The sequence below is a fragment of the Fervidicoccaceae archaeon genome, from assembly GCA_038878695.1.
In the GTDB taxonomy this organism is placed as follows: Archaea; Thermoproteota; Thermoprotei_A; order Sulfolobales; family Fervidicoccaceae; genus JAVZVD01.
This window is the reverse complement of the sequence record JAVZVD010000003.1, coordinates 1-55,319: the sequence shown is the minus strand read 5'-3', so window position 1 is coordinate 55,319 and position 55,319 is coordinate 1. Positions and strand designations below refer to the sequence as shown.

Annotated in this window: 65 protein-coding genes, 4 tRNA genes and 1 other RNA gene (1 of these 70 running past the window's edge); 26 read left to right on the top strand and 44 right to left on the bottom strand. The window is 59.4% G+C overall.

From position 1 onward, the window contains the following. A protein-coding gene (gene leuS, locus QXU97_05120) for a leucine--tRNA ligase (protein MEM4035971.1) crosses the window boundary here: on the bottom strand, positions 1-480 show its 5' end (the start). The gene continues 2,409 nt to the left of window position 1, outside the view; 480 of the gene's 2,889 nt are visible here — the first part of the coding sequence; its start codon is at positions 478-480; the stop codon falls past the left edge of the window. Between the two features lie 310 nt (positions 481-790). Between leuS and QXU97_05115 the strand changes: the two genes are divergently transcribed. Next, entirely contained in the window at positions 791-2,161 is a 1,371-nt protein-coding gene (locus QXU97_05115; protein ID MEM4035970.1) for a hypothetical protein, read from the top strand. Here the strand turns inward: QXU97_05115 and rpiA are convergent. After that, entirely contained in the window at positions 2,158-2,868 is a 711-nt protein-coding gene (gene rpiA, locus QXU97_05110; protein ID MEM4035969.1) for a ribose 5-phosphate isomerase A, read from the bottom strand. The two genes, QXU97_05115 and rpiA, sit on opposite strands and share 4 nt — an antisense overlap. A gap of 104 nt (positions 2,869-2,972) precedes the next feature. On the opposite strand from rpiA, the gene QXU97_05105 reads away from it, so the two are divergent. The 7 genes from QXU97_05105 to QXU97_05075 are packed head-to-tail and all read left to right on the top strand — an operon-like array spanning position 2,973 to position 8,663. Then, positions 2,973-3,701, top strand: coding sequence for an orotidine 5'-phosphate decarboxylase / HUMPS family protein (locus QXU97_05105; GenBank protein MEM4035968.1), 729 nt, complete (start codon positions 2,973-2,975; stop codon positions 3,699-3,701). Next, positions 3,689-4,255 carry an orotate phosphoribosyltransferase gene (pyrE, locus tag QXU97_05100; GenBank protein ID MEM4035967.1) on the top strand — a complete coding sequence of 189 codons (567 nt, stop codon included), beginning with the start codon at positions 3,689-3,691 and terminating at the stop codon, positions 4,253-4,255. Before QXU97_05105 ends, pyrE begins: the two co-directional genes overlap by 13 nt. Further along, positions 4,252-5,181, top strand: a complete 930-nt coding sequence (pyrB, locus tag QXU97_05095) for an aspartate carbamoyltransferase (GenBank protein ID MEM4035966.1) — start codon at positions 4,252-4,254, stop codon at positions 5,179-5,181. The genes pyrE and pyrB overlap by 4 nt, the downstream gene beginning before the upstream one ends. Further along, positions 5,181-5,654 (top strand): aspartate carbamoyltransferase regulatory subunit, encoded by a 474-nt coding sequence (pyrI, locus tag QXU97_05090; GenBank protein MEM4035965.1) that lies wholly within the window; start codon positions 5,181-5,183, stop codon positions 5,652-5,654. The genes pyrB and pyrI overlap by 1 nt, the downstream gene beginning before the upstream one ends. Next, entirely contained in the window at positions 5,632-6,462 is an 831-nt protein-coding gene (locus QXU97_05085) for a hypothetical protein (GenBank protein ID MEM4035964.1), read from the top strand. The genes pyrI and QXU97_05085 overlap by 23 nt, the downstream gene beginning before the upstream one ends. After that, complete coding sequence (locus tag QXU97_05080; protein MEM4035963.1) at positions 6,446-7,768, top strand: dihydroorotase family protein; 1,323 nt, start codon at positions 6,446-6,448, stop codon at positions 7,766-7,768. Before QXU97_05085 ends, QXU97_05080 begins: the two co-directional genes overlap by 17 nt. Then, positions 7,737-8,663 (top strand): dihydroorotate dehydrogenase, encoded by a 927-nt coding sequence (locus QXU97_05075; protein ID MEM4035962.1) that lies wholly within the window; start codon positions 7,737-7,739, stop codon positions 8,661-8,663. Before QXU97_05080 ends, QXU97_05075 begins: the two co-directional genes overlap by 32 nt. A 17-nt stretch (positions 8,664-8,680) precedes the next feature. Here QXU97_05075 and QXU97_05070 read toward each other — a convergent pair whose 3' ends face one another. Further along, positions 8,681-9,742 (bottom strand): L-threonylcarbamoyladenylate synthase, encoded by a 1,062-nt coding sequence (locus QXU97_05070; GenBank protein MEM4035961.1) that lies wholly within the window; start codon positions 9,740-9,742, stop codon positions 8,681-8,683. Positions 9,743-9,790: 48 nt separating this feature from the next. Beyond that, a complete protein-coding gene (ppcA, locus tag QXU97_05065) occupies positions 9,791-11,197 on the bottom strand; it encodes a phosphoenolpyruvate carboxylase (GenBank protein MEM4035960.1) in 1,407 nt (468 codons plus the stop codon). A 126-nt stretch (positions 11,198-11,323) separates the two neighbouring features. On the opposite strand from ppcA, the gene QXU97_05060 reads away from it, so the two are divergent. Further along, positions 11,324-11,620: a hypothetical protein gene (locus QXU97_05060; protein MEM4035959.1), complete on the top strand. Its 297-nt coding sequence runs from the start codon at positions 11,324-11,326 to the stop codon at positions 11,618-11,620. Positions 11,621-11,638: 18 nt separating this feature from the next. Then, positions 11,639-12,391: a geranylgeranylglyceryl/heptaprenylglyceryl phosphate synthase gene (locus tag QXU97_05055; GenBank protein MEM4035958.1), complete on the top strand. Its 753-nt coding sequence runs from the start codon at positions 11,639-11,641 to the stop codon at positions 12,389-12,391. A 6-nt stretch (positions 12,392-12,397) separates the two neighbouring features. Here the strand turns inward: QXU97_05055 and QXU97_05050 are convergent, their stop codons facing one another. Both QXU97_05050 and QXU97_05045 read right to left on the bottom strand, forming a co-directional pair. Next, complete coding sequence (locus tag QXU97_05050) at positions 12,398-12,673, bottom strand: MazG nucleotide pyrophosphohydrolase domain-containing protein (protein ID MEM4035957.1); 276 nt, start codon at positions 12,671-12,673, stop codon at positions 12,398-12,400. A 2-nt stretch (positions 12,674-12,675) separates the two neighbouring features. After that, positions 12,676-13,938, bottom strand: coding sequence for an MBL fold metallo-hydrolase (locus QXU97_05045; protein ID MEM4035956.1), 1,263 nt, complete (start codon positions 13,936-13,938; stop codon positions 12,676-12,678). A 103-nt stretch (positions 13,939-14,041) separates the two neighbouring features. On the opposite strand from QXU97_05045, the gene QXU97_05040 reads away from it, so the two are divergent. Then, on the top strand, positions 14,042-14,431 hold the full coding sequence (locus tag QXU97_05040) for a nascent polypeptide-associated complex protein (protein MEM4035955.1): 390 nt from the start codon (positions 14,042-14,044) through the stop codon (positions 14,429-14,431). 19 nt (positions 14,432-14,450) lie between these two features. Here the strand turns inward: QXU97_05040 and QXU97_05035 are convergent, their stop codons facing one another. Next, positions 14,451-15,173 carry a helix-turn-helix domain-containing protein gene (locus QXU97_05035; protein MEM4035954.1) on the bottom strand — a complete coding sequence of 241 codons (723 nt, stop codon included), beginning with the start codon at positions 15,171-15,173 and terminating at the stop codon, positions 14,451-14,453. A gap of 147 nt (positions 15,174-15,320) precedes the next feature. Between QXU97_05035 and QXU97_05030 the strand changes: the two genes are divergently transcribed. After that, a tRNA-Pro gene (locus QXU97_05030) sits at positions 15,321-15,439 on the top strand. Between the two features lie 9 nt (positions 15,440-15,448). Here the strand turns inward: QXU97_05030 and QXU97_05025 are convergent. From QXU97_05025 to QXU97_04985, 9 genes are all read right to left on the bottom strand, one after another. Continuing rightward, on the bottom strand, positions 15,449-15,883 hold the full coding sequence (locus QXU97_05025) for a translation initiation factor IF-2 subunit beta (protein ID MEM4035953.1): 435 nt from the start codon (positions 15,881-15,883) through the stop codon (positions 15,449-15,451). Between the two features lie 46 nt (positions 15,884-15,929). Beyond that, entirely contained in the window at positions 15,930-16,340 is a 411-nt protein-coding gene (locus tag QXU97_05020) for a hypothetical protein (protein ID MEM4035952.1), read from the bottom strand. After that, on the bottom strand, positions 16,337-17,347 hold the full coding sequence (locus QXU97_05015; protein MEM4035951.1) for a GTPase: 1,011 nt from the start codon (positions 17,345-17,347) through the stop codon (positions 16,337-16,339). The genes QXU97_05020 and QXU97_05015 overlap by 4 nt, the downstream gene beginning before the upstream one ends. 11 nt (positions 17,348-17,358) lie before the next feature. Next, a complete protein-coding gene (locus tag QXU97_05010) occupies positions 17,359-17,847 on the bottom strand; it encodes a RecB-family nuclease (protein ID MEM4035950.1) in 489 nt (162 codons plus the stop codon). After that, positions 17,847-18,827 (bottom strand): DNA cytosine methyltransferase, encoded by a 981-nt coding sequence (locus QXU97_05005; GenBank protein MEM4035949.1) that lies wholly within the window; start codon positions 18,825-18,827, stop codon positions 17,847-17,849. Before QXU97_05005 ends, QXU97_05010 begins: the two co-directional genes overlap by 1 nt. Continuing rightward, on the bottom strand, positions 18,793-19,344 hold the full coding sequence (locus QXU97_05000) for a hypothetical protein (protein ID MEM4035948.1): 552 nt from the start codon (positions 19,342-19,344) through the stop codon (positions 18,793-18,795). Before QXU97_05000 ends, QXU97_05005 begins: the two co-directional genes overlap by 35 nt. A 13-nt stretch (positions 19,345-19,357) precedes the next feature. Continuing rightward, a complete protein-coding gene (locus tag QXU97_04995) occupies positions 19,358-19,906 on the bottom strand; it encodes a tRNA (cytidine(56)-2'-O)-methyltransferase (protein MEM4035947.1) in 549 nt (182 codons plus the stop codon). Next, the gene (locus QXU97_04990) at positions 19,873-20,979 is read right to left on the bottom strand and encodes a GTPase (GenBank protein MEM4035946.1); all 1,107 of its coding nucleotides are present in this window, start codon (positions 20,977-20,979) and stop codon (positions 19,873-19,875) included. The genes QXU97_04995 and QXU97_04990 overlap by 34 nt, the downstream gene beginning before the upstream one ends. A 110-nt stretch (positions 20,980-21,089) precedes the next feature. Continuing rightward, on the bottom strand, positions 21,090-21,572 hold the full coding sequence (locus QXU97_04985; protein ID MEM4035945.1) for a multiprotein bridging factor aMBF1: 483 nt from the start codon (positions 21,570-21,572) through the stop codon (positions 21,090-21,092). A 131-nt stretch (positions 21,573-21,703) separates the two neighbouring features. Between QXU97_04985 and QXU97_04980 the strand changes: the two genes are divergently transcribed. From QXU97_04980 to QXU97_04970, 3 genes are all read left to right on the top strand, one after another. Continuing rightward, entirely contained in the window at positions 21,704-22,906 is a 1,203-nt protein-coding gene (locus QXU97_04980; GenBank protein ID MEM4035944.1) for a proteasome-activating nucleotidase, read from the top strand. Positions 22,907-22,970: 64 nt separating this feature from the next. Beyond that, complete coding sequence (locus QXU97_04975; protein MEM4035943.1) at positions 22,971-23,138, top strand: preprotein translocase subunit Sec61beta; 168 nt, start codon at positions 22,971-22,973, stop codon at positions 23,136-23,138. 125 nt (positions 23,139-23,263) lie between these two features. Continuing rightward, on the top strand, positions 23,264-23,947 hold the full coding sequence (locus tag QXU97_04970; GenBank protein MEM4035942.1) for a metal-dependent hydrolase: 684 nt from the start codon (positions 23,264-23,266) through the stop codon (positions 23,945-23,947). Positions 23,948-23,960: 13 nt separating this feature from the next. Here the strand turns inward: QXU97_04970 and QXU97_04965 are convergent, their stop codons facing one another. The 3 genes from QXU97_04965 to QXU97_04955 form a co-directional block, all read right to left on the bottom strand. Then, a complete protein-coding gene (locus QXU97_04965) occupies positions 23,961-25,217 on the bottom strand; it encodes an ABC transporter permease subunit (protein ID MEM4035941.1) in 1,257 nt (418 codons plus the stop codon). A 24-nt stretch (positions 25,218-25,241) separates the two neighbouring features. After that, positions 25,242-26,141 carry an ABC transporter ATP-binding protein gene (locus tag QXU97_04960; GenBank protein ID MEM4035940.1) on the bottom strand — a complete coding sequence of 300 codons (900 nt, stop codon included), beginning with the start codon at positions 26,139-26,141 and terminating at the stop codon, positions 25,242-25,244. Positions 26,142-26,243: 102 nt separating this feature from the next. Next, positions 26,244-26,729, bottom strand: coding sequence for a hypothetical protein (locus QXU97_04955; GenBank protein ID MEM4035939.1), 486 nt, complete (start codon positions 26,727-26,729; stop codon positions 26,244-26,246). 86 nt (positions 26,730-26,815) lie between these two features. On the opposite strand from QXU97_04955, the gene QXU97_04950 reads away from it, so the two are divergent. Further along, the gene (locus tag QXU97_04950) at positions 26,816-27,070 is read left to right on the top strand and encodes a MoaD/ThiS family protein (GenBank protein ID MEM4035938.1); all 255 of its coding nucleotides are present in this window, start codon (positions 26,816-26,818) and stop codon (positions 27,068-27,070) included. A 2-nt stretch (positions 27,071-27,072) separates the two neighbouring features. Beyond that, the gene (locus tag QXU97_04945) at positions 27,073-27,708 is read left to right on the top strand and encodes a phosphoribosyltransferase (GenBank protein ID MEM4035937.1); all 636 of its coding nucleotides are present in this window, start codon (positions 27,073-27,075) and stop codon (positions 27,706-27,708) included. Here the strand turns inward: QXU97_04945 and QXU97_04940 are convergent. The 10 genes from QXU97_04940 to QXU97_04895 form a co-directional block, all read right to left on the bottom strand. Next, positions 27,701-27,949: a 30S ribosomal protein S17e gene (locus QXU97_04940; GenBank protein MEM4035936.1), complete on the bottom strand. Its 249-nt coding sequence runs from the start codon at positions 27,947-27,949 to the stop codon at positions 27,701-27,703. The genes QXU97_04945 and QXU97_04940 overlap by 8 nt on opposite strands. A gap of 44 nt (positions 27,950-27,993) precedes the next feature. Beyond that, positions 27,994-29,331, bottom strand: coding sequence for a tRNA(Ile)(2)-agmatinylcytidine synthase (locus QXU97_04935; GenBank protein ID MEM4035935.1), 1,338 nt, complete (start codon positions 29,329-29,331; stop codon positions 27,994-27,996). A 14-nt stretch (positions 29,332-29,345) separates the two neighbouring features. Beyond that, positions 29,346-29,594, bottom strand: a complete 249-nt coding sequence (locus QXU97_04930) for an Lrp/AsnC ligand binding domain-containing protein (protein MEM4035934.1) — start codon at positions 29,592-29,594, stop codon at positions 29,346-29,348. A gap of 60 nt (positions 29,595-29,654) precedes the next feature. Then, the gene (locus QXU97_04925) at positions 29,655-30,653 is read right to left on the bottom strand and encodes a hypothetical protein (GenBank protein ID MEM4035933.1); all 999 of its coding nucleotides are present in this window, start codon (positions 30,651-30,653) and stop codon (positions 29,655-29,657) included. Then, entirely contained in the window at positions 30,619-31,167 is a 549-nt protein-coding gene (locus QXU97_04920; GenBank protein ID MEM4035932.1) for a DUF367 family protein, read from the bottom strand. The genes QXU97_04925 and QXU97_04920 overlap by 35 nt, the downstream gene beginning before the upstream one ends. Next, positions 31,163-31,465, bottom strand: an RNA gene (gene rnpB / locus QXU97_04915) — RNase P RNA component. Before rnpB ends, QXU97_04920 begins: the two co-directional genes overlap by 5 nt. A gap of 42 nt (positions 31,466-31,507) precedes the next feature. Next, entirely contained in the window at positions 31,508-33,343 is a 1,836-nt protein-coding gene (locus QXU97_04910) for a ribosome biogenesis/translation initiation ATPase RLI (GenBank protein ID MEM4035931.1), read from the bottom strand. Positions 33,344-33,515: 172 nt separating this feature from the next. After that, positions 33,516-34,103 carry a KH domain-containing protein gene (locus tag QXU97_04905; GenBank protein MEM4035930.1) on the bottom strand — a complete coding sequence of 196 codons (588 nt, stop codon included), beginning with the start codon at positions 34,101-34,103 and terminating at the stop codon, positions 33,516-33,518. Further along, positions 34,055-34,750 (bottom strand): serine protein kinase RIO, encoded by a 696-nt coding sequence (locus tag QXU97_04900; protein ID MEM4035929.1) that lies wholly within the window; start codon positions 34,748-34,750, stop codon positions 34,055-34,057. The genes QXU97_04905 and QXU97_04900 overlap by 49 nt, the downstream gene beginning before the upstream one ends. A 217-nt stretch (positions 34,751-34,967) precedes the next feature. Next, the gene (locus tag QXU97_04895) at positions 34,968-35,303 is read right to left on the bottom strand and encodes a translation initiation factor aIF-1A (GenBank protein ID MEM4035928.1); all 336 of its coding nucleotides are present in this window, start codon (positions 35,301-35,303) and stop codon (positions 34,968-34,970) included. 135 nt (positions 35,304-35,438) lie between these two features. On the opposite strand from QXU97_04895, the gene QXU97_04890 reads away from it, so the two are divergent. Further along, the gene (locus QXU97_04890; GenBank protein ID MEM4035927.1) at positions 35,439-35,699 is read left to right on the top strand and encodes a hypothetical protein; all 261 of its coding nucleotides are present in this window, start codon (positions 35,439-35,441) and stop codon (positions 35,697-35,699) included. A gap of 10 nt (positions 35,700-35,709) precedes the next feature. Here QXU97_04890 and QXU97_04885 read toward each other — a convergent pair whose 3' ends face one another. Genes QXU97_04885 through QXU97_04875 form a run of 3 tightly spaced genes read right to left on the bottom strand, consistent with a single transcriptional unit; the run spans position 35,710 to position 38,398 of the window. Next, complete coding sequence (locus tag QXU97_04885; GenBank protein MEM4035926.1) at positions 35,710-37,335, bottom strand: dihydropteroate synthase-like protein; 1,626 nt, start codon at positions 37,333-37,335, stop codon at positions 35,710-35,712. 44 nt (positions 37,336-37,379) lie between these two features. Next, on the bottom strand, positions 37,380-38,081 hold the full coding sequence (locus QXU97_04880) for an NMD3-related protein (protein ID MEM4035925.1): 702 nt from the start codon (positions 38,079-38,081) through the stop codon (positions 37,380-37,382). Positions 38,082-38,098: 17 nt separating this feature from the next. After that, on the bottom strand, positions 38,099-38,398 hold the full coding sequence (locus QXU97_04875; protein ID MEM4035924.1) for a DUF424 family protein: 300 nt from the start codon (positions 38,396-38,398) through the stop codon (positions 38,099-38,101). A gap of 74 nt (positions 38,399-38,472) precedes the next feature. Between QXU97_04875 and QXU97_04870 the strand changes: the two genes are divergently transcribed. The 3 genes from QXU97_04870 (at position 38,473) to QXU97_04860 (ending at position 40,897) form a co-directional block, all read left to right on the top strand. Beyond that, a tRNA-Arg gene (locus QXU97_04870) sits at positions 38,473-38,547 on the top strand. Positions 38,548-38,783: 236 nt separating this feature from the next. Then, positions 38,784-40,400, top strand: coding sequence for an L-glutamate gamma-semialdehyde dehydrogenase (pruA, locus tag QXU97_04865; protein MEM4035923.1), 1,617 nt, complete (start codon positions 38,784-38,786; stop codon positions 40,398-40,400). 167 nt (positions 40,401-40,567) lie between these two features. Beyond that, positions 40,568-40,897 (top strand): hypothetical protein, encoded by a 330-nt coding sequence (locus QXU97_04860; protein ID MEM4035922.1) that lies wholly within the window; start codon positions 40,568-40,570, stop codon positions 40,895-40,897. A gap of 5 nt (positions 40,898-40,902) precedes the next feature. On the opposite strand, the gene QXU97_04855 is transcribed toward QXU97_04860, so the two are convergent. After that, on the bottom strand, positions 40,903-41,658 hold the full coding sequence (locus QXU97_04855; GenBank protein ID MEM4035921.1) for a VTT domain-containing protein: 756 nt from the start codon (positions 41,656-41,658) through the stop codon (positions 40,903-40,905). Between the two features lie 101 nt (positions 41,659-41,759). Between QXU97_04855 and hisS the strand changes: the two genes are divergently transcribed. Then, complete coding sequence (gene hisS, locus QXU97_04850) at positions 41,760-43,070, top strand: histidine--tRNA ligase (GenBank protein MEM4035920.1); 1,311 nt, start codon at positions 41,760-41,762, stop codon at positions 43,068-43,070. 29 nt (positions 43,071-43,099) lie between these two features. Here hisS and QXU97_04845 read toward each other — a convergent pair. Continuing rightward, positions 43,100-43,175: transfer RNA gene (locus QXU97_04845), tRNA-Gly, on the bottom strand. Between the two features lie 82 nt (positions 43,176-43,257). Between QXU97_04845 and QXU97_04840 the strand changes: the two genes are divergently transcribed. Then, positions 43,258-43,965: a hypothetical protein gene (locus tag QXU97_04840; protein MEM4035919.1), complete on the top strand. Its 708-nt coding sequence runs from the start codon at positions 43,258-43,260 to the stop codon at positions 43,963-43,965. A 17-nt stretch (positions 43,966-43,982) separates the two neighbouring features. Here the strand turns inward: QXU97_04840 and QXU97_04835 are convergent, their stop codons facing one another. From QXU97_04835 to QXU97_04815, 5 genes are read right to left on the bottom strand one after another with little or no spacing between them, the layout of a single operon-like run. Beyond that, positions 43,983-44,396, bottom strand: a complete 414-nt coding sequence (locus QXU97_04835; GenBank protein MEM4035918.1) for a Zn-ribbon domain-containing OB-fold protein — start codon at positions 44,394-44,396, stop codon at positions 43,983-43,985. A gap of 7 nt (positions 44,397-44,403) precedes the next feature. After that, entirely contained in the window at positions 44,404-45,555 is a 1,152-nt protein-coding gene (locus QXU97_04830; protein ID MEM4035917.1) for a thiolase family protein, read from the bottom strand. 7 nt (positions 45,556-45,562) lie between these two features. Then, the gene (locus QXU97_04825; protein MEM4035916.1) at positions 45,563-46,633 is read right to left on the bottom strand and encodes a hydroxymethylglutaryl-CoA synthase; all 1,071 of its coding nucleotides are present in this window, start codon (positions 46,631-46,633) and stop codon (positions 45,563-45,565) included. Positions 46,634-46,635: 2 nt separating this feature from the next. Then, a complete protein-coding gene (locus QXU97_04820) occupies positions 46,636-47,646 on the bottom strand; it encodes a methionine synthase (protein MEM4035915.1) in 1,011 nt (336 codons plus the stop codon). Positions 47,647-47,652: 6 nt separating this feature from the next. Beyond that, on the bottom strand, positions 47,653-48,651 hold the full coding sequence (locus QXU97_04815) for a hypothetical protein (protein ID MEM4035914.1): 999 nt from the start codon (positions 48,649-48,651) through the stop codon (positions 47,653-47,655). A gap of 103 nt (positions 48,652-48,754) precedes the next feature. On the opposite strand from QXU97_04815, the gene QXU97_04810 reads away from it, so the two are divergent. Beyond that, a complete protein-coding gene (locus QXU97_04810) occupies positions 48,755-49,393 on the top strand; it encodes a hypothetical protein (GenBank protein ID MEM4035913.1) in 639 nt (212 codons plus the stop codon). Positions 49,394-49,454: 61 nt separating this feature from the next. Here the strand turns inward: QXU97_04810 and QXU97_04805 are convergent, their stop codons facing one another. Beyond that, entirely contained in the window at positions 49,455-50,567 is a 1,113-nt protein-coding gene (locus QXU97_04805; protein MEM4035912.1) for an ABC transporter ATP-binding protein, read from the bottom strand. Positions 50,568-50,572: 5 nt separating this feature from the next. Beyond that, entirely contained in the window at positions 50,573-51,529 is a 957-nt protein-coding gene (locus QXU97_04800) for an ABC transporter ATP-binding protein (GenBank protein MEM4035911.1), read from the bottom strand. 115 nt (positions 51,530-51,644) lie between these two features. On the opposite strand from QXU97_04800, the gene QXU97_04795 reads away from it, so the two are divergent. Continuing rightward, positions 51,645-52,685, top strand: coding sequence for a radical SAM protein (locus tag QXU97_04795; GenBank protein ID MEM4035910.1), 1,041 nt, complete (start codon positions 51,645-51,647; stop codon positions 52,683-52,685). Positions 52,686-52,694: 9 nt separating this feature from the next. Here QXU97_04795 and QXU97_04790 read toward each other — a convergent pair whose 3' ends face one another. The 3 genes from QXU97_04790 to QXU97_04780 all read right to left on the bottom strand — a co-directional run bounded on the left by QXU97_04790 (position 52,695) and on the right by QXU97_04780 (position 54,175). Beyond that, the gene (locus QXU97_04790) at positions 52,695-52,928 is read right to left on the bottom strand and encodes a DUF5622 domain-containing protein (GenBank protein MEM4035909.1); all 234 of its coding nucleotides are present in this window, start codon (positions 52,926-52,928) and stop codon (positions 52,695-52,697) included. A gap of 52 nt (positions 52,929-52,980) precedes the next feature. Beyond that, a tRNA-Ile gene (locus QXU97_04785) sits at positions 52,981-53,054 on the bottom strand. Positions 53,055-53,278: 224 nt separating this feature from the next. Further along, positions 53,279-54,175 (bottom strand): CBS domain-containing protein, encoded by an 897-nt coding sequence (locus QXU97_04780; protein ID MEM4035908.1) that lies wholly within the window; start codon positions 54,173-54,175, stop codon positions 53,279-53,281. Between the two features lie 157 nt (positions 54,176-54,332). Between QXU97_04780 and thsB the strand changes: the two genes are divergently transcribed. Further along, the coding region (gene thsB / locus QXU97_04775; protein MEM4035907.1) for a thermosome subunit beta at positions 54,333-55,319 on the top strand (987 nt) is incomplete at its 3' end.

Sequence of the window (55,319 nt, the reverse complement as noted above, 5' to 3'; positions counted from 1 at the left end):
GCTATATTCGGGGTCCACCGTCGTAAATTTCCTTCTCCAGTCTATGCTGAGGAGCAGCCTCTTCATGTCTCTCTCGGCCCACTCCTTGAAGTACTGGGCCATTCCCAGAGGGGTCTTGAGCTTCTCGAGGTCCTCGCGGGGGACTCCGTGCAGCTCGACGAACTGTCTCTCGAGCTCGGCGTCGCCTCGCTCTAAGGCCTCGGACATCGTGAGTACCGGCGTGCCGGTGAAGTGGAACCCCATGGGGAAGAGAACGTTGTAGCCTCTCATTCTTTTGTAACGAGCCACGATGTCTGGGATCGTATACGTTAGGCCGTGCCCTAGGTGGAGCGGCGCATTGGGGTAAGGATAGGCCGCTGTCACGAAGAACTTGGGTCTCGAGGGATCCGGGTCCGACTCGTAGAGCCTCCTCTCCTCCCAAATGCGGCTCCACTTCTCTCCCAGCGATTTCAGGAGCTCTCGGAAATCGCTCGAGGACACGGGCCCCGCACCTTCGGCGCTCCGATGGTTCTCGCTCTGCTGGGCTCTTATATTAAGAACGGGTGCGCGCGGGTTCCTCGCCGACGAGGCTCGGGGAGGGGATTGCTCTTCAGGATTGTCGGGATCCGCCTACCGTCGTCTCGTCATCGCCCCGCGTGCTTTTCCTCGAATAGCTGGGAAAAATGTTAACGTGAATCGGCGCGTCTACTTCTTGTTTACAATGTTAACATACTCTCCGCGGATACGTTCATAAGTCACACCAGTAGATAAAAACCCGTTAACGAACAGTTGTTCACCGGAGACGCTCGAAATGGACCGTGATTTCTCCACCGCCTCGGTGGGCGACGGACTCTATCTCTCCTACGACGTGCCCCCTCTAGTTCCCCTCGAGCGGAGGCCGGCTCACCCGCTTTACATCACCGACACGACGCTCAGAGACGGGCAGCAGGGGTGGAGGCCTCTGAGGCCCGAGGAGGCCCTAAAAATCTACTTCGTCCTCGAGAAGCTCAGCGGCCCCAACGGTATCGTCAGGACCGTCGAGCTCTTCCCGTTCACTGAGAGGGACAGAGAGATCGCGAAGACGATTATAGAGCACAGAGCCAAGTGGCCCGAGCCCATAGGGTGGATCAGAGCTAAGCGCGAGGACGTAGATCTGGTGAGGAGATGCGGCTTCGACCACACCGTGATCCTCACGAGCGTCTCGGATTACCACATTTACCTGAAGCTCAATCTCGACAGGAAGAGCGCGGAAGAGAAGTTCCTAGAGGCGATAAGCTACGCTTTAGATCGAGGGCTCAAGATCAGAGTTGCCATGGAGGACGTGACGCGATCGGACGTCCTCGGCTTCGTCCTACCCTTCGCCGAGAAAATATTGAGGGTAGCCGAGAGGGTCGGCGCTGTGGACTCCGTCGTTTTCAAGCTCTCGGACACGCTGGGCCTCGGCCTCCCCATGGAGGTGGTGGGTCTGCCGCGGGGGGTGCCGGCGCTGATCAAGGCGTTCAGGGAGAGGCTCGGGGTAAAGCCGACCCAGCTCGAGTTCCACGGCCACAACGACTTCCACATGGCAGTAGCCAATCACGCGGCCGCGTGGCTCTCGGGGGCGTCGTTCTCGAATTGCACTCTCTTTGGAGTGGGCGAGAGAGCGGGCAATTGTCCTCTAGAGGCCATGCTTCTAATCTACGCCAGCATATACGGCTCATTCAACGGCAGCGACCCGCGCGCCATAGGCGAGGCGAAAGAGCTCTTCGAGTCGCTGGGTCACGCGTTCTCCCGCTACTACCCGCTAGTCGGGGAGAACGCTTTCGCGACCGCCGCCGGGATCCACATAGACGGACTCATTAAGAATCCATTGATTTATCTCCCGTTCAACCCCGAGACCATAGGCATGCGCGTCAAGGTGCGCGTCAGTAGGCATTCGGGGCGAGCCGGGATTGCCTACGTGCTCGCTCGGCGCCTCGGACTAGACCCCACGGCTCTGAAGAGGTGCCAAGGGGTCATCGATAAGCTTTACGAGCTCGCTCTCGAGAAGCTCGAGGCCGAGAATAGAGTTGAGCTCAGCGAAGAGGAGGTGTACTCGTTAGCGCTAGAGGCCGCGGGCGGAAGGCTGCTCAACCTGCTGAGAGAGAGTTGCGGGCTCCACCCCTCGGCCGAGGCCTCGGCGTCCGCACAACGTGATAGCTAACCCATGCTTCTCCGTCTCAAGACGGAGTACCCGGCCACCTTCCCCACGACCACCGCCTCAGCCATTCTGAGGAAGAGCCCGGTCTCCACGACGCCCGGCGTGAGCTTCAGGGCTTGGTGAAGCTGGTCCAAGCTTCCTTGCCAGCTTCTCGCATCGATGTCGACCAACACGCCGCCCGTGTCCGAGACCACGGGGCCCCACTTGCCCCCGACCGCTTCGCGGACTCTTGCTTCTAGCCCGAGCTTCTTCAGCTCTCGGAGCACGAAGGGCAGAGCTATGGGGTGTACCTCGATCGGTATGGGTAGCTTGAGCAGATTGACCGAGTATTTCGTCTCGTCGGCCACGACGATGAACCTCTTAGACTGAAGCGCCATGACCTTCTCTCGGAAGTGGGCCGCTCCTCCCCCCTTCACTAAGTTCAGCTCGTCATCGTAAGCGTCCGCGCCGTCAACGTAGACGTCGAACTCGTCGACGCCGCTCGGCTCGAGGAGCTTGGCTCCTCTCCTCTTAAGTTTGAGGAGAGTGTCGAGGCTCGACGCGGCGAAGGTCTTGCTCCGGATCACGTCATCGGGCAGCATCTCTATGAGCGTCGTTATCGTGCTCCCGGTTCCCACACCAATTACCTCCGCCGCATCGAGGAAGCCCTCCTCAATGAAGCCCCGCGCCGCGTTGAGCCTCATCGCCGCTTTAGCGTGCAAAGTCGGCACCGGGCGTCGGGTGACTCTTCGGCGAGGACTTTATGCGTTTCTCGTGAATGCTCGCCGACCAGCTCGCTTCGGTTTTAAGAGCGCGCCGACTCATCGGTGAGTGGGTGCGGACTACGAGGCTAGGGACATCGCTGCTTAGACACGGCGAGGCCAAGAACACGAGACTCATCGTGGCATTCGATCGCGTGCCCGGCAGATTCGCGGAGAGCATGTCGATCGAGGCGGTGAGGAGAGAACTGCTAGGTCTAGCGGAGCACGCGGCAGCGATCAAGGTGGGCCTCCCGTTTATGTTAAGCTTGGGCCTCGAGGCGTTAACGAGGCTGAGCCGAGAGCTAAAAGGCCGAGCTTATCTGCTGGCGGACTTAAAGTTGGCCGACGTGCCGCACATATCGAGGGCCCTGAGCAAGTTGGTGTGCGAGGTCGGATTCGACGGCCTCATAGTCCACGCATTCGTTGGCTCCGACTCCCTCAGAGAAGCTGTAGCCGAGGCCCGATCGCTGGGCTCCGAGGTCTTCGCGGTGGTCGCCATGAGCAATCCGGGAGCGGAAGAGGCGATCAACAAGTCTTTCGGCACTCTGGTGAGGCTGGCGCTGGAGTCGGACGTCGACGGCTTAGTGGTTCCGGCCACCTTCCCGGTTTATATAAGGAGGGCCAGAGAACTGGCACCCTCCAAGACTATTTTGTCTCCTGGCGTAGGAGCTCAGGGGGCCCCGGTGGGCTCTGCCGTGAGGGCCGGCTCGGACTTCGAGATCGTGGGCCGAACCGTGCTAGAGAGCGCCGACCCCATCGAGACGGCCAGAAGGCTGAGGGAGGCCCTGCCTTGGAGGCTATAGCGGAGGCCGTAGCTCGCGAGCTAGTGCGAAAGGGCGTTCTCAAGCTGGGCGAGTTCAGATTGTCCTCCGGGAGGACCAGCAGGTTCTACATAGATATGAGGGTGGGGCTCGCGTTCCCCGACCTACGAGAGCTCGTAGTGAAGGGGCTCGTTGATCTAGCTCGGAGCCCTCTACCTGACGTGATAGTAGGCGTGGCGACGGGTGGATTGCCGTGGGCTGCCATGGTAGCTCACGAGTTGAGTCTGCCTCTCGCGTACGTTAGGAGCGAGAGAAAGGAGCACGGCACAATGAGTGTCGTGGAGGGGGAAATCACCGCAGGCTCCTCGGCCTTGGTCATAGACGACGTGGCTACGACGGGGGCGAGCATTGAGAGGGCGGTGCTGACTCTCCGCGAGAAGGGCGCCATGGTCGAGCGCGCTCTCGTCGTGGTGGACAGAGAGGAGGGGGCGGCAGAGAAGCTCAAAGCCCGCGGAGTGGACCTGCTCAGCCTATTAAAAGCGCGCGACCTCCTTAGCCTTCTTGAGGGGGCCCCCCTGAAAGGCGAAGAGACTTGAAGTGGAAAAGCAGAGACGTGATTTCCATCTTGGACTTCACGCGAGAGGACCTCGAGACTCTATTCCACGAAGCTCTAGAGATCGAGAGAAGGCCCGAGAAGTACTCGAGGGCTCTCGAGGGGAAGCTCGTAGGGCTGGCCTTCTTCGAGCCCAGCACCAGAACGTACCTCAGCTTCGACGCGGCAGTAAAGAGGATGGGCGGTAACACGATAGGCTTCACGCAAGAGACCTCGACATCGATAGCTAAGGGGGAGAGCTTCGCCGACACGGTGAGGACGCTGGACCTCTACGTCGACTGCCTCGTGATAAGGCACCCTCTTGAGGGGTCCTCGAGGTTCGCGTCCGAGATCGCTAGATCCCCGGTCATTAACGCCGGAGACGGGTCGCAGCATCATCCGACTCAAACGTTCGTTGACTTCTACGCGCTCTGGAGGAGATTTGGCTACATCTCCGGCCTCGTGATCGGAGTGCTCGGGGACTTAAGATATAGCAGAGCCGCTAGCTCGTTCATATTGGGGCTGACGCTGTATAGGCCGAGGAAGCTCTACCTCATCTCTCCCCCTCTCCTAAGGCTCAGAGAAGAGGTCCGCGCGTACCTCGCAGCCTCGGGACTCGCCTTCGAGGAGATCGATAGGCTAGAGGACGTGATGCACGAGCTCGACGTCCTCTACGTGACGAGGGTTCAACGAGAGAGATTCCCCGATCCCGGCGAATACGAGAAGGTCCGAGGCAGCTACAGAGTCGATGGAAGGGTCTTAGCGAAAGCGAAGGCGGAGGCCGTTCTGATGCACCCCTTGCCGAGAGTAGAGGAGCTGACGTACGAGGTCGACAGAGCTCCGCAGGCTTACTACTTCAAGCAGGCCTCCTACGGAGTTCCCGTGAGGATGGCTCTTCTCAAGCTCGTGCTCTTGGGTGAGAGCTCTTGATGAGCGAGGACAGGCTCACCGTCTCTAAGATAAAGAGCGGGACGGTGATAGACCACATACCAGCTGGTCAGGCGCTTAACGTGCTGAGGATCTTGGGCATAACCGGTCAAGAGGGGCTGAGAACTGCTGTATTGATGAACGTCGAGAGCAGAAAACTCGGTAAGAAAGATATAGTTAAGATAGAGGGTAAAGAGTTATCTCCCGAGGAGGTCAATAAGATAGCTCTGATAGCTCCGACCGCCACGATAAACATAATCAGGGAATACGCCGTGGCCAGCAAGACTCGCGTAGTGGTGCCGAGCCTCGTGGAGGGAGTGCTCAAGTGCACGAGGCCCACTTGCATAACGAATAAACCAGGCGAGCCTTTGAGGTCCAGGTTCGTGTTAGTCTCGAGGAGTCCCGTGAAGTTCCAGTGCTCTTACTGCGGCAGCTACCTCGAGGGCTGGGATATTGCCAAGCAACTTTCGACCTGAGCTATTGGCTAGACATCCGGCTCGTCTCGTCGAGAAGAAGAGGGAGGGCGATAAGGTCTGGTCGCTTTACTTTCGATGTCCGACCCTCCCGAAGACCGAGCCCGGTCAATTCGTCATGGTCTGGCTGCCGGGCTCCGAGGAGATCCCGATAAGCCCCTCCCTCCATGACGAAGAGAAAGGTTTAGTCAGGTTGACCGTAGCTGCCGTCGGTCCCACGTCTTCCGCCCTCTGCGCTCTCGGAGCGGGCTCCCTCGTTCTACTGCGAGGACCCTACGGTCGAGGCTTCTCGAGGAGGAGTTACTCGAGGCCCCTCCTGATGGCGGGGGGCTACGGCGTGGCGCCTATAGCGTTCTTGGCGCGTCGCCTGGCCGAAGAGTCGATGACGCCCGTGATCTGTCTCGGAGCCAAGAATTCGTCGAGCCTCTACCTCCTCGATGAGCTCAGAGGCCTCGGGGCCGAGCTGCTGATCTACACCGAGGACGGCAGCATAGGAGAAAGGGGGGCCGTAACCGACGCTCTGACGAGCCGCCTAGCGCTCGAGGAGGTCGACGCTCTCATGGCCTGCGGTCCCGAGCTTATGCTCAGAAAAATAATCGATATAATCGATAGAGCTGAGAAGCGCCCCTCCATAGTCGAGTTATCCGTCGAGAGGCTCATTAGATGTGGAGTAGGGCTCTGCGGCTCCTGCTCGCTTGGTCCGTGGCTCGTGTGCAGAGACGGCCCCGTCTTCAGCGCAGAGAGGCTACGTGGCACAGAGCTAGGCCTCTGGAGGAGGGGGTGGGCCGGAGAAGTTGAGTCGATCAGTTAAGCTAGTGGTTCGAGGGAAGGCTTTCGTCGCGGGAGAGATCGCGAGAGTCACGATCGCAGGCAACGAGCAGGGGCTCGTGGAGAAGATCGAGCTCGGTAGCTCGAACTCAGGACGGGGAGAGGAGGAGCTGGACTTCGACAAGCCGGGCTACCTAATAGCGCCCGGCGTCGTCGATTTACACGTACACCTCAGAGATTGGGGCCAGAGCGCGAAGGAGACTGTGAGGAGCGGCACGGCCGCGGCCGCGGCCGGAGGCGTAGTTGCCGTGGCAGATATGCCGAACACGCTGCCGCCCGTCGACACGTTGGAGAGAGCGTTGGAGCGAGACCGCCTGCTCGGCTCCGGCTCTTACGTAGACTACGTGCTGTACGCTAAGCCTCCGCGTGATCCAGTGGAGCTCGAGGAGATGTTGAAGGTAGCGATAGGACTGAAAATATATCCCGAGGACCTCCGCCGAGCGGAGCACCTGCCGCCGAGTCCTCCAGGTGCTCTGTTCGTGTTCCACGCGGAGTCGCCGGAGTGTATTGAGGGGGTCGCCGATGTTAAGAGAGGTCACAGGCCGGGGGAGGAAAGGCCCGGGCGTTGCGAGGTCGAAGCCGTGGAGCGAATATTATCGTCGCCTGCTTTCTCGACTCGCAGGATCCACGTAACCCACGCTACGCTCTGCGAATCGATAGAGCTGATCGAGCGTGCGAGGAGAGGCGGGGCGCGCGTCACAGTAGACGCTACTCCTCATCATTTGTTGCTCGATGCGAGGGCCTATACAATGGCGGGCTCCGTTGCGAAGGTGTACCCGCCGTTGAGGCTCGGCGCACACACCGAATGCCTGCGGACGGCTCTCCTCCGCGGGGTCTTAGACGCCGTGTCCTCTGATCACGCGCCCCACGAGGACTCGGAGAAGAGCCGCGGCTACTGGGAGGCGCCGCCCGGTATTCCAGGCCTCGAAACCTTGGTCCCTCTCGCGTTCACGACAGCATTGAGGCTCGAGATGCCCATCGAGAGGCTGTTCTGGGTATTATCGAGAGGCCCGGCCAAGATATTAGGGCTCGGCGACGTGCTCGGCGAAATCGCGGTGGGAAAGCTGGCCAGCTTCACCGTTCTCGACGTGAGGGGGTGGCGCAGAGTTCGCGGGACGAGCTTTAGGTCGTCGGCGAAGCTCACCCCATTCGAGGGGTGGGAGTTGACAGGCTGGCCTCACGCTACCATTGTCAGATCGGAGCTCGTCTACTTGGACGGGGAGCTCGTTGGGAGAGCCGGGCATGGGGTGAATCTGCTTGCCTCTCTCGCTCGAGGTCGATATAGGTAAGCTGAGGCTGAGATATCCGACCATGTTGGCCAGCGGCGTGTTGGCCGTCAACTCGCAACTAATGGGGTCTCTCGCCAGAACAGAGGGCTTGGGCGCTATCGTAACGAAGAGTGCGACGCTAGAGGCTAGGAGAGGCTACGAGAACCCCGTCATCGCCGGTGGCCCGTGCTATGTGGTGAACGCGCTGGGTCTCCCGAACCCCGGCTACAAGGTGATGTCCGAGGAGCTTAGATTAATCGGACCGGCGCTGCGCGAGTCGGGCGTGAGGCTCGTAGCGAGCCTCGCGCCCTCGAGTCCGCGTGAGGCCGAGGTCATGGCGATCGCGTTCGAGGAGGCCGGCGCCGAGGCTCTAGAGCTGAATCTGAGCTGCCCTCACGCATCAGGGCTGGGTCTCGAAGTGGGCTCCGACCCGGAGCTCGTCGGAGAGCTCGTCGAAGCCGTAGCCTCGACAACTAGCCTGCCCGTCTTGGCGAAGCTCGGATTCTCCGACAGAGCGATCGAATCGGCCAAGAGAGCGGAGGAGGCCGGGGCGACCGCCGTAGTAGCGATAAACACGATCCGTGGGGTCATCATAGATCTACACGCGAGGAGGCCGGTCTTATCCAACGTGTACGGGGGGGTCTCGGGACCGGCCATAAGAGCCATAGCCGTGGGGATGGTCTATAGGCTATACGAGGAGCTCAGCATCCCCATCATAGGCTGCGGTGGGATAGACTCGTGGGAGAGCGCCGCCGAGATGATACTCGCTGGCGCCTCGGCGGTCCAAGTGGGCACCGCTCTCATGTACAAAGGATTAAGGGTTTTCCGGGAAATCGCGGAGGGGCTCGAGAGATACCTCATCGAGGTCGGGGCCGAGACTCTGAAAGAACTGGTAGGAGCGGCGCATCCCAAATAAAGATACGTCTTCGCGGTTTAGTCGGCTACGAGCCTGCTCGTCGAGGCCTTCCTAAGTCTACTCATGAGGGTCAGCCCAAGCCCCCTCTCCTCGAAGCCCTCCGCTATTACGACGTCGACGCCAAGCTTGTCGGCCTCTCTCAGAGCCTTGAAGAGGTTCTGGGCCACTCTATAGAGGTTGCTCCTCGGACCGAGAGATTTTACGTTAACTCCGAGACCCTCATAGAACTTGACCGTCTCATCTGTGGCCAGGATCAATCTTCTCTCGGAGCTGAAGCGCGCGGCGACGCCCTTGACGACTTCCGCGAGCTTCTTTAAGTCGTCGTAGCTCTTCAGCTCTACCAACACCAGCCGGCAGCTGGGGGCATAGTGTCTGTACTTGACACCGGGCGAGAGAGCCTCCCGCGCCTCCTCGATCCCTCTCGCGAAGGGGGGAACAATGATTTCTCGACCAAGGATCCTTTCTATCTCCTCGATGGGGAGAGAGCCCGGTCTCAGGAGTATGGGTGGGTCCGTGAGGAAGCTGACCACCGTGGACTCGACGCCAAAGAGGGTCTCCCCCCCATCTATTATCGCATCGATGAGACCCCATAGGTCCTCCACTACGTGAGATGCCTCGGTGGGGCTGGGCCTACCCGATACATTAGCGCTTGGTGCAGCAATGGGGACCCCTGCTTCTTTTATCAAAGCGAGGGCGACCGGATGCGCCGGCACTCTAACCGCGACACTATCGAGCCCTCCAGTAGTCTCACGGGGGACGCGCGGATTCCTCGGGAGAACGAGGGTGAGGGGGCCCGGCCAGGCTCTCTCGACCAATCTCAGAGCCTGCTCTGGAGCGCTTCGAGCGACCTCAAGCAATTGATCCGCAGATGCTATGTGGACTATGAGGGGGTTGTCCAGGGGTCTTCTCTTCACCTCGTATACTCTGAGCACAGCGCCGATGTCGTAGGCATTGGCTCCCAGACCGTAGACCGTCTCGGTGGGAAACGCCACGAGACCTCCCGCTCTTATTAAGTTCGCGCACTCGCTCACAGCACGAGGGTCGGGGTCGTGAGGGTCCACTTTGTAGAGCCTGGTCATTAGCGCTTCAGCCCGAGATGGGGTGTTATGCTTTCCGGTCGCGAGCTATCAGCCGAGGAATTTTCTAAGTTTTCCCAGCGCGATGACGTGCGGCTCGCTCCTCGCCTCCTCGAGGAGGAGAGCGTACGCTCCACCCGCTCTCTCGCGTATCCCCAAGTGGTCCAGCAGCTCCTCGGCCTCGCGCACCACGTCTTCCCCAAAGTTCTTAGCGGCCACGCCAGGGTGAAAGAGTTGAGCTTCGAACTTCAACTCGTCGAATAGGCCTGGCAGCTCTCTTATCAGGACCCTGTCCGCCATTTCGGTCCTGAGAGCCCTCAACAGAAAGGCCGCGTCGAGTAGGAGGGGGGGCAGACCAGCCGTGTAGAAGGCTGCCGTGTATACTATGGCCCTTGGGACCCAATGGACTCTCCCATCGTCGCATCTGAGGGTCCTGCCATAGGTTCTCCACAGCACTCTCTCTCTCGTGCCAGGTATTATGGAGCTTATCTGATTCACTCTCTCGATCAGCCTCGCTACTCTGCTCCTGTAAAGGCTCGAGGCCTCGTTAGCTAGTTGCGCTATCTCCTCCTCGCTCGATTGCAGAGGTCGCGGCTCTCTCCTCGAAGATTCGATGAGGATCTTCTTGAGCGTAGAGTAGGAGTCAAAGGGGAGATCGTACCTAGCAGCCGACTGCACCGTAACGGTGAAGTATCCTCTGTAGTGCTCGACCTCGCGCTCCACGAGGGCCGGATTGTTCATAGCACCCCGAAAGGGTGGGCTGCCCGACCCAACAATGGGCCTAACGTCGTAGCCCTCCTCTCGCATGCTCCTGATACTGGCGAGAGCCATCCTCAACGCAAGTGACGAGGCCACGTGCCCGTGACGGACGGCCGAGTCGCTTATGCCGAGGAACACGCGCGTCCATCTCTCCTCATCGGGGAGCAGTCCTATTCGCTCGTAGAATTCTCGGAGCATCTTGTCGATCCTCAAATGGTACGTAGCGTCCTCTATCAGGGGCAGCAGCTCGACCCTGCCCACGTCGATTCCCAGCTCCTCCTCAACGATCTTAGCCTTTTTGTCGAGTATCCTCTGCACCATGAGCATCTGAGAGACGTCCTCGACCATTGGCAGAATGACCCAGCGCGTGGCCTGTACGCCGGCCAGCTTCCACGAATAGTAATTGGCCATCACGGCAGCCTCCATTGAGAGAAAAGCCCTATCTACGTCCTCGAGCGTCGGGCTAGGCACCCTAGGAGTCACGATGAGGCGTTCGCCGACGCCGAGCTCAAGCTCGAGCGCTTTCGTCACGACTTCCCTGGGCTGGGCGTAAGGGGTGAGCTTTCCCTCAAAATCGACCATTATCTCGTCGCACCCGTATAACGTGTGACCCACTATGGCTTCGTCAACTTCTTCAGCCGTGGAGACCTTCACGGTAGAGTCGGGATGCTGCGTGCACATCAAGCGGGGAGGCTCCATTTGGCCGCCTCAGCTCCTCTGTGTTCGCTCGGGCCGAGACTTAAATCGGTTCCCGAACTCCTCGGCGTCGCCAATCCGAACCGCTTAAATTCGGTGCGAGGCTAAGCTTGCGGGGGAGCTCACTCAATGGGAAGAAAGAAGAGGAGAAAGAGCCTAGCCGTCCGGAAGCTCGCGAGGAGGCTGCCTGTGGTGTTCTCCTGCCCTCACTGCGGCAGAGGCTCCTTCAGCGTGAGGCTCGAGAGGAGATCGGCCGAACTGGCCGTGGCTCTGGGAACCTGCGGCGAGTGCGGCTTCTGCGCGTCGCTGGAGGTCCCGGCCATCTTTAAGCCCGTCGATGCATATGGTAGAATCGTTGATCTCTACGAGTCGAGGGGGTCGAGCGTGGGAGAAATCATAGGACGCGGGGAATGTCTCAGGCCTTAGAGGGTCGGTGGAAGAGGCTTGGGGAGAGTTGAGAACTATCTCAAAGAGAGGAGAGCCGCTCGAGGCCCTCTCCACTTCTCCTTGATAGATCCTCATAAAGTGACGGACGAGTCCTCTCTGAGGAGCGTAGCCGAGACCTTGGCCTCCTTCGGGACCGACGCCTTCTTGGTGGGGGGGAGCCTAGGCGTCTCGCCCTTCAAAATGGCCGGAGTAGTCGAAGTTCTACGCGAGTTCGGGCTCCCTGTCATAATATTCCCGGGTGACCTCACGAACATAGTGCCCGGAGCCGACGCCGTGCTCTTTATGTCACTGCTCAACAGCGACGACCCCTATTATATCGTTGGAGCTCAGATGCAGGGTGCCTTCTTGGTCCAAGAGTACGGGCTTGAGCCTCTCCCCACGGCCTACATCATCGTGGGCCACGGTGGAGCGGCGGGATTCGTTGGGAGGGCCAGGCCCATCCCGTGGGATCGCCCGGAAATAGCCGCGGCATACGCCCTCTCGGCACGCATGCTAGGGATGCGCTTCGTCTACCTCGAGGCGGGCTCGGGAGCGCCTAGGCACATACCCTCGGACTTCGCTCGAGCAGTCAAGAGAGTTGCTCCCGATCTATTCCTCATAATTGGAGGGGGAATACGCGAGGCGCGCGTGGCCGAGGAGCTGGCACGCAGCGGGGCCGATGCGTTGGTGACGGGCTCCCTCGTGGAGGAGAGGCTAGAGGCCGTGCGTGAGATAATAGAGGCCGTGAGGCGGGCCTCTCTCGAGCCCTGAGGCGCCTCAGCCCGCGTCGATGAGGTGCCTATATTTCCTCAACAGCGCGCGCTCCACGTCTATCCCGAGGAGGTTAGCCACGGAGATAGTCCAGGCGATCACGTCGGCTATCTCCTCCTCGGCCTCCTCGAGGGAGCCGGAGAGAAGACTTTCGGCCAGCTCCCCCACCTCTTCGACGAGCCAAGCGAAAGTCGCGAAGACTCCCCTCGATTTATCTCTCTCGAGGTACTCGCGCTTCACGAGCTCCTGAAGCTCCGACAGCTTGATGCCCAAGATCTTCAACCTCACCCGGTTACGTCTAAGCTCTCGCCGTTGAGAGGAGCGATGACCTCCACGCCTATTTCTTCCTTCATTCTCCGAGCCAGCGCCTCCTGCGCCTTGCGCTCGCCGTGCACGAGAACCACCAGCTCGAGGCCTCGGATGCTCTTGGCTATCTTGAGCAATTCGCTCGAGCCAGCGTGGCTGGAGAAGTCGAACCACTCCACCCTGGCCTTAACGAGGTCCTCTCCCTCGTTGTATCGCCCCATCTCGAGGATCTTCCTCCCGGGCGTCCCCGGGGCCTGAAAGCTGACCATGAAAATCGCGTTCTTCTCGCTGTGCGCGATCTTCCTCAAATAATACCTCGAGGGCCCTCCTTTGAGCATGCCGGCGCTCGCCACTATGACGCCTGGCCTCCTCCAGACGCGCCTCCTCTCATGCCAGCCCCGCACGAACTCGAATTCCTCCCGAGCCTTCTCGAGGAGGTCGAGCCTGTGGATGAAGGATCCGTTGCTCAGTAGCACGTCCGTGGCCTCTCGTATCATCCCGTCGACGGCCACAGGCTCTACCTCGTGTTCCGCTAGAACGCACATTATCTCCTGGCCTCTCCCGACGCTGAACGCGGGGACGAGCACTACCCCTCCCCCCTCGATGACCTCTCGCACGGCCTCCACGAATCTCCTCTCGACAGAACTCCTCGGCGGGTGATCCGAGGAGCCGTAGGTGCTCTCCATCACGAGGACCTCTGCTTCGATTCCCGAGAAGTCGGCCCCTTTGGTTAGCTTCGTGTCTACGGTGTTCACGTCGCTCGTGTAGAGAACGCTCTTATTTGACGTCTCGACGAGCACGCTGAGGCTTCCCGGCACGTGACCCGCGTTGAGGAATTTCAGCTTGAAGCTCCCGACCTCGACCTCCTCGCCAGGCGCGACCTCCTCGATCGATGCCAAGAGTTTGTTCACCTCGTGATCCTCGAAGTCCAAGTAGTAGCCCGAGAGTTTGAGGAAGTCCTCGAGGAGGATCCTCGACGCGGCTCTAGTCAAGCTGGTGGCCAAGGCTCTCGGCGAGAGACTGGCATAAAGCAGCGGCGCTCCTCCCACGTGGTCTAGGTGCGAGTGAGTTAGAACGAGCGCGTCTAATCTACTGGGCGCAACGTGGAGAGGCATCTGTGGCACGTCATTCTCGTCGAACGTCACGCCGTAGTCCATTAAAACGGCTCTGTTTCCGTGCTCGACGGCCAGGGCTCCGCGGCCTACCTCTCCGCCGCCGCCCAGCACCGTTATCTTGGTCACCACGGCTCTCTGCTCCGCGTACTATGCTCTGAGCGCCCCTTGATCGCTACGCAAAAATTAAGCTATGGTCTACCAAGCGTGTCGCGAGTAAAGGGTAGGGAAAATGCTAGGAGTCAGCCCCAGGGATCTGAGGAGAGCTATGAGGAGGCTAGGCATAAACGTCGAAGTGGACCAAGTGGAGGACGCAGAGAGAGTGATTGTCGAGCGCAGCTCCGGAAAAGCGCTCGTCGTAGAGAGGCCAGCTGTCGCCGTGCTCAAGATGCAGGGTCAGACCGTCATCTACGTAACGGGCGAGGTAAGAGAGGTGGAGCAGCCCAAGGCCGAGGAGGTCCCCGAGGTGCGCGAAGAAGATGTGCAGCTCGTGGCTAACGAGGCAGGCGTCAGCTTAGAAGAGGCCAGAGCGGCCTTAGAGTCGACGGGCGGCGACATAGCCCGCGCTATAATTCTCCTCGAGTCGAGGAAGAGAGATCTTGGGAGAAACGTAAATGAGTAACATTATAACTATTATAGAATTAAAAACCTGAAGCTAGGCTCCTAAGAGAGGAAACCAGCTCCTCGACCCCGCTCTTATGGGACAGAACTAAAGGGACGTTGTCCTTCTCCGCTAGCAGCACCGCCAGCTTGTCCACAATCTTAGGACCGTGCACCACGACCGCCCCAGGCTTGAGAGGAGAGACTCTGACGGCGACCATGGGGGATCTACCCGTTCCCACCCTCGTGAAGACCAGAACTCTCTCGGTCGTGAGGCCCATGAGGCTGTAGAACTCGTTGCCCGACATCGTTGTTATGGCCCCGATGCTGTCCACCACGGTGTATCCGTAAAGTCTCTTCTCTAGATGCATCGCCCCCCACAGCACTTCTCCATCTACAACCTCGACCACTTCGCTTAACGTGACTGGCTTCGTGAACTCTCTCATGTCTATCACCGCCTCCGGCAGGAGGAGCCTCGAACTCCTAGCGAGGATCTCCAGGACTCTCCATCCCCTCTCTCTATCGATCTCTATGAGACAGCTGACGTACTTTTTCACGAAGCCGCTGCCGGGGGTCCTTCTCCCCTTCTCGTAGTCGTTTATCACGCTCGGGGCGACACCCATCCGGCGTGCCACCTCGCTCTGCGAAACCCCGAAGGCCTCGCGCCACTTGCGAAGCGCCTCGCCCGGATTGGCGCTCCACACGACGTCCCCGCTGATCTCGCGCGCCACTCTCTCCACGACGTAGCTGGAGACCAACGTCATCACCGATGGAGCTCCCGACCCCGCGCAGCCCGCGGCGAGTTAAGAATAGCGCAAAGACTATAAAATCGTCCAAAGGCTCTCTCGATGCGGACTCGAGGCCGCTCGGAGAAACGCTTTATAGCCCTCTCGCTCGATGTCCCTCCTCGAGGGCCCGTCGTCTAGCTTGGTAGGATGCGGGGTACGAGGCTCGGCGAGCCCGAGCCGCGCCCGACTCGGGACCTAAGCGGAAATCCCCGTGGTCCGGGGTTCGAATCCCCGCGGGCCCACCTCAACGGTTAGAACGCCTTCATGGACTGCTCGGCGCCGCAAGCGTCGCACTTCATAAAGAAAATTCTGCCTCTCTTCTCCAATCTCGTGTCGGGCCTTCCGCAAGTTGGGCAGATTACGTACTGTTTAGCGAACCTTTCCATTAGAGCATACAACCCCTGCGCAGACACCGTGGTCCCTATCTTGAGAATGCCGGACTCCTCGTCATAAGTCCCCGATACGCCAAGCTCCCTGAGCAGATACCTTACGAGCAATTGCGGTTCTCTCTTCATTAGATAAGCGAACTCCTTCAGATTCCTGAATACGGTCTCGTTTCCCACTTTAACCACATCGGGTTTAGGCAGCTGGAATCTCTCGCCCGAGCTCGCAGGGCTCGGTGCCTTGAGGTAGAGCCGCTGCAGTAGGTATTCGTAGTCCTTCAAAATCGCTGTCTTCCCGCTCAAGACTCGGCCACCCTATTGTCGCGCCACGTAGAGCGCTTGGTCTTTATTATCTTTCGGCTGATTCGGGTCCATAGAGTTTACTCCTCCGACTCAGCCTCACCATGCCGAAATACTCGGCCACCTCGATAGTCCATAGAGCAGCCATGTCAGCCACCTTGGCCACGGCCTCGCCCTCCGTGAAAGCCGTACCGTAGAGGCTCTCGCACGCCTCGCGCGCCGCCGAAGAGTCTATGCGCTTAGCTATTTCCCTCGCGAGGATTTCCTTGAGCTCCGCGAGGCTCGATCGACCGCTTAAGACCAAATTCTGGAGCTCTGCTAAGGTCTCACGTGTTGGGACTATGGACTCGGCCAGTTCTCTATTTCGACGCTCGGCAAGCTCTCTATATTTGTAGAGCAAAGAGTAATCGCCGATTAGGCTCCCGGTCGAGCAGAGGGGCCTTCTATGCTCGTAGCTCAAGACGCGGCTCCTCGACTCAGCTTCTTCTCGAGCAGAGTTCTTAGTCTATCGATGAGCTCTCCTATGTTCTCTCCCCTCAACGCACTTATATAAATCGGCTCGAAGCCCTTTTCCTTCGCTGCGGCCCCTAGCTCGAGCGCGTGATCTCTCCACGCATCGATTTTGTTTACCGCGACAACGACGTTGGGATTGAGAAGGGCCAGTTCCCTCAATAGCTTAAGCTGAGACTCCCTCTCGACGGGCGAGTTGGGGTCAGGGTCGAGGAGGTAGATCAAGAGAGAACCCGGCATTCTCGCCATGGCCATAGCCCGACGCTCGATCGGATTCAGCTTCTCCCTAGCCAGGAGCCCGGGGCTGTCGACTACGGTTACCCTCGCGAAAGGCAGTATCTTATCTGTCGTCCCGGGCACGGGCTCGCGCGTCGTGAAGGGGTAGTCGCCTACCTCGGTCTTTATATCGGCGATCGCTCGCGCGAGCGTGCTTTTTCCGGCGTTGGGGGGCCCAATTATAACGATCAGAGGCCCTCCGTCGAGCGGCAGCTCGGAGAGCTCCCGCTTCATCTCGAGCGCCTTCTCCAAGAGCTTGCGCCTCCTCCTGACGTAGGAGAGGAGTCTAGCCGCGCACTGAAGCGAGAACCTTTTGACGCGGTCGGCCTCGTAGTAGGCAACGTGTTTGCGAAGATTCCTCCAGAGGTTCGTCAGCCTAGTCGAGATGTAGGCGACGGTCTTGAGCGTCCTAAGAGCGCCGCTACCGTGGACCGTCTCTATGTATTGGAGAGCCGCGGGTTTTTCCCTCACCATTTCGTAGAGCTCGCGGTACGCGTCGAGTTTCGTCTTCAGCACGTTATAGGCCGTGTCAAGTATCTCGAGGGCCTCGCGTCTTGGGTCTCCGGACCCGCTCCGCCGCTGCTTGGTCAGAAGCCTGCCCACTCTCGAGTAGACCTTAGAGTAAAGTTCGTCGTATTGGGGTAGGTGCAGATTCCTCAACGTTCGCTTCTTTGAGCTCATGTGAAGACTCGCTAGCCTCCCGCGCTTCTCGTCGATTGGACTTCGTTGACGAGTAAGTGCATCACTATCGATAGATAGGCGTCCGGGGTCATTTCACGTTGAGCGCCGCTGGGATAGACAGCTCGTGCTCCCTCTGGAATCTCGTTCCTCGCGAAGCCCGTCTCGCTCCCCGAGAAGCAGAGCAGAGACCCGCCGAGCTCTCCTAGATCTCTCAACGTGGTGAAGGGCTCCCCGTGCCTCCTGCTGAAGAAGATCAGGTTCCTGCCCGGGAAGAGCTCGAGCACATCCGGTATGTCCTGCACGACCAGCATCGCCACGCTCTCTCTGTAGAGCGCTTTGCTGGCATCGGCGATGCCGTACTGCGCGGCTCCTCCAGTCGCGCGAGATATTATCACTACCTCGAGCAGATCTCGGTATGCCAGCGCGGTTTTCACGAAGCTTACGAGCGCACTCCCGCTGCTCACGTCGTGAAGCAATAGCGCCACCCGGGCTCGTCTCACTACTCCCCGCCTCCCTTCTCGAGCTGCTCGAGGACCGATCGAGCCAGAGCCCGCGAGAGCGTGGGGGGCACGCTCTCGCCGACCATGTTGTACTGCTCGTCTCGGCCACCCAAAAACACGTGGTCATCGGGGTAGCCCATGAGCCTCGCCTGCTCTCTCACGGTGAGCAGCCTATCCTCGTGAGGATGCACAAATCTGCTGCTGCCTAAAACTGGCGGAGCCGGTTCGTTGGGCCTTAACCTAGTGAAGTTCGGAAGCTTCCTCCCGCCGTGACCTTCGTAATAGATCATGGCTTCGCCCCTTCTCAAGGCCCTTATCCTCCTGAGCTTTCTCGAACTGATGGGGGATGGCTCGTGGTTCGGCGGCTCCGGACCCGGCGGCGGGAGACCCCTCAAGGCTTCCTCAACGCTTATTGCTCGCTCGCACATGCTCGGCGTCAATCTCACGTTGGAGACGAATACGCGCGTCCTCTTGCTCGGGGTGCAGAAGTCCTCGGCGCGCAGGACGTGGAAGTATATCTCCCTATAGCCGACCCGACCGAATTCCCGTCTTAGGGCTTCTCTGAGCTCCCCCTCTAAGAGGCCCGGCACGTTCTCCATGATCCAAATCCGCGGCCTGAGCTCTCCGATTATCCTGATGAAGTGTAATACGAGCCTCCCGATCGGGTCAACGTAGAGTCTATCGATAGGTTTCTCCATTCTCTTCGGATTAGCGGGGGTGAAGGGCTCGCATGGGGGACTACCGATGATTACGTCGGGCGTCTTCCCCGTTAACGTGACTACAAGTTCTCCGTCTATTTCCTTCACGTCCTCGGCTAGCACGACCGCCTCGGGGAAGTTCTCTTTAAAGGTTCTAGCGGGCGCTCTCGCGCTGTCTACTCCGAAGATTATCGAGAAGCCCTCGTCGCGAAAGCCGCGAGCAAATCCTCCAGCTCCGCAGAAGATGTCAACGACTGCGTACCTTGAGCTCCCGCCCCTCATTAGTTATTTCCTCTTCGAGCTCTCTGACTAGCTTCTCCAATAGAGTAGCCTCCTTGCTTTTATCGTGATAGACGAGGCTTTCGTTGCAATTGGCGCACTTGAACTCATTGCTGAAAGCCGAATCAAAGGAGTACTCGCGCTCGCAGCGAGGACATATGTACGCTATAGGTCCTCCTGCACGCACCGCCTCCAGCCTCTCTTTCAAACGCGACAGAACAGCCTTCTTCACGTTGAGCATCACGAAAGTCACGCCTTCTTTGTTGGGTCTCCAGTAGTACGAATACCAACCCGTCTCGGCGTCGCGGAGCCTCTTGTGAACGACGAGATTCAGCTCCTCGAGTTTATAGAGGGACTTTCTCACGGCGTTCCTCGGCAATCCCGTATACTTAGCGACGATCTCCTCCGTCACGTCGTCATTGAAAGAGAGCAGCGTCCTAAGCACGCGGAGAGCTTGCTCTCCCGCGATGGCTTCAACGAAGCGCTCGAGTACTTCGAGCTCTTTTGTCTCTCCACTCACGATCGGTCACTCTCTATGTGCTTGTCACCTTCTTCCCTCTGGCGGAAGGCTGAACGATTAACCTGGCACCCTCAAGTGTCCTATACTCGAGCTCGGCCCTATTATAAATCGCGTCGAGAAAGAGGGCCAGCGCAGAGACCTCGCTGTGAGGCTGAGAGGTCACGGACACGTTGTAGTCTGCCAGCTCGAAGAGCTCTTGGGGGACTTTCTCGGACCCAACGACGGCTAGGATCGGCCTCCTCGCTCTCCTTAGCTCCTCGACTACGTCTAAGAGAGGGAGTCCGTACATCGTTAGATGAACGACGAGCCACCCCATTCTTTTCCAGAGATCGACGTAATCTCTCCACCCGAGTCCGCACGCGATCAGGTCCAAACCGCGGCCCCAGAGCTTCTCCACCTTGAGCAAGCTCCGCAGCGGGCTCGCGTCGCACTCGCCCGCTAAGATGAAGCCGGACGCTCCGAGGGCTCTCGCGGCCAGCGCTACGTGGGTCGTGAGGCGCCTGTCTCTCGCTGGCCTGTGACCTATTCTCAACACGTAGACGAGCGGCTCAGATAATCCCAAAGGCTTCTCACCAGGAAGTCTAAGCCCACGCTCTTGGTAGCGCTCGTAGCCACGACTCCGATCAGAGTCGGGAAGGCCCGCGAAGCGGCCTCTCTCACGACCTGGAGCCTCACATTTAGATCCTCTCCGTTGAGTAAATCTATCTTGTTGACCACGACGAGCACGGGCTTGTGGAGTGCTCCTATGTTGGCCAAGATCCTCCTGGCCTCGCCTATCTTGAAGCTTAACGCCTCGAGACTCTCGCTGGAATCTACCACGAAGAGCAGGACATCGGAGTAGACTACCTCCTCCAGCGTGCTGTAAAAGGCCTCCACCACTTCGGGAGGCACGTTGATGATGAAGCCGACCGTGTCTATGAAGAGCACGCTCAGGTCGCGCTCTCCACCCAGCCTCGGGCCTCTCGCCGTTTTGGGCGTGAGCGTCGTGAATGGAACTGGCCCGACCTCCTTGGTGCTCCCGGTAAGAGCGTTGAAGATGGAAGTCTTACCCGCGTTAGCGAAGCCGGTGATTGCGACGAGAGGAAGGCCCAGCTCTCTCCTCCTCGCCCTTAACATCCAGCGCCTCTCGGCGATCTCTCTGAGCTTCTTGTAATTTTCGGACACCTTCTTGCGGACGTGAAGGTAGTACTTGTCTGCTGCGTACGTGCCCCCGCTCAGGAAGCCCGGCAGCTCACCTCGCTTGAGCAAATTTATGCTCTCGCGGAGAAGAGGCAGCATGTGCTTGAGCCTCGCCGTCTCGATCTGGAGCTTAGCCTCCCTGCTGCCCGCGTTTCTCTCGAAGACCTCCAAGAGGAGGAGGGTCCTATCGACGACCTCGCGCTTGACCCTCCTTGCTATTTTCAGTATACTGCTCGGCGGAAGCGCGGCTCCGCACAGGACCACCTCCGCGCCCGAGGCCTCGATTTTGCTCGAGATCTCAGCGAGCTTGTGTTCGGTCAGCGCGTAGCTCTTGCCCCGTCTTCTTAGCCTGACCTCGCCCACGATCTCGTAGGAGGCCACGCGAGCTAGAGCGCGCAGCTCCTCCACTAAGAAGTCCTCGGAATCTGCGGGCACTAGTAGCAGCGCTCTCCTCAAAGCCTCAGCGCTCCCCCGCATTTCGGAGCGTCGGTGCAACAGCCTATGGGAGGAGCCCTCGAGGCGCCGCGCTCCACACCAATGTATTCGAGGAGAGGCCCATTAAGGCTTCACTCTCGCGCCGGCTGCTTTTTATTGAATCCCGCCCCGATCAGCTCTCCCAGGGTCACAGCCACGTCAATTTCGATCTCGTCGTTTCGCGCCGCCTCCTCGCCCTCGGAGGTTTTCTCCAAGAGCTTGACCCCCAAGGCCCTCTCGAGCTTCCTGGCTAGCTCGATCGTCGGCCTGAGCCTCCCGCTCTCGACGCGCTTCACCACGCTCTCCTTCTCTTTGATCCGCGCAGCCAGCTCGGCTGCGGTTAGGCCAAGCTTCTCGCGAGCCGTCCTCACGAGGTAGGCGTAGTTCTCCACGACTTCGAGGTCCGCTCTCCTCCTCTCCACGGGGCGGACCGAGCGCGGAGTTGGCCTCGGAGCTCTCGACTCGGGGAGAGGCCTCTTCCGAGTTGCCCTGGAGAAGCACCTGTCACATACCCTCACGAGAGCACCCTCGACGAATATCTCGCGCCCCTCTCCGCGCAGCGCGGAGCCGCAGATCTCGCAGTAGCTCAGCCGACCTCAGCCTCCTCGGGCTTGAACACCACGCCGCATTTAAGGGGAAGGCTGCCCTATTTTAGTACTCGGCCGAGAAGTCCGTTGCTCGAAGACTGTCTCAGAGAGGAGACGCCATGTCGATAGCCGAAGAATACGATAAGATCGATGCAGACACGTTGATCGAGTATGTCAAGTTCCTCGAGAGGAAGGTCAAGGAGCTGGAGCAGCAGAACATGAAGCTCAGGCAGGAGGTGAACTACTACAGGCAGGAGGTGGAAAAGCTCATGACGCCACCGCTGATAGAGGCGGTGCTCTTGGATCTTCTGCCCGACGGCAGGGCGGTGGTCAAGAGCTCGTCGGGGCCTAACCTGATAGTCACGGTGAGTAGCAAGATCCCTCGAGAGATGCTAAGGCCGGGCCTGAGCGTGGCCATAAATCAGAGGGGCTCGAGTCTCGTGGAGGTGCTCCCGGAGAGGGAGGATCCCTACGTCAAGGCCATGGAGGTGATAGAGAGGCCGAAAGTGCGGTACTCCGATATCGGTGGCCTGAGCAAGCAGATAGAGGCGCTCAGAGAGGCGGTCGAGCTTCCTCTCCTCAAGCCGGAGCTCTTCAAGAAAGTGGGCATAGAGCCTCCTAAGGGCGTCCTGCTCTATGGCCCCCCGGGCACGGGCAAGACCCTGTTGGCGAAGGCCGTGGCTGGGGAGACGAACGCCGTGTTCATAAGCATAGTAGGCAGCGAGCTCGTGCAGAAGTACATAGGCGAGGGCGCTCGCATAGTAAGGGAGGTCTTCGAGCTGGCCAGGAGGAAGGCTCCATCTATAATCTTCATAGACGAGATCGACGCTATCGCGGCCAAGAGGATCGACATAGGAACGAGCGGAGAAAGAGAGGTCCAGAGGACTATGATGCAGCTTCTGGCGGAGATGGACGGCTTCGATCCCCTCGACAACGTCAAGATCATAGCCGCTACTAACAGGATAGACATACTTGACCCGGCTATCCTGAGGCCCGGTAGATTCGACAGAATAATCTATGTGCCTCTCCCCGATCGCAGAGGGCGCATCGAGATATTCAACATACACACGCGCAATATGCCCCTGGCTGAAGACTTCAACGTTGAGGTGCTCGCCGATAAGACCGAGGGGTTCTCGGGAGCCGACATCAAAGCCGTGTGCACCGAGGCCGGCTACAATGCGATAAGGGAGAACAGGACCGTGGTCGTAATGAAGGACTTCCTCCAGGCCATTGAAAAGATCAGAGAAGGCAAGCTGAACCGCGACGATGTGTACCTCTACACCGAGACTTTGCGTAGAACAAGCGTGCAGCTCAGCACCTGAGACTCGAGCGGTCGGGGGAAAGCTTTTTGAGCCTCGCGCTCTAGTCGAACCCAAGGAGATTGCCTTGTCGTCTAGAAGAGACAGGAAGAGGCTAGGCGGTCCGCTGAGCGCCGCCGGGCTAGTGAGCTTCTATGAAGAGCTCGAAGCCAAGGTAGAGATCTCGCCGACTATGGTCCTGCTGCTCAGCGCCGCGTTCATCACGATCGTCGTGTTGATGAGGGCCCTGCTCTGAGGCCTTCTCCGCGTCGACGCTCTCGGATCCTCTTAGCGAACTCGTCCGAGGAGGCTCTCGGGGATAGCGCTCAGGAACATATTAATTGTGCTAATGCGTTCGATGCATCACGGAGTCGAAGAGCCTTGGCCAGGATAACCTGGCTAGGTCATGCGGCTTTCCACGTGGTCCTCGATGACAAGAACGTCCTGCTCGACCCGTGGCTGAGCAATCCTCTAGCTCCAGCCGAGCTCCCGGACCCGAGAGCGATCGAACTCATCGTGGTCACACACGCACATGGAGACCATCTGGGCGAGACCTTGGAGATCATGAAGAAGAGCAAGAGAGCTAAGCTCGTCGCGATCTACGAGCTAGCTGAGGAGATCGCGGAGTCGGGCGTTGAGCGAGAGAGGGTAATCGGTGGTAATATCGGTGGCCCGATAAGAACAGGCGTCGGCAACATCGAGGTGGCTCTGGTCCCCGCGTCGCATAGCAGCCCGAGGGGGTGCCCCGTGGGCGCCGTTCTGATAGGGCGCGAGGCCGTGATCTATCACGCCGGAGACACGGGTCTCTCGGCCGATATGCAGTGGATAGGCGAGCTCTACGCGCCCGACGTCGCGCTTCTGCCGATAGGCGGCCACTTCACGATGGACCCGAAGCAGGCCGCTTATGCGGTCAAGCTCATCAAGCCTAGGATCGCCGTTCCTATGCACTATGGCACCTTCCCCATGCTCTACGGCACCCCCGAAGAATTCGAGAGAGAGGTGGCGAAAGTCCACCCGGTCACGAGAGTGGCCAAGCTGAGACCGGGAGAGACCTTAGAAATATGATTTCGAAGGGGGCTCAGCGGCTCGGTAACGGTGCTACGAGCTTCTCGGGGTCTAGCCGCTTGTAGGCTAACGCATATAGCGCGATCGAGACTGCGACGAGCAGAGTCAAGTGCAATATTGCGTCGATTGCTTGACCCGATGCGAACTTCAACACGGCCAGGGCTCCGTGAGTTTGAGGCACTAAGTAGAGGGCACACCTGTGAGATATTGGTAGCCTCGAGGGGTCGGCGAAGAGCACAACGAAGAAGACTACCATCGCTAGGCCCGTGACTAAGCCCGATGCGGCATTGGCCGCTCTCACCGAGCCTGCTCGGGTCACCACGGGCGTCAACATAGCCGAGGTCGCGAAGACAGTTAACGTCATGGCCACGGAGTGCACGCCAACGAGGCCGGCGCTCAGTCCAAGCTGGAGGCCCCCGAGAGCGCGGCCCAGCAGCTCGAAGTAAACGAGCAATCCGACGACGTCGGCGATGCCGGCTACGAGGCCCAGCGCGCTGCTAGCGACGAGCTTGCTTATCAGCAGATGACTGAGCTTCGCCGGCGTCGCTAACAAGGCCTCGATCGTGCGCCTCTCTTTCTCTCCCATGAAAGCGTCGGAGACGTAAGCTGTCGTGGGGGTCACCGCGAAGAAGAGGGCGAAGGCCAAGAGCCTGGCAGAGTAGAGCATTGCTCCCTCCTCTCGCGTCGCCGACAGCCCGGCTCCTCTGTGAGCCTCTAACACGATCTCAATAGGCTTCGTGACTACGCGAGGATCTACCGCGAGGTTCGCTAGCTCAGAGAGGCGTTGGATCCTCCTCGATGCCTCTCTCGAGGAGAGCTCCTCGATCGCCGAGAGGACCACCGCCTCGGCCACGCTGAGTTTAGCCGAGTCGAGCCTGGCACTGACGACAAGGCGTGCCGCTTCGTTTAAGCTCGTGAGATTCTCGGAGAACCCGTCGGGTATCACCACTACGATGTCAAAGCTCTGGTCTCTCAGGGCGTCGGCTCTCCGCTCGACGAACGCCACGACGCACTTCTGATCATACGCTTTCGAGGTCCTCTCCACTAGCTCTGCCAGAGAGCGAGCGAGGATTTGGGCTTCACTCTCGTAGGAATCCTCGACGATTATGGCAACTCCCACGGGCTGCTCCCTCGAGAGGACGGCAGCCGCCGCCCCCATGAGAGGGAGAACTAGGAGAGGTAACAGCGCCGCGGATAAGAGGGTCTTCCTGTCGCGGGTTAGATCCAGGAGCTCTTTCCAGAGCAGAGCTCGCTGCTTCCTCCACCTCACGACGCAGCCCAGCCCTCCTTACGCTCAACGCTGAGGCTCTCGGCACGCCGCCACGAAGGCCTCCTCCAAATTTCTGGCGTCGTATTTCTCCAATAGCTCGCTCAGAGCGCCCTCGTCGACCAGCCTGCCTTCTCGGAGGAGGGCGACTCTATCGCAGAGGGGCTCCACCTCCAGCATAGCGTGGCTGCTGATCACGAGAGACGCTCTCCGAACCTCCACGTACTCTCTGAGAGTCCTCCTGAGCTTCACCAAGGTGAACACGTCTAGACCCGAAGTCGGCTCGTCCAAGACCACGAGCGATGCGCCGACCATGAGAGTTCTCGCGAGCAGCAGGCGCCTCTTCATGCCTTTACTGTACTCACCCGCCCTTCTATCGATGTGCTCGCCTAGCTCGGCGAGCGCGACTCCTCTCTCCAGGATCTCTGCTTCCTCTTGGTCTGTAGATGCGTAGAGCCTAGCGAAGAGTAAGAGATTCTCGCGCCCCGTGAGCCTCTCGTAGGGGCTCGCGTCCTCCGGCAGATAAGAGACGAGCCTCCTCACGTTCTCCGGGAGCTCGAAGGAGTTGAAGCCCATGATTCTGGCTACGCCGCTGTCGGGCCTCACGAGACCTAATAGTACGCGCAGCGCCGTGGTCTTCCCTGATCCGTTGGGGCCGAGGAGACAGAGTACCTCGCCTGCTCGAACCCTCAGACTCAGGCCATCCAGCGCTTTGATCCTCCCGTAGGATTTCGTCGCCGATTCGAGCTCAGCAACGAACACGCTCGGCGCAACCTCCTCGCCAAGTGAAGTCGAGCCGAGCTCTTTAGTACTCCTCGGCGAAGACGCGAGAATCTCCGCTCCGAGGCCCGGCGTGGTCGCCGCGGTTAAAGCTATAAATCTGGGGGCGGACTCTAGCGCGCTGAAATCGAGGAGGTCGTCGGACATGTTCTTCGAGGAGGAAGAGGAGGAGTGGTGGGAAGAGGAGGAAGAGGAGGAAGAGTGGTGGGAAGAGGAGGAGTGGGAAGAGGAGGAGTGGTAACGAGCGGCTCACTTCCACAGGTCGAGGAGCGAGAGCTCCACTCTAGATAAAATCGCGTTCTCTAGGCTCTCACGTTTCTTCCTCATCTCGACGATCTTAGGCGGCGTTTTCTTAGCCACCGGGGCCTCCGACGAGGGGGAGCACTCGGCGCGAAGCAGAAGCTCCCCCGGTGGGGGGCAGAGATCGTAGACGTCTATTATGCACTTCTCGCTCGCGCCTACCTCCTCGAGTAGGTGCAAAAGCTCGTTTACCCTCTCGACGACGACGAGCCTCCTCAGGACCTCTAGTTCGAGGCTCCTGAGCGAGCGACCAGAGGCGCTCGCCCTGAGGGCGACTTCGACCGCTTTAGCTGCGTGAGGAGCGGAGTAGACCAGCTCTCTGGGGACTTCGAACCTGTAACGTCCGATCTTCGCTCTCTCGTCCTCGTGTACGACTACGCAGAGCGTAGAGTCTCCGACCACGATCTCGAAGGCCTCGGGTCCCTCGCTCTTCAAGCCGCATCGACTCTCGCTCGAGACTTAAACAAGGCTCGCGTGTAAAAATACTGGAACCTGCACAGAGTGTCCCGCGGCGGAGCGAGATGACCAGAGTAAGGCTGCTTGGTAGTCTGCGCGAGAGGCTGGGCTCCGCTATCTTCGAGGTCGAGGCGCGCCGATTGAGCGAGGTCCTGAGGGCTCTTAGAGGCGCGGTGCCCGACTTAGCCTCGAGCGAGGGCAGACCCTCGGGGCTCTACGTGATCCTCATCGATGGCGTCGATTATAGGGTCTACGGAGAGGACCCGGAATTGAAGCCCGACTCCGAGGTGACGTTGATCCCGGTCAGCCACGGTGGCTGAGAATGTCCTCGGGCGTGAAATTCCTATCTCTCACCTGGAACGACGTCGAGGAGGCCGTTATCGAGCTGGCCGAGCGCGTCGAGGAGGCCGGCGAGCGTGTCGACGTAGTCGTCGGAGTAATGCGCGGTGGCTGGATAGTCGCTAGGCTGATCGCCGACCTCCTCGGAGTGAGGGACATCGGCGCTCTAGAGGTTAAGTTTTATCGGGGGATCCAGGGGAGGAGCGAGAGGCCCGTCATAGTTCAACCGCTCTTGCTCGACGTACGCGATAGGAACGTCATGATAGTGGACGACGTGGCCGACACCGGAAAGTCTCTTCAGGTGGCCGTGAATGCCGTCAATCTCTATGGGCCCAAGACTACTAAGACTCTCACGTTGTATGTCAAGCCTTGGAGCATAATAGTCCCGGATTTCTACTACGCTTCGACCGATAGGTGGATTATATTCCCATGGGAGCCCCGCGAGATCATTGAGGAGCTCGTCCGCGCCGAGTACAAAGCCTTCCCTAGAAGCCGAGAAGAGCTCGAAGCTATAGCCGCTGAAATCGCCGCCACGACCGGGATCGATGTCAAGCGAGTCGCAAAGATTCTCGCGTTGATCGCGAGCTCGAGAGACGTGGGACGATCCGCGCTCAAGTAGCTGCACTCTCCTCGATCGCCGCCTCTTCGGCTTCGGCAGCTGGAGGGATCTCGCGAGCGCGCAACTTCACGAGATGAGTCACGTAGCCCGCCACCTGGTTTCTAAGCTTCTTGCTGTTGGTCTCTAGCAGCTTGGCCACAATCTCCTTGTTCTTCTCGAAGTCCGTAGTGAAGAGCTGAGGATAGTCACGAAGCAGCTGTCGAGCGAGCCTCTTCACCGATGAGGTTCTCACTCTGCCCATAGGAGGTCGCCGCCTCGCGAGGCTCAATTTTCCCCCTAAAAACGCTAGCCCTCGAGGTCGGCCGCTCCTCGGAGCTCTGAAGCGCCGTGCGCGCTTGCCGGCTCAACTAAGTGAGCCAGCCTACCCGGGCCGGGCGTCACAACAAGCCGCCTCTCCCCGCGCCTCCTCACCCTCAACTCCATCGGTAGACGTGTTGAGCTCCTGAACTTGCACCGCTCACACTTGTAGCCGCTCCTCGAGCCGGCGCTCTTCAGCCTAGCCCCGCAGCCCGGGCAGCGAGGGTTCAGCAACTCGACCTCGGGAGCCGCCGCCTCCAACCACAGCTTCTGCGCGTTGAAGATCGCTCCTCCTCCGGATCGCGGCACGGCTCCGCCCAGCACTCTCACTAGGTCTCCGACCTTCAGCCTCGAGGCGACTGCGCTCATGGGCTTCGCCGGCGCATAATACATCACGTCGATCGCGCCCGTGCCGTCGGTCAGCTCGTGGCTCACGTGGCCTCCCGGACCGACCTCAGGCTCGCTTGACACGACTCCTTCCAGGAGGCCAGCTCTGTAGATCCTCAATTCTCTTATCTTCCTGGGCAGAGCGTGCGCGTCGGTATGCTGATTTGTGACGAAGACCGCTCTGCCCCAAATCGACTCATTGATCCTCAGAGTGGACGCCGCCTCGAGAAGAGCCTCGATGTCGAGACCGCGTAGCCCCAGCAGCACGGGGTCGGGCCCTCTCGGGACGGCGACGGCCCTGCGCGCCTCGTAGTTGTAATTGTTGATGAGTCTACCGCGAGAGGAGGCCTCGGCCACGCCCACGCTGACCTCGTCCACTAATCTCGGCTTGCCTACGTTCTCGATCGCTCGATAGAGCACCAGCTCGTAGGTCACGCGCTTCTTCTGCTTGGCGAGGAAGCCGAGCGCCGCGAGCGCCCCAACCACGCCTGCTCCGCCGTGGAGCTCGACGTTGTCGGCGCAACCTATGACCTGGTCTTTGGTCAGAGCCCGCTCATCAACGACGTCCGTTAAAGCTCTCTCGTATAGCGAGGAGAGAGCCTCGAGCTGAGAGCTCCTCGGTTCGAGGACCATTGCTAGGCCGAGGCCGTTGGGCTTCCAACCGAGCGAGTCCACGTACTCCTCGGCCAGTCTCTTGGTTTCCTCCCACAGAGCGCTCACCAGGCTATCATCGACCGAGAGCTCTAGCCCCACCGCCGCGTTGCCCCTGGTCTTCCACGGAATGAACGGATTCAATCGGACGAGCGCGGGGAGGCCTCGCAGAGAAATCGCGTCGCCGAAGAGCTCCTCGAATCGTTTCAGTAAAAAAACCGCGAAGTGCGTCGTGCACCCTCCGTGTGGCGCGTCTACTCCGTCTAAGCCGAGCAGAACTCTTACCATGTCTGGAGGCGCACTCACTTTCGAGCTTCCTTGCCTTCGACTATTATCATCGTTAGCGTGGACCTGACCTTCGGTAATTTCCTTATCTTGCTAGCAATTATCTCCTTGAGCTCCTCCATGCTATTGGCGTTGACTTTAAGCACTATGTCGTAGACGCCGTAGACCATATAGGTCTCGCTCACCTCGGGGATCCTGGATAGAGTCTCGAAGACCTCCTCCTCGCTACCTATCTCAGTGTTTATCAAGACTATAGCTGAGGGCATTCAGCTACGCCGAATAGATCACCCGATAACCCGACATTTAATTATGATGGTCGGGTAAGTCTATCGGGATCTAAGGGCTCTTACCTCGCGGCCTCTGTTCCTAGCTCGCACTACTCGCACCTCGAAGCTTCCCGCCTTATTCAGAAGTCCTCGCAGCTCGGCGAGCTTCGCTCTGAGCGTCTTCGACTCGAAGAATCCGTAAGCCAGAGGACCCCAGCTGCTCTGACCAGCTCCGGCCGCCCCCAAAGCGCGCATCGCCTCTACGGCCTCCCACGTCTCGCGGGTGGCATATTTGCCCCCTTGATATGGGGCGAAGAGCTCGCCCATCGTCTCTTGAATCGCGTTGACGCCGGAGCCGAAGAGCGCGAGGTCGCGCTCGAGGACTCCGCGCACTACTCGGAAATGCAAGGCCTCCAGGAGCTCTCTCCTCGTCTCTTTGTCGAGCTCGACGGGCCTGGATATGATCTCGTCCTCGGCTGACCCTCTAATGCCCGCGGCTCTCTTGGGTATCGCCAGGACGACGAGCCAGTCCTCTGGAAAAGATGTTCTGAAGATGAGCTTCGGGAGCTCCTCCACGCTCCTCGGGGCCTCGAGCTTCCCGCCTATCATTTTTCTTCCCCCATCTACGACGATGCCGCCGCGCTCGAAGCCGAGGATTCCGACGCCGGAGGCGCGACCGCGGCCCAGCGCGACCGCCAGCTCGGCCGCGGAGAGATCGGAGCCGCAGTATCTGGAGATCGCCAAGCCGGCCGCCAACAGGATCTGAGTGGTCGAGCCTAGCCCGACGTGCCTCGGCGGATGCTCCTCGATCCTAAGGCTCAGCTCCTCGCTCGCCTCTCCGCAGACTCTCTCCGCTAGAGAGCGGAGAGCTCTCGTCTCCTCTACGTAGAGGGGGGAGGGTCCCTCCTCGGTCGAAGAGCCACGGCCGATCTCGACGATAGTTCTCGGCTCCTCTATGTAGAGCCCTACGCTGCCGTACGCGTAATCGCCGAATTTGAGCGCATAGAAGCCGAGGTGCAGCCTGCTACCGGCTCGCACTCTGACGCCGAGCCTCCTCACGAGGCATCTCCTCGCTAACGCACTCGGACCGCTCGGCGAGAGCCTCAAGCCTACGCCTATTAATCCTGAGGAACTCGGGGCCCCACTTGAAGCGGCTCATCAGCTTTTCGGCCCGCTCCACGCAGCCCAGAACGTAGAGGGCGGCGGCGAGGGCCTCGGACGAGCTGAGCACCTCGGGCTTGCCATAGTTGATGGGATTAGCGGCGAGAAGAGGCGGCAATTTCCTCCTCTTGACCCATCTCGGGAAGACGGGCATCTCCTTGTCCTCGAGCAGTCTCTTCCACGACCTATCTACCACTATTATGGCGGCCGGCCTCTCGCAAGGCGTCAAGATCTCTCGAGCCGTTGGATCCAATACCACGCTGGTCCTCGGAGCCTCGCGCTTGTCGTGTAGCCTCTCCGCGTCCCCGAGCCTGACGAGTTTGAGCGCGGTGCTCTTCTTGGGGTCGTCCTCGTCGATTCTATAGACGAGGAGCCTCACTCGCTGGCAATAACCGGGCGCAGGGGGCGGCACCCGGCTATAACCCACCTTCTGTACTTCGGCGGCATTGGGCTCAGCGGACCCGAGCTCCTCGTCGCGCGGCTCCTCATCGAGGAGCGCCCTTGCTCCGCGGGGGCTGGCCGTTTCAGCGGTTGGGCTCCCCTCCTCCGGCGCTCGCAGCGCCTTCACGGTCCTCGAAGAGCCGCCGAGGCGTTTCTGTGCCAGAGCCACGGGATCTCCCCGTCCTCCCTTGCGGGAGGCCCGCCGCCGCGGGGAGGGTGGTATTTCCTCAGGTCCCTCGTGGGGACCCGTGGGCCGCCAGCCGGGTGCCGCCCTCTTTCTGTGCTCATCGCGAGAATTTAAAGAGAATGCACTACGGCTCTTCGGCTTCGCCCTCTCTCGGCACGTAGTAGTATTCGCCTATCTTCTTCTGCAGCCTATCGAGGTAGCTGTCCTCCTTGTTGATGCGCGGTCTGCCTGTCTGCATATCTCTTCGAAACGTGACGCCAATCATCTTGAGGAACTCGTTCATACCCTGCCGCAGCCCCGCGGGCTCTCGCGCCAAGCCCCTGACCCCGGGCTCCCCTTCTATTACGATTACTCGATCGCAGAGGTAGTCAACGATCGACATGTCGTGTTCAACCACGAAGGCGGCGGCGCCTTTGGCCGCTATCATTCTCTTGAGAACCTTCGCGACGAGGAGCCTCTCTTCCACGTCCAAATAAGCGCTAGGCTCGTCGAGTAAGTAGAGGTCCGCGTCCGAAAGCAGCGCTACGGCTATCGCGAGCTTCTGGAGCTCGCCCCCGCTGAGGCTCTTCACTTCTCTCTCCCGCAGCTTGGCCAGCTTGAGAGGTCTGACTACCTCCTCGAAGTGCCAGTGACCGGGGCTCAGCGCGTGTTGAGATGCCTTCTTCAGTGTGTCGCCGACCGTTCCCTCGAACATCGAGTGGGTCACGTACTGGGGCTTGTAGCTTATTCTATAGTTGAGAGTCGCTCGGGGGAAGTCTCCCTCGAGCGAGTCCTCCTCAAGATGGCCCGCCACAGCGCGCACGAGCGTGGTCTTGCCTATCCCATTGGGGCCGATTATTCCCATGACCTCGCCGATCCCCACACTGCCCGATCGAACTTCAAGTGAGAACCCGTTCAGCTTAACGCGAAAAGGCCCCCACGCAAAGTACGTGGCCTCGATCCTCGGAGGGCCTAGCTCTTCGGGTCTGCCGGTCGCGTGGAACTTTATGGGCTCTCGCCTGATCCTCATGTTCTCGGCCGGGAGGTATCCCTCGAGGAAGTGATTCACGCCAGCCCTCGCGCCGTACGGACTCGAGACCACGCCGAAGACTCCAGGCTCCCCATAGACTACGCATATTAAATCAGATAGGTAATCCAATATCGTGAGGTCGTGCTCTACTACGAGAGCGTAGGAGCCGCGGGGCAGATAATTCCTGATCGCCCTGGCCACTCTCAGCCTCTCGCTCACATCGAGGTAACTGCTCGGCTCATCGAATATGTAGACGTGGGCGTCCTTTGCTAACACAACCGCGATGAGGAACTTCTGGAGCTCGCCTCCGCTGAGAGCGGCTACGCTCCTGTGGAGCAGGTGTTCTAGCCCGAGGTCGCGGATCAGGTCCCGCCTCAGACCCCGCTCGTCGGCTCTCTCGAGAAGCTCGCCCACTCTACCGCGCACTACCCTCGGTACTAGGTCTACGTGTTGAACCTTGTGAACTGCTCTGAGCTTGCCATTGGCCAGCTTCTCGAAGTAGGCCTGGAGCTCGGTCCCTCGGAACCTCCTGATCACTTCGTCCCAGCTCGGCTGCCCCTCGCCCCCTAAGTTCGGCACGAGCTCGCCGGAGAGTATCCTCACGCACGTGGTCTTGCCCGTGCCGTTCTTGCCTATGAGCCCCGTTATCTTGTCGACCTTCAGGACGGGTAGACCGTAGAGCTTGAAGGCGTTCCTGCCGTATCTGTGCACCACGTTCTTCTCGAGCTCGTCCGGCACGTTCTCTATCTCTATGGAGCTGAAGGGGCACTTCTTGACGCATATATTGCACCCTATGCAGACGTCCTCGCGGATTACAGGCTTCCCGGTCTGCTCGCTCAGCTCTACGGCCTTGGGCCCGGCTCTACTCCTGTTGATCGGGCAGAGCCTGATGCACTCTAATCTGCACTTGTCGGGCTTGCAGGTGGCGTAGTCTATTACCGCGACTCTCATTCGAGACCGCCCGCGCGAGCTAAGGGCTCAGAGCTAATTCGTGTTCGTCACGTGACCCGCGCCGTCGCCGCTCATCACAGCCTTCGGCTCTTGGCTCGAGAGCGTATCGGTAGTCGGTAGAATGCCTTTCTCGTAGCCCGTAATAAGCTGTGTTCTCGATCTCTCCGAGGCCTCATTTCCAGAGAGAAGCCATCTTCCTCCTCTTCAACCTCCTGGCCTCCCTATTGAGGAACGCGTACACGGTCGAGTGCGGCCTCCCCTCTATCAGCATTTCTATGGCGCGGACGGCCACGTTGACTTGCTCGTAGTCTCCTATCACGGCGACGTTGCTCTCTCCAACGTTCACGAAGGTGCCCGTGGTCTCTTCAATGATTCTTCTCGTCTTCCCTCCCTCGCCGATTATCCTGCCCTTGATCCTAGTCATGTGATGCGGCTCCCCGCTGGTAGCCTCTTTCAGATCTATGACGACGAGCATTTGGTCCTCCTCGAGCAGCCTGAAGGCTCGCTCTGGGCTGAAGCCCGCCGCAATGGCCTTGATCACCTCCTGAGCTCTGAGCAGGCCCTCGGCGCCTAAGCCGGGCGAAACCGGCTCAACGATCACTATGCCGTTATCGCTGTCGATCGTGATGATAGTCCCGGTCGCTTCCTCCAGCCTGCGCTTGACCTCGCCCCTCTCTCCTATGAGGACCCCGACGCGCTCCAGCGGTACTCTCAGGTGGATCTTAGTGGAGCAGAGCGGTCTCTTCTCCTCTCCGAGCATCGCGTGACGACCTCCAAGAGCGCGGAGGGCTGAGGTACGTCGAGTCCAAGCTCACGCCCGAAGTACCTCGTCAAGTTGCTTAAGTCTTTAATGAGGAACTCGAGAGCGTTGGGGTGCTTTATCGACACGGCCTGTCCCACATCTATTATGACTGGTCGTCCCCGCCAAACGAGCACGTTGTATTCGCTAAGATCAGCGTGAACAAGCTCGGCCTCGCAGAAGGAGAGCTCGACGTAGTGGATCAGTGTATTGAAGAGCTCGAGAGCCTCTTCGGAGGTCTGAGGGGGGTTCTCTCTGAGGGAGGGGGCCGGCCTCCCCTCTTCTCCTATGAACTCCATGGCAACGATGTTCTCGAGCACGCCTCGCGGCTCGGGCACTCGCACCCCCGCCTCGAAGAGCTCCCGGAGGTTCTTGTACTCCTTTCTCGCCCAGAGCGCCATGAGCTTCTTGCTGCTCGTGATCTTCTCGCGCTCGAATCTGGGGTCCCCGATTATGTATTTCCATATGCTCTTGCGGAACTCGCGCGTTGAGGTGAGGTAGATCTTTAACGCGAGCTCCGAGCCTTCGCGCGTCACGGCCCTATATATCCTCGCCTCTTTCCCGGCACTCACGACGCCCAGGACTCTTATTATGTCGAGTCTCCGCATCAACTCGTAGAGCGCTAGTAGCGTGTGCTTATCAAAGACCTCCTCGAGCGTCTCGAGCTCGTCGGACTCCTTTATTTTAATCCTGGGCGAGTCGATCTTCTCGCGCTCGAGCAGCGCCAGCTTCTCGCCGTTAGCGATCTCTCGACCGCGTCTCGAGCCTTGCCTATGAGAGGCGGAGAGTTCGCGCTCTTCTCCGTCGAGTTCGGGGAGGCCGTCCTCACTCAGATTCTGTCCCCTCTAACAGGCTGAGGAGCTCGCGGGGGATCACTCCTCGCTCAACCAATTCTTTAGCTTCGTCGTACGTGTATCTATAAACGAGATCCGCCTTGCTTTCGGGCCTCGCGTCCCACGGCGCGACCAACACGATGTCGCCCTCGCGCACCCAGAGCCTTCTCCTATATTTGCCGGGGATCCGTGTCGCGCGTCGAGTCCCATCGAGGCACTTAGCCACGAAGAAGTCCCCGCCCAACAGCTTCTCGGCGACGCAAACTAGCATAGACTCTTCGGGCAGCGGAACCTCTTTTGGCTTCTCTTCGCGCTTTTTCTTTGGCATCTCGTCACCGCTTGGAGGAGATCTCGCGTTTCGATGCTCGCGCGAGTCATTTTAATATGTTGCTCGGCTCGAGCTCGGCGAAGATTTTAACCTCCTAGCAACGCGAGGAGATGCGACCTCGGGAGGTCTCCCGCCTTGCCGAAGGAGTTGATATTCGAGAGCATCGAAGAGCTCCAACGCGTGGCCAGACCCTTAGCCGAGCGCGCTGAAGAGTGCAGATTAAAGTGGGGCGGCGCGAGCGGCGCCAAGCTGAAGTTCAGAACGAGGAGGACCCTGTACACGGCCGTCATAACGCCGGAGAAGATCGGGGGGGCGAAGAGCGAGGGAGAATTTAGAGAGAGGATCAAGAGGCTGGCTCAGGAGCTCGGCTGCAAGAAGCTAGTCGAGATCGAATAAGAGGGGAGGATCAATGCCTGCTCCCAGTCCCAAGAGCCTCCTCGAGCCTCCTCAACTTCTCCTCTGCTGAGGCGAGAAGAGGCGAGTCCTGCGCGTAGCTCCTGCCGGCCCTCAGCGCCTCCTCGGCCTTCTGGAGCTCGGCCCCGAGATAAGCTATGTGCTCCCGCGATAGGTCGGGGTAATCGCGTAACACCGCTCGGAGCAGCTGCAGAGCTCCGCGCCCGACGTAGCATCTGCTCGACTCGCTGGACTCCTCCGCTATGCAACACAGCAGGCGCCTCCGGTCGTGGTCCGCTTCCACGAATGCGCGATAGCGGTCCAGGGTCCGCTGAGTGATGACCTCATCGGGCACCTCGATGACGGCTCGAGCTGTGCTCAGGAGGGAAGGAGCGGCCGGCCCGCGCTTACTCTTCAACAAGATGAGGTCAACGCCTAAGTCCACGGGGGGCACACCACGCTCTTTGGCCGTAGAGGCCATGACGAGGCCCACTTTGACCTCAGCCGTTGATCCTCTGGTCTTCCAGGAGTCCTCGACCACCAGCACCGCGCTGACTCCCAGCTCGACCGCGATCGCGGAGAGCAACGCGTTAACGCCGTGGCTGTCGGCGTCGATGAGCTCGGAGATATTGGCGAAGCCCATGAGAAGCGGAGGAACGGAGAGATCGGACGAGAGCTCGAGATAGCCGGCTAGTGCTTCAACGAGGCCGAGGCAGGGGGGAGGAGTCACGAGATCCGCCAGCAGCTTCTCGTAGCCTAGCTGAGCTGCTCTCCGCAGATTAGCTCTCAGGAGGGATACGGACTCGCCGCTGGCGAGAGCTCCGCTAGAGTAAGGATCGCTAGGTATAACTACAAAGGCCTTTGCTCTCCTGTGCCGCTCGAACCTGTGCATATTGCCCTCGTGAATGCTCATCGCTATCTCCGCGCCGGCGTCGAGGCACCTCTCGATAGCCGCGGGCCTCGCCGAGTCCACACCGAGCGCCGCTCTCCCGACGCACTTAGACGCTGCCTTGAACCTCCTCTCGACCTCCTCCGCGCTCTCGCCGAGAGGAGCCCCCACTATAATGGCGTCAGCCCCCGATTCTTCTAGGCGAGATACGTGCTCGCAGATTTCGTCCACCTCAAGCCACGTGGGGGTCTCGGCCATCAAGAGGACGGGAGGACCGCGGGTAGGCACCTTTAGACTTCCAACTTCGAAGGCCGTGGGGCTCTTCTCGGTCAGGCTCCTCAGAGTAGACCTGAGGCTCTCGAGCCTATCGAGGAGCAACAAGTCCTCCGCCGCCTTCTCCCTACTGAGCTCTCCGCCCCGTAGCACGTGCTCTAAGACCCTCGACAAAAGCGACGGATCGGCGCTGCCCTTGTAGACGGGCCTGCCTACGACGGCTTCGACCTCTCTCGCGTCTCCTTTCACAGTCCCCGGCAGGATGATTAGGTCGAAGCGCTCGAGCTCGGACTTAAGCTCTCGGTTAACCTCTATTGCCGCGCGCAACGCTTCGGTCGTGGCCAAGCTCATCACGTGTATCGGGAGCCGGAAGACTTTGAGTTCCACCGTCCCCCTCAGCTCGCTCGCAGCTCTCCCGGCCTCCCTCTCGATGATTTGATACGCCCTCACCCCGGTGAGGAGAGCGATCCTCAGCAAACCTCTCTTCCTCGGATCGAGCCGTAGATCGGACCCGTCGCTCGCTACGAGGCCACTCTGAGGCTTATCGTCAGCTTGCTCCTACGTCTGCCCCCTTTAGGGGCGGCGAGTTTATGCGTCTCCTTTGATGAGCCTCCGAGGCGACTCAGGACCCAGCTCGCTATGCTCCTGGCGTTCGAGTGCCCCAACACCTTCACGTCGATCCCTCCTCTCACCTCCTCGACCTCGACTATCGAGGAGGCGAGCTCTCTCGGGAGAGATGCGAGGAGCTCTCTGATTCGTCGAATTTCCCGAGTCGAGAGGGGGCCCCCGACCCCTCGCACTTGCACGATGGCGTCATGAGCGCCGCTCAGCCTCTTGAAACAGTCCTCGCAGAGCGTGCGCCTCAAGTCGATCTCGATATGCTGAGTCCACGAGTAGCACTCCTCGTCGATGCACGCGCGGATCGCGGCGGCACTCGGGGACTCGAGCCGAGTCGAGACGACCGCTCCGTAGACGCGGAGAGCTTTGGCGAGCTTGAAGCTCACGGCGTTAGCGACGGCGAGCTCGAGATTCTCTCGACCCCCGGCTACCCACTCTCCCGATAGCCTCAGGCGGCCGCAGCTCCTGCAGATCCGCACCTCGATCCTCCAGTCGAGGGTCAGCTTCTTCTCTAGGAAGCACTTGAAGCATATCCCCTCGATAAAGGGAGTTCCATCACGTTTCAGACCGCAACTCGGGCACGCGTGACGCCGGCGGAGGCTCAAATCGGGGAGCCCTCGTTTCATGGCATCGTGTTGATGAACATGGCGAAGGGCACGGCTTCTACGCTGATTACGGAGGCCGGGTGAATTAGCTTCTCTCTTATTGCTAAGCTCACCGCTCTCTCACCGACCACGTTGAGGATCTGGGCCGTGTACATGATTTCGAGGGCTTCGGTCTCGTCCAAGAGTTCCCCCCCATAAAACTCGGGAGAGACCCTCAGGATTATTCCTCCCTCCCTGAGCTCTGCTCCCAGCAGCTCACGATCGCACACCGCAACGATCTTGCCCTGCCGGCTCTCGTGAACTTTTACGTAGAGCATGCCGATATTCTCTCCCGAAGAATCTCTACGCAGCGCTAAATATTACGGTTTTTCTAAACTCGAGAGCAGAACGCGGGCCCGTGGCCTAGCCAGGATAGGGTGCCGGCCTGCGGAGCCGGAGATCCCGGGTTCGAATCCCGGCGGGCCCGCTTCACTCGCGTTCACCCGCGTTTTCTCTCGCCAAAGAGCTCGAGCCGCGCTCGACTCCAAGTCCACTCGGTCTCCCGGAGCTCTCTAGGCGAAATGTTCGTCGCGCGAGCGGTTAATCGTACGTAGATCATTCAACGAAATCACGCAATCTGAGCGCTCGAGCAGTCGAAAGATTATTGAGCCGTGCACCTCGAGCAGATGAAAACACGAGATCGGCCCAACGCGGTGAGGAGGCTTGAAGTGGCACATCGAGAAGCCCAAGAACGAGCGCATCATCGGCTACGCTCCAGGCACGAAAGAGAGGGAGGAGCTGAAGAAGAAGCTCGAGGAGCTCTCCTCGAAGACCGAGGAGATCCCATTGATCGTGGGAGGGAAGAAGGTCAAGAGTGGGCAGACGCGCGAGATCAGAGCCCCCCACGACCACAGCAAGCTCCTAGCGATTGCCCACTTGGCTGGAGAGACCGAAGTCGAAGAGGCCATCGAGAGAGCGCTCGACGCTTGGCAGAGGTGGTCCGACCTCGACTGGTACCACAGAGTTGCTGTCTTTATGAGAGCGGCCGAGCTGCTCTCGGGGCCTTATAGGCTCAGAGCCATAGCGGCCATAATGCTGAATCAATCCAAGACGCCCTACGAAGCCGAGATAGATCTGGCCGAGTTGGTGGACTTCTGGAGATTCAACGCGTACTATGCTCAGTTCCTCTACGAGCAGCAACCCGATCAGTTCCCGGGCGAGATCAACAGACTGGACTGGAGGCCCCTCGAGGGCTTCGTTGCGGCTATCCCACCGTTTAACTTCTTCAGCATCGCCGGCAACCTCCCCACAGCCCCCGCCATAGTCGGTAACGTAGCTGTGTGGAGACCTTGCACCGACGTGATATTCTCGAACTACGTGATAATGGAAGTCCTCATGGAGGCCGGTCTACCACCTGGCGTGGTCAACTTCGTTCCCTCGCCCCACGCGAGCTTTGACGCGGTCTTCAGGCACAAGGACTTCGCCGGCCTTCACTTCACTGGGAGCTACGAGACTTTCGTGAAGCTGTGGAAGAGAATCGCCGAGAACTTAGAACGCTATAGGAATTTCCCCAGAATAGTTGGGGAGACGGGCGGTAAGGACTTCATCGTAGTACATCCCTCGGCCGACGTGGAGGTTTCAGTCACCGCTATAATTCGGGGGGCCTTCGAGTACCAGGGCCAGAAATGCAGCGCCGCCTCTAGACTCTTCGTCCCCAAGAGCCTGTGGAACGGCGCGCTCAAGGCGAGGCTGCTGAGTGAGATGAGGAGAGTGCGCTACGGACCCATCGAGGACTTCACGGTCTTCGGCGGAGCGGTCATAAATAGAGCCGCGTTCGAGAAGATAATTAGCTATATAGAGTATGCGAGGAGCAGACCCGAAGAATACGAGATAATCTACGGTGGAGGATATAGCAGCGAGAAAGGCTGGTTCATTGAGCCAACAATAATAGTTACCAATAATCCCCGCGGGAAGCTCATGGTGGAGGAGATCTTCGGGCCCGTCTTAACGGTCTACGTTTACGATGACGATAAGTACAGCGAGGTGCTCGGCGTGGTGGATAGCGCGGCTCCGTACGGTCTAACGGGCTCTATAATTGCTAACGATAGATATGCCATAATCGAAGCCGAGAGGAAATTAAGATATGCCGCCGGCAACTTCTACATTAACGATAAACCGACTGGGGCCATAGTGGGCAGGCAACCATTCGGTGGCACGAGATGGTCGGGGACTAACGATAAGGCGGGATTCTGGCTGAACCTAGTCAAATGGCTGAACCCGAGAAACATAAAAGAAAATCTCAATCCGCCGCGGGATTGGCGCAGAGAGTACATGGGCTGAGCTCAAAAAAGCCTTCTTCCTTACTTCGTTGCTTCACATTGCTCAATGTGCTAAGTCTTTTTCCTATCGTCCCTCCCCCTGAGGGGATCGAGCGAGGCTTTGAGGCAAACTTGGACCGTTAAAGCGACTAAAGCGAAATAAAAGCCGCAGGTCGAGAGAGTCAGAGTGTGATCAACTTGACCGAGAGGGTTCTAAAGATAGTTCTCGATACGGCCGAGCATCATCCATATCACGGAGAGTGGAAGAAGTTGGCGGAGAAGTTGGCGGAGGTCCTAGGAGCGGAGCTGGAAGTGAAATACGAGGACTACGTTTACGCGATCGAGCACGGCTTCACCGACGAACTCGGAATGGCCGGGCTCCCTCAGCTCATGGCAGAGCTGGAGTCGGGTCGCGTGGTCCCCCTCTTGAGCGATATACCGCTCAACGAAAGGCTTCAGCCGGATTTCGACAAAGCCCTCGAGCTGGCGCTCGAGAAACTGGGCCGCTCGAGGGCTTGAGGTTCTCAGCGGGCCTCGCCCATATCGTGAGATTTTCCAATGAGCTCCCCTAGCTTCTCGCCTCTCCTCCTGATGGATGGGTGCCTCAGAGTAAGGATAAGCGCAGTCTCTCGGGTCAACACGGCCAATGAGGCGAGGGCGCCTCGTTCGGAGAGGGCCATGAAGACGCTCCTCCAATCGGCGAATATCACCACGGCTAGCAGCACCGAGGTGAAGGCGATGAGCACCGCCGCCCCGGCTATCAACGCGCCGGTACCGTATTCGGAGGCTGCGCTGAGGACCCAGGTCGCTCTCTCTCCCAGGAACACGGCAATACCGACTATCACGGTCTTGCCCAGCAGGGTCCCCGCGAAGAAGTGTGTCGGATCGTACTTGGCCACTCCCAGGGGTACGTATAACACGTCGTCCGGCAGAGGCGTTGCTGCAAAGAGCAAGACCGCCAGTAGACCTAAATATCTTCTGCTCAGAGCCCTCCTCAGATACTCCATGTCTTTCTTGCGCTCCTCAGATATCACCTTCTCGGCCGCATACCTCGAGGCGGCATAGATCAAGAGCTTGCCCGCGGTCGCGCCGAGAGCCCCAACGAGAACTAAGAGAATCCTACTCCCCGCCTCCATGGCCATGGAGTAGGCTGCGATGAAAGCTAGATAGGGCACCGAAGAATACGGCACGGCGTTCCCCAGCGCGCTGATTACAAAGACTCCCGCTAGTCCTAGGCTAGAGACCAAGGACCTGAGGGTCTCCAACAATGTAAGCTCCACGCCGCCTCTCCTCGAAGTTTGACCCCAAGCATTATGCTGGCGGGGAAATAAATGGGAGGCTCGCAGCGGCTCTCGAGAGCTCCGCGCCGGGGTGCTCGATTATGAAGCCAACCCCACCGAGAGGCTTCCGCGATATACCTCCCGAGATCGCCATCCCTCGACTGCGCGTGATCGAGAGAATCGGAAAAGTATTCGAGCTCTACGGCTTCTCCCCGATGGAGACTCCGGCCGTCGAGTTCTGGGAGACGCTAGCGGGCAAGTATGGAGAGGAGGCGGAGGGCATGTTGATCTGGAGATTCGAAGACCCTCGCAGCGGTCGCGAGTACGGGCTCCGCTACGATCTCACCGTGCCCCTGGCCCGCTACGTCGCCTCTCACCCGGAGCTCCCTCTGCCTTTTAAGAGATACCAGATCGCGCCGGTGTGGAGACACGAAGAGCCTCAACACATGAGGTATAGAGAATTCCTCCAAGCCGACGTAGATGTTGTCGGCTCTCCTCACCCCGAGGCCGACGCAGAGGTCCTCGGCGCAGTTCAACACGCTCTCCATCAGCTTGGTCTGAGAGACGTCGCCGTGAGGCTAAATCACAGGGTCGTGCTAGATGAGTTCTTCAAGCGCGAGCTCGGGCTCGTCGACCCGAAGCCCGTGTATAGAGCGATAGATAAGCTCGACAAGCTGGGGCGGGAGGGCGTGCTCAACGAGCTGAGAGCCCTGGGCCTCTCGCAATCGCTCGTAGAGAGGGTAGAGCGCCTGCTCGACCTTCGTGAGGCTGGCGGCGGCCTCGACGGGCTCAAGCCCCTCGTCTCCACCACCGCGGCTTCTCGAGCAATCGAAGACCTCGAGCTCATAATAGAGCTGGCCTTCGACCCGGATAAGATTGTCATCGACCCGAGCCTGGTTCGCGGCCTCGATTACTATACGGGCCCGATAATGGAGTTCTCAGTGGGGAGGGGGCCGAGCATCGCGGGGGGAGGCAGATACGATGAGCTGATAGGTCTCTTTCGAGGTGGGGAGAGCATACCGGCCACGGGCTGCAGCATAGGAGTGGACCGAGTCCTAGACGTCTTGGTCGAGAGGGGGCTCGTTGATCTCGGCAGGAGGTCCTGCTCGGTCGTGCTCGTCGTCAACGTGGGCTCGGAGCACTACGAGGCCGCTTGGAAGCTGGCCCGCGAGCTCCGAGTTAGAGGCGTGCCAACCGAGGTCGACCTAATGAGGCGCGACGAAGACAAACAGAGGAAGAGGGCCTCGGCTTTGCGAATCCCTATCGTAGTATTCGTTGGTCAGCGCGAGCTAGAGAGGGGAGTCTACGCGGTGTATGATCGAGAGAGAGGCGAGAGACTCGAACTAAATTTAGACTCGTTGGTCAATCTAGCGAGGGAGAGAGCCTCATCGAACGTGCCTAGGAAGTCGTGAGAGTGTTCGCCCAGGCGGGGGACTTTAGGTGCGGCGGCCGGGATTCGAACCCGGGATTTCCGGCTTGGAAGGCCGGCGTCCTAGTCCAGGCTAGACGACCGCCGCTGTTCTATGTAGCGCCGTGACAACCTTTTAAATAAATCTGCAGAGGGCAGAGAGTCGCGAGTCGTTCGACGCGGTGCCTCGGATGAAGCTGCTCGTAGAGATCATGCCAACGAGATCTAGGAAGAAGCTCGAGGCTTTGTTGGAAGCCGTGGCTGGACGAGTGGATGAGGTATTCGTGCCGGATTCTCCTCTCGGAATCCCGAAGGCTTCGGTTCTCCCTATAGCCGCCATAGCCGTAGAGCGCGGCCTGAGAGTCGCGATAAGTTTGCGAGTCATAGACTATTCGTGGACCGGCCTAGTCAATCAGATATACGGGGCCTACCTCGTAGGCGTCTCGGAGATCCTCTTTCTCCGAGGAGACAGGCCTCCTCGAGGCACGATAGTCGGCGACGTGAGCCCGGAAGAGGCCCTCTCGATGCTCAGGAGCGATCCTAAGCTATCGGGGATACGCGGAGGCTTGACCATAAGCTTGAGGCGTCAACCGGAGGACATCGAGAAGAGGCTGAGAGCTCGCGCCGACTTTTACGTAGTCCTGCGGAAGAACGAGGAGAAGCTCGGAGTCCTCCGGTCCTCTGGGGCGCTGGAGCGCGGAGAGCTGCTCGGCTACGCAATAGTCATTACGCCCGAGAATAGGGGGCTCGTGAAGAGTCGCCTCCAGACCGAGGACTCGGTGGAAGCCGAGCTTCTCGCCGAGTACTTGGATAAGTGGAAGGGCCTGCTCGACGGCATGATAGTCTCACTCCCCGCGCTCGGACCCTCGGAGATCTCCCGCGTTCTCGGGAGGCTCTAAAGGCTCTCCTGATTTGGCTATTTCGCGATCCTAGCCTTTAGACCGTAGTGGATCGGTCCCGCTGAGCCTGCCTCAACTATTCTCCTGAAGACCAGCTCGACCTCGGCCCCTTCGAGCAGCTCACGCTCGTCGAATACATCGGTCAGCGGAAGCACGACGCGCGCACCGCCGAGGTCGATGACACCGATGTAGAGGGGCCTGCTCTCTTCGAAATTTCCGCCAACGTCGTAGAGGGGCGTCCACGCTACGAGCTTCCCTCTTCTCGGCAGAGGAGAGAGCGCGACGTCCCTCGATCCGCAGTGGGGGCAAGCTCTTCTCGGTGGGTAGAAGAGCGCGCCGCAAGAGCTACATCGAGCTCCCTCGATCGAGTAGTGCTTTCTCCTGAGCCTCCAGAGCCTCGCCGCGTTTAACTCGAGGTCCAACCCGATCATTCCTCCGTCAGGTTCTCCTGAGAAGCGCCCCAGCCGCTACGGCCGCGTAGCCTCCGATCGCCACGGCTACGCCGAACTCGGTGCCTGAGAGCTGTTTGACCCCATAGATTCCGTGCATCGCCGATACGATCTCCGCCACCTGGTAGACCCCGGTGGCTCCGTAGGGGTGTCCTCGAGCCTTGACCCCTCCCGCCACGTTGAGCGTGGGCCTATCGCCGAAGCCAAACCTACCCTCGGCTACATCGCGGAGAGTTCGGCCTCGCTCGCTCAAGCCCATCGCCTCCACGCACAGGGGGCCTCCTATGCTGTAGCTATCGGTCACCTCGACTAGATCTATTTTCCGAGGCTCGAGATTCTCCGCGCTCAGCATGGCTCGAGTCAATACGGCGACGGTCTCGAACCAGACGGGGTCTTTGCGCAGAGAATACTCGAGAGGGCCTCCAGCCGAGGCCGTGTACAGTAACTCCGCGAGCCTGGCCTCCTTGGGGGCTCTCGAGCTCTCCGATGAGATGAGCAGCGCGGCCGCTCCGTCGCCGGGCTGATGCGCGTGGAACTGTCTAAGCGGCGGCGAGAGCGGCTCCGAGCCGAGCACCCGCTCTACCGTCAGCTTGAACCTGAGCTGCCCGTGCTGGGCATTGAGTGAGTGCTCGTGCATCAGCACGGGCCACAGAGCTAGTAGCTCCTCGCTCACCGAGAATCTCCGCATGTACTCCGCGGCAGCCAGCGCGTACAAAGCGGCGAGATTCACGCCGTAGATGCCCTCGTAGTCTGCACTGACCAGCCTCTCTAACAGGCTAGCGTGCGCAGCGCTCGAGGCGTCGCTGAGCTTCTCCACTCCAACGACCAGCACGTCGCGTGCCATCTTCGACTCGACGAGGGACCGCGCGACGTGCACCGCTAGAAGGCCCGAGGCTTCGCCCCCGCCTACGCTCAGCACTTGAGCGCCCGCGAAGCCCAGCTCTTCCAGCACCAGAGGCCCGAGCATGCTCTCTCCCTGGAGCGCGTCGGCGAAGAGATTGGAGACCACCAACGCGTCTACTCCGTCCACGCCGGCCTGCTCCAGCGCTCTGACCGCGGCCTCTCGGGCCAAATCGGCGAGGCTCAGCTCGTAGTGTCTACCGACCTTGGTGAACCCGATGCCACTCACGTAAGAGACCAAGCCGACTTCACCACCTCACTCTCCGCAAGAGTCCGCGAGCTCTGGCGTAGACCGCGTAGTCCACGACTACGCCCTTAGATAGCCAGTCGTCGACCTTGGGAGCGGCTTCTCTCGCTCTGCGCGCACGCTCCGTGAGCACGATCGAGTAAGCGTCGGCTCCCGCGCCGCTGCCGAAAGGCGCGAGCAGAATCCTCGAGCCGGGCTCGGCGATCTCGAGGATCCTGGCCAATCCCATGAGGGCGCTCGCGTTGTAGCTATTGCCTATCCTGCTCACGACGAGACCCGGCTCTACTTTCTCGCGGGGGAAGCCTAACCTCTCGGCCACGCGCAGAGGGAAGCGCGCATTGGGCTGGTGGAAGACGACGAAATCGAAGTCGCCCGGTCTCAGCCCGGTCTTCTCGAGGAGTCCCCGCACTGCGCCAATGATGTGGGCGAAGTATGCCGGCTCGCCCGTGAACCCCTCCGCGTGTAGCGGGAAAAGAGCCGTTGACCTCCTCCAGAAGTCCGTGGTATCCGTGACGTACGAGTGTGATGCCTCGAAGATCGCCGCCGAGCTCTCGGCCGGTCCGACCAAGATAGCCACAGCGGCGCTAGACGCCGTGAACTCGAGCACGTCGCCCGGGTTGGCCTGAGCCGTATCGCTGCCGATCACCAGCGAATACTTCACCATGTTTGAGGCTACGAGACCTATGCTCGCTCTTAGTCCCTCGCTCGCAGCGCGACAGGCGAACTCGAGGTCGCTGGCCATAGTATGAGGCGTGATCCCCAGCGCCTCGGCCACTACGGCTGCGCTAGGCTTAACCGCGTAGGGCTTCGACTCCGTCCCGAAGAACACCGCTCCTACTTCTCTCCCCTCGATGCACGCCCTGGCGAGGGCCCCGAGAGCCGCCTCGACGCCCATCGTCACGGCGTCCTCGTCGATCCAGGCCAGGCTCTTCTCCGACACGCCGAGCCCCAGCCACCCTCCCGGCGGGTGTCCCCAGACTCTGGCAAATTCCTCGGCTCGCACCCTTAGCCTGGGCACGTAGGTGCCCCAGCCTGCTATGCCGACCCTCGACTCCGGGAGGCCGCCGTCCAAGGCTAGACCCTCAGGCGCAGAGGCACGGTCTCCAGGCCGCGCGCTCTCAACTCAGCGCGCACGAGCGATACGCCAGCAACCATGCTCTCGAGCTTAGCCCGAGCGACCCTCCTAGGCAGGAGCTTCAGGCCGCAGTCCGGGTTCACGTATATCATATCTGGAGGAACGTACTCCATAGCCTTCCTCAGAGCCCTGGCGATTTCTTCCGGCTCCTCGACGCGTTTACTGTGCACATCCACGACTCCAAACCCCAGCTCCTTTGAGAAGCCTCTGAGCATCGCCAGGTCTCGGAAGCCTCTGTTGGCGAATTCGAGTACCAGTTGACTGATATTCTTGAGTCTATCGACGTGAGGCGTCAATAGGTTGTAATCGCTGTAGCAGACGTGGAGCGCTATCTTCGCATTAACGCCGTTGGCCATTTCATCTATGAGCTCTATGGCCCACTCCACCTCATTGGGATGAGTAGTCAACGCGGGCTCGTCTATCTGAATGAAGACCGCCCCATGATCTGCGAGAGCCGAGATCTCCGCTTTGATTATCTTAGAGAGCTCCCTGACGAGTTCTTCCTTTGTCTCGTAGTATTCGTTGAAGCTCCAATCCGCTATGGTATAAGGGCCTGTTATCGTGACCTTCACGATGGGTCTCGTGCTGATCCTCTTGAGGTAAAAGTACTCCTCTAAGACGATGGGCTGCTTGTACTCGAGCTTAGAGACCACGGCCGGCTTGTTGAAGAAGTTGTTGTTCCAGACTCGCACGGGGCCGTAGAACTTGAAGCCCCCTATGCGCTCGGCGAAGTACTCGACCATCTCGTCTCTGCGTTGCTCGCCGTCCGATGGGATATCGATTCCCGCCAGCTCCTGCTCGCGGACCGCCGCGACGACGGCGTCATCGAGTGCCTCCAAAAGTTGATCTTCGTCAACCTTGCCGTAGCGCCTCAGCTTGAGCATTCTCTTGAGCCAGGCTGGTCTGGGGTAACTGCCGACGACCGTGGTGGGCAAGATGGGCAGCTCCACGTGGTCTCACCTCGCACTCTCCAACCCTCTCTTTAGTCTCCCCAGCAGTCTCAGCTTCTTGTAGGCTACGCTCTCCGGCAGGAACTCTAGTGTGGTATTGGTGGACAGAATTACGCTCTCGGGCCCGCTCAGCTCCTCGACGAGCCTCCTCAATGCATCGATTTTCTCCATCAACGTGCTCCTGGCATCGATTATGCCAAGCTGAACCCTCCCTCTCAGCTCCCGCGCCAATTCGATGTCTTCGCGGCTCTCGACGAGATCTAGCCCGAGCGTCACGCGCTTCGGAGCCTCCGCGGCTAGCTTCCTCGGGAATGAGCCGAAATAGACTATCAAGTGCAATTTCTCCTGCTCCCTTTCAGACAAGGTTCCCAGCGCCTGTTTGTAGGCGTCGAGCACGCCTCCGTCGAGTTTCGAGAGGCGAGTCAGAGAGGGGTCGTGGACCTCGAGTATCACGTCGCGACCCGACGCGAGCTCGAGCATCGGAGCGAGGATCCTCGCGAAGTAGTCCATTGCGAGGTCTGCGCGAGAATTATAGGGCGCGGAGGGCTCGATTAGGGCGAGATCGGCGAAGGTAGCGGGTCCTGGCACCGGGAGCCTCAGCTTCCTCCTTAGAAGCCTCCGCAGTCTTTCCCCTAGCTCAATACGACGGAGGAGTCTCGCTGGGGTCTCAGTCAACCCGATACGTTCTCTAACGATCGGCTGCCTCACGAAGAAGTTGTTCTCGAAGAATCTAACGAGACCGCCCACTTCTACGCCGACCAGGTCCTTGATGAAGGGGTTCAATATATCGTCGCACAGGTACATGCCGTCAGTGACGTAGTCGGGGAGGTCTCTGGAGAGCCTGGAGAACGTCCTCGCCGTTATCTCGACCGCCTTCTCGAAGAGCTCGTCTTCGCTGATCAAGCCCTTCTCGTGCTTCCTGATTAGGCTGGCGTATCTCATCGTGCGCGGAATGCCGCCAGTTAGGGAGGTCTCAACGACGAGGCCGCTCGCCAAAGAATGCACGCCTCTTCCTCAGGCCGCGCTGATCTGAGTTATATCGTTTCTTCCGTCTTCGACTCATTTATTTATGTTCAATTAAATGAAATTCCGCGGGGAACTCGGAGACTTGAGGCTGCGCAGAGCAGTCGATAGAAGCGAGGTCGGCGTCGTGGTTTTGATCCCCTTCCTGGAGCTCACGTTGAGCTGGAGAGATAGCAAGCGCGAAGTAGCGGTGGAGAACCACTTCATAGGCAGACTAGAGCCGATTTATCGTGTGTTGATGGTCGCGAGCCCTCTTCCGAGACCGAGCGCGGTGGCCCCCACAACGTCTTGGCTCTACCTCGAGCCGCTCTGCGATACGCCCGAAGAGATGCTCGACCTCCTCGAGGAGGGCTATCGCCGCGTCCTCGAAGCTCGAGAGGGCGAGGCGACCTCGCCTGGTGATGGCCGGCGACGCTTGAGAGGACTCGGCGGAGAGGCGCTTAGGCTCGCGTTCGGCTCGACCCGAGGCGAAGACGAGATCGCCAGGGGCCTGGTCGAGAGCGCGAAGTGGAGCATGCTAAGGGATCTCTACGAGTCGTCGGTCTTTCCGAGCGGGAAGAGGCCCCGCTGCCTTTGCGGAGAGAAGCTCGCGGTGCCCGTGCGCTATGATCCATCGATAAAGAGCTTCCGCGAGCTCGAGAGAGGACACTCGAGAGTGGTGAGAGTGTTGAATGCCTTAATCGCTAGCGGATTGCTCGAGCCCTCGATATCACAGCTAGACTAAAATATCAAAATAATAATTTATAATTACAATATCTTCTCGAACGCGCAGCGAAGCTCTTTAATCATGAAGCTTGAGAGACCGAGCTCGAGGCGGGCCTCGAATAGAGCCAGCACGCCACGAACCTGCCCGGCTCGACCTCGATCAATGGGGGCTCCTCCATTTCGCAGAGTCCGCGGAGCCTCTCTCTGTTCTCATCGAGAGCGACGCACCTGGGGTGGAATCTGCAACCCCTTGGCACATTGATGGGACTAGGCACTTCTCCCTTCACCGGCAGAGGACGTTGCCTCAGCCTATTACTCGGATCGGGCTCCGGCACGGCTGCGACGAGGGCTCTTGCGTAGGGATGCAGAGGGGCCTCTATGATCTCGCCGGGCTTCCCAAGCTCGACTATCTTGCCTAAATACATCACAGCTATCTTATCGCATACGTACCTGGCGACGGCCAAGTCGTGGGTTATGAATATGTACGTCAGGCCGAGCCTGTTTTTGAGGCTCAACATGAGCTCGAGTATCTCGGCTCGTATCGATACATCCAACATCGAGACGGGCTCGTCGGCTACGACGAGCTTAGGCTCAATTACTAAGGCTCTGGCTATAGCGACTCTCTGCCTCTGCCCACCGCTTAGCTGATGCGGGTACCTGCGAGCTATTTCCTCGGCTGGGCTCAGCTTGACGCTTTCCAACGCTCTTAGCGCGCGCTCTCTCCTCTCGGCCGGGTCCATGTCGGGGAAGTGCGCGCGGAGAGGCTCCTCGACTATATCCCCGATGGTGAATCTAGGGTTCAAGCTGGCGAAGGGATCCTGATGTATTAACTGAAGCTCTCGGCGCAGGATCCTAGCGGCTTCCGACCTGATAACCGCCATGTTGACTCTCTCGTTTACTATGGGCGCGCCGCTTCTCGAGAGCTCGTTTAGAATCTTCTCTGTGGGTTTGTAGAGCACACTACCCGACGTGATAGGCACGAGGCCTAGCACGGCCCTTCCCAGCGTGCTCTTGCCGCAGCCGCTTTCCCCCACTACGCAGAACGTCTCGCCTTCTCCCACATCGAAGGTGACGCCGTCTACCGCCCTCACGTACTTGCCGGGTCTTCTCGCGAAAAACTCAACGAGAGTCCGTCTTAACGAGAACCAGACGCGAAGGTCGCGAACGGCGAGGAGGGAGTCGTTGGAGGTCACTAAGTTCACCCGCCCACGAGCCAGCACCTAGAATAGTGGCCTTTCTCGACCTCAACTAGGGGGGGCTCTTCTCTCTTACAGAGCTCCGTTGCGAGCTTACACCTCGGGTGAAAAACGCAACCGCTGGGCGGATTGATCAGATTTGGGGGCTCCCCCGGTATGTACTCTAATTTATTGAGCTGACCGCGCAATCTCGGTACGCTCCTCAAGAGCCCCTCAGTGTAGGGGTGAGTTGGCCGCCTCAGTAGAGAGTCGGCAGGGCCGAGTTCCATGATTTTCCCCCCGTACATGACCAAGACCTTATCCGCCAGCTCCGCCACGACGCTTAGGTCATGCGTTATCAATACGTAGCTGAGGCTTCTCTCTTCCCTGAGTCTCTTCATCAGATTTAGTATCTGCGCCTGCACTACCACGTCGAGGGCCGTCGTGGGTTCGTCTGCGATGACGACCGGTGGATTGAGAGCGAGAGCCATAGCTATCACCACCCTCTGCTTCATGCCCCCGCTGAGCTCGTGAGGATACCTATGCACCACCTCCGGGCTGAGCCCAACGTTAGGCAAAAGGGCTTTAGCTCTCTCGAACGCCTCGCGCTTCGTGAGGCCCAAGTGATACATGAAGATTCGAGCGAGTTGTTGCCCCACCGAGTAGACCGGATTCAGAGCGTTCATGGCCCCCTGGAATATCATGCTAATCTTCTTCCACAAGACGGCGCGTCTCAGCTTCTCTCGGTCGAGAGACGTTATCTCCACTCCATCGACGAAGACTCTGCCGCTCACGATTCTGCCAGGAGGGGGGGCGAGACCCATCAAGCTCCACGCTAGCGTGCTCTTGCCGCAGCCGCTTTCCCCCACCACGCCCAAGGTCTCTCCTCTGCTCAATTCGAAGGAGACGTCCTCAACGGCTCGGACCACCCCGCGCAGCGTGAAGAATCGAGTGGTCAGATTTCTGACCTCCAAGACCATAGACAGAGCGAAGCACCTCTCGGCCTCTCGAGCGCGTCCTCGCTCCTCAACGCTCGCTCTCTCTTACCCCGAAAAACTTAACGGGCTAGTCCCCCCCAAGTCCCGAGCGACTGGAATGAAGCTCCGCCCAGAGTCTGTGGGGCTTAAGCTGCGCGGGAAGATAGCCGAGATAGAGAGGCCGCTCCCGCTTATTGGACACATAGCTTTTGGCGTAATCGATCGAGGATACAACATAGTTCAAGTGAGAGCCACGAGCCTTTGCGTTCTCTCGTGTAGGTTTTGCAGCGTGGGCGCCGGACCGTCTAGTCAGAGGAGGCTTGAATTCATGTTGAGAGACCCCGAGTGGCTTGTTGCGTGGCTCAGACGCGTCCATAAGCACAAAGGCAAATTCCACGTGCTGTTCGATGCGGTCGGCGAGCCTCTCACACATCCCGCGCTGCCCGATTTCGTGGAAGAGGTATCGAAATCCGGGGTAGCTCTCTCAACGATAATCGAAACGAGACTCCACCCGGCCGACGAGAGCTTGCTCGAGAAGCTCGTCGAGGCTGGAGCCTCTCAGTTCAACGTCAGCATAGACTCGCTCGACCCCTCCAAGGCGAGGTGGCTAGCTGGTTCCGAGAGCTACGACGTGGAGAAGGTCGCGAAGCTCGTCGAATTTCTACACTTCGAGCTGGGGGTCAAGGTGCACCTGACTCCGCTCTGGCTGCCCGGCGTCAACGACTCCGACATAGAGCAGATAATCGAGTGGGCCCTGAGGCTGGGCCTTGGAAGGGGGATCCCCCCCGTTGGAGTGCAGAAATACGTGGCCCATAAGCGCGGTCGCAAGATGTCGGAGGCGAGAGAGTGGAGCTGGGATCGATTCTATAGGGAGCTCGAAAAACTCGAAGAGAAGTTCGGAGTGAGGCTCGCGCTGAGACCGGAAGATTATGGGCTCAATCCGGCTCCGCGCGTACCCCTCCCCTACAGACGCGGGGACACGGTGAAGCTCGTGGTAGTGAGCGAGGGCTGGTTGCCCGGCGAGATGTTAGCTGTCACGCTGAGCCTCGACAGAGTTTTCACCCTCTTGTGTAAGAGGGAAAGCTTCGAGGTTGGAGACGAAGTGGTTGCCAGAGTAATCGAGGACGAAGACGGCGTGATGATCGCGAGGCCGGTGTGAGGGCTCTTTCTAAGCTCTCGACAGTCTACTCAATACGGCGCCTCTCAGAGCCTCGGGTAGCTCTCGGAGCTTGTAAACCTTGTAACCGCGGGGGGGTCTGAGCACGGGCTTGCCGACGACGATTATCTTGGAGGGATCCGTCAGAGACGTAATGGACGGGTCTTCCTGACCTCGGAGCATTACTCTAACCTTAGCATATCTGCCCCCCACGTCGATGTAGACATATTTCCTGGAATTGCCCAAGGCCTCTCGCCCATCAATGCTGAGTCTATTGGTTATAAAAACGAATAGTTCGTGGGCCCGGGGGGATTCGAACCCCCGACCTCCCGGTTATCAGCCGGGCGCTCCGCCAGGCTGAGCTACGGGCCCCGGGTCACCTACCGTCAGAGGAATTTTAAGTTCTTGCGCTCGCGCGCCGTTTACGTCGCTCTCGACGCATTCGGCGCGGAGAAGCTCGCACCAAGCGTTATATTAACTGGGAACGGCACATCTCTTCGCGCGTGACGAGAGAACCCGGGCCGTTTATCTATTAGGAGCGGGCGAGGAGAGGCCCGCTGTGACGAGAGGCCCTCTTCTCCGGAGGCTCCTCGAGATCACTTGCCCAGCGCCGCTATTCTCCTGAGTATATCGGTGCGCGTGACTATGCCGACGGGATTGCCGAGGGCGTCGACCACTATGAGTCTGCCAACATTGTATAGGTCCATCAATCTGACGGCGTCGAGCACGTCCTCGTCTTCTCTAATAGTCACGACGCTTCTCTTCATGTAGTCGCTCACTTTGGCATTGATTTTTCCCTCGCTGAAGGCTTTGGCCACGTCGGTGGTGGTCACTATCCCAACGATCTTGTCCCCCTCTACCACGGGCGCACCTCGTATTCTGTTCTCGAAGAACAGCTTGGCCACCTCACGCAGGTAGTCGGTCGGCTTAATCGTTATGAGCTTCCTCGTGGCGATCCTCCCCACGGTCTCTCTGGGTATACTCACCAGCCTCTTGATTAGTACGATTGCCTGTCCGCTCGCCCTATCTATTTGGAGGAGCCTTCCCTCTATGGTAAGCCTGGTGTGCGGGGCCGGGCCTACTTTGATTTCGTCGCCTTCCTTGAGTTCGTCGAGCACCCCGCCGAGCTTGAGGACGGCCTTGCCACCCTCCGGGTTGAGGAGGTCGAGGATCTCGATCGAGTAAGCGGCGGCGTTGAGCTCTCTGTCGTCTTTCCAGACCCTGAGGATCCCGTAGGAAGGGAGCGGGGGAGCCTTCACGATCTCAAGGGCCTTGAGAGTGGGCACGTAGCCGCCGCTCGGGCCGGTTTTGCTCTCCAACAAGCCCAGGCTCCTCAACGTCGATATTATGTTCCTCACGGTGCCCTCGTCCTTGCCAACGAGATTCGCTATCTCGACGCTCTTCACCAGTCTCTTCTTCTCCTCGTATAATTTGACCAACGCCTCCAGTATCTCTCGCTGAGCCGAGGAGAGCCTATACATGCTGTTCTTCACCCAGTGTGCTTTCACTTGATAATGATTTATAATTATTTCCACTATTTATAATTTTTCGTCGGAGTCCTAGCTCTCTGGAGGAGAGAAAAATTTATATAGAAGCATAGAATTAAACCTCCCTGCGGCCACATAGGGAGTCAACGAGGTGGATTAGATCTTGGCCTACGAACCGACGGGTATCCCGGTTCTAATACTCAAAGAGGGGGCCCAGAGGACCGCCGGTAGAGATGCGCTCCGCACTAACATTTTGGTCGCCAGGGCCGTAGCCGAGGCCCTCAAGACCACCTACGGGCCCAAGGGCATGGACAAGATGTTGGTCGACAGCCTGGGCGACATAACCATCACCAACGACGGTGCGACGATCCTCGATAAGATGGATGTGCAGCATCCTGTGGCCAAGATGCTGGTCCAGGCCGCTAAGGGGCAAGACGAGGAGGTCGGAGACGGCACGAAGACTGCCGTCATATTGGCTGGAGAGCTCTTGAAGGCCGCCGAGGAGCTCTACGATAAGGGGATCCATCCGACCATAATTGTGTCTGGCTACAAGAAGGCCGCCGAGGAGGCTGTCAGAGTGATCGACGAAATAGCCGTGCCCATAGACGTGGCGGATCGCGAGAAGCTCATCAAGGTGGCGGAGACCGCTCTGAGCAGCAAGGCCGTGCACGCCGCCCGCAGGAAGATTGCCGAGATCGCTGTCGACGCGATCCTCAAGGTGGCTGAGAAGAGAGGAGACAGGTGGTACGTCGATCTCGACAATGTGCAGATCGTGAAGAAGCACGGGGGCAGTCTTCTCGACACGATGCTAGTCGACGGCATAATCCTCGACAAAGAGGTGGTGCACCCCGGCATGCCGAAGAGGGTCGAGAAGGCTAAGATAGCGCTGATCGACGCGCCGCTCGAGGTAGAGAAGCCCGAAATCGACGCCGAGATCAGGATCTCGGACCCGACTCAGATGAGGAGATTCCTCGAGGAAGAGGAGAGGATCCTAAGGAGCATGGTCGACAAGATCGCCGAGGCCGGAGCCAATGTCGTGATATGCCAGAAGGGGATAGACGACGTGGCTCAGCACTTCCTCGCCAAGAGGGGCATACTCGCGGTGAGGAGGGTCAAGAGGAGCGACATGGAGAAGCTCGAGAGGGCTACC

Coding starts and splice junctions, on each gene's coding strand:
- QXU97_05115 (MEM4035970.1), top strand. CDS start 791: ATGGACCGTGATTTCTCCACCGCCTCGGTGGGCGACGGACTCTATCTC.
- pyrI (MEM4035965.1), top strand. CDS start 5,181: ATGAGCGAGGACAGGCTCACCGTCTCTAAGATAAAGAGCGGGACGGTG.
- QXU97_05070 (MEM4035961.1), bottom strand. CDS start 9,742: ATGACCAGGCTCTACAAAGTGGACCCTCACGACCCCGACCCTCGTGCT.
- ppcA (MEM4035960.1), bottom strand. CDS start 11,197: ATGGAGCCTCCCCGCTTGATGTGCACGCAGCATCCCGACTCTACCGTG.
- QXU97_05060 (MEM4035959.1), top strand. CDS start 11,324: ATGGGAAGAAAGAAGAGGAGAAAGAGCCTAGCCGTCCGGAAGCTCGCG.
- QXU97_05040 (MEM4035955.1), top strand. CDS start 14,042: ATGCTAGGAGTCAGCCCCAGGGATCTGAGGAGAGCTATGAGGAGGCTA.
- QXU97_05035 (MEM4035954.1), bottom strand. CDS start 15,173: ATGACGTTGGTCTCCAGCTACGTCGTGGAGAGAGTGGCGCGCGAGATC.
- QXU97_05015 (MEM4035951.1), bottom strand. CDS start 17,347: ATGAGCTCAAAGAAGCGAACGTTGAGGAATCTGCACCTACCCCAATAC.
- QXU97_05005 (MEM4035949.1), bottom strand. CDS start 18,827: ATGAGGGGCGGGAGCTCAAGGTACGCAGTCGTTGACATCTTCTGCGGA.
- QXU97_04980 (MEM4035944.1), top strand. CDS start 21,704: ATGTCGATAGCCGAAGAATACGATAAGATCGATGCAGACACGTTGATC.
- QXU97_04960 (MEM4035940.1), bottom strand. CDS start 26,141: ATGTCCGACGACCTCCTCGATTTCAGCGCGCTAGAGTCCGCCCCCAGA.
- QXU97_04950 (MEM4035938.1), top strand. CDS start 26,816: ATGACCAGAGTAAGGCTGCTTGGTAGTCTGCGCGAGAGGCTGGGCTCC.
- QXU97_04945 (MEM4035937.1), top strand. CDS start 27,073: ATGTCCTCGGGCGTGAAATTCCTATCTCTCACCTGGAACGACGTCGAG.
- QXU97_04940 (MEM4035936.1), bottom strand. CDS start 27,949: ATGGGCAGAGTGAGAACCTCATCGGTGAAGAGGCTCGCTCGACAGCTG.
- QXU97_04935 (MEM4035935.1), bottom strand. CDS start 29,331: ATGGTAAGAGTTCTGCTCGGCTTAGACGGAGTAGACGCGCCACACGGA.
- QXU97_04930 (MEM4035934.1), bottom strand. CDS start 29,594: ATGCCCTCAGCTATAGTCTTGATAAACACTGAGATAGGTAGCGAGGAG.
- QXU97_04910 (MEM4035931.1), bottom strand. CDS start 33,343: ATGAGAGTCGCGGTAATAGACTACGCCACCTGCAAGCCCGACAAGTGC.
- QXU97_04905 (MEM4035930.1), bottom strand. CDS start 34,103: ATGCTCGGAGAGGAGAAGAGACCGCTCTGCTCCACTAAGATCCACCTG.
- QXU97_04900 (MEM4035929.1), bottom strand. CDS start 34,750: ATGCGGAGACTCGACATAATAAGAGTCCTGGGCGTCGTGAGTGCCGGG.
- QXU97_04895 (MEM4035928.1), bottom strand. CDS start 35,303: ATGCCAAAGAAAAAGCGCGAAGAGAAGCCAAAAGAGGTTCCGCTGCCC.
- QXU97_04875 (MEM4035924.1), bottom strand. CDS start 38,398: ATGCTCTACGTAAAAGTTCACGAGAGCCGGCAGGGCAAGATCGTTGCG.
- hisS (MEM4035920.1), top strand. CDS start 41,760: ATGAAGCCAACCCCACCGAGAGGCTTCCGCGATATACCTCCCGAGATC.
- QXU97_04840 (MEM4035919.1), top strand. CDS start 43,258: ATGAAGCTGCTCGTAGAGATCATGCCAACGAGATCTAGGAAGAAGCTC.
- QXU97_04835 (MEM4035918.1), bottom strand. CDS start 44,396: ATGATCGGGTTGGACCTCGAGTTAAACGCGGCGAGGCTCTGGAGGCTC.
- QXU97_04800 (MEM4035911.1), bottom strand. CDS start 51,529: ATGGTCTTGGAGGTCAGAAATCTGACCACTCGATTCTTCACGCTGCGC.
- QXU97_04795 (MEM4035910.1), top strand. CDS start 51,645: ATGAAGCTCCGCCCAGAGTCTGTGGGGCTTAAGCTGCGCGGGAAGATA.